Origin of the sequence: Quisquiliibacterium transsilvanicum, from assembly GCF_014202215.1 — a bacterium.
Lineage (GTDB): Bacteria > Pseudomonadota > Gammaproteobacteria > Burkholderiales > Burkholderiaceae_E > Quisquiliibacterium > Quisquiliibacterium transsilvanicum.
The window spans coordinates 515,031-569,943 of sequence record NZ_JACHGB010000001.1; the positions used below are offsets into that span (position 1 = coordinate 515,031).

The 54,913-nt window shown below is 69.0% G+C and carries 56 protein-coding genes (2 of these 56 only partly in view); 16 read left to right on the plus strand and 40 right to left on the minus strand.

The genetic code is table 11. The annotated features are described in order from the left end of the window. The 3 genes in view from HNQ70_RS02300 to HNQ70_RS02310 are tightly spaced (at most 41 nt apart) and all read left to right on the plus strand, a layout consistent with a single transcriptional unit that may run on beyond the window. Positions 1-407 carry the end of an FAD-dependent oxidoreductase gene (locus tag HNQ70_RS02300; protein WP_183964292.1) on the plus strand. The gene continues 1,138 nt to the left of window position 1, outside the view, so 407 of the gene's 1,545 nt are visible here — the last part of the coding sequence; the start codon falls outside the window, past its left edge; the stop codon is at positions 405-407. A 41-nt stretch (positions 408-448) separates the two neighbouring features. Continuing rightward, a complete protein-coding gene (locus HNQ70_RS02305; RefSeq protein ID WP_183963842.1) occupies positions 449-655 on the plus strand; it encodes a hypothetical protein in 207 nt (68 codons plus the stop codon). A 41-nt stretch (positions 656-696) separates the two neighbouring features. Next, on the plus strand, positions 697-1,077 hold the full coding sequence (locus HNQ70_RS02310; RefSeq protein ID WP_183963844.1) for a DUF488 domain-containing protein: 381 nt from the start codon (positions 697-699) through the stop codon (positions 1,075-1,077). Here the strand turns inward: HNQ70_RS02310 and HNQ70_RS02315 are convergent. Genes HNQ70_RS02315 through HNQ70_RS02345 form a run of 7 tightly spaced genes read right to left on the minus strand, consistent with a single transcriptional unit; the run spans position 989 to position 5,920 of the window. After that, the gene (locus HNQ70_RS02315; RefSeq protein ID WP_183963846.1) at positions 989-1,741 is read right to left on the minus strand and encodes a hypothetical protein; all 753 of its coding nucleotides are present in this window, start codon (positions 1,739-1,741) and stop codon (positions 989-991) included. The two genes, HNQ70_RS02310 and HNQ70_RS02315, sit on opposite strands and share 89 nt — an antisense overlap. Next, positions 1,738-2,406, minus strand: coding sequence for an SCO family protein (locus HNQ70_RS02320; RefSeq protein WP_183963848.1), 669 nt, complete (start codon positions 2,404-2,406; stop codon positions 1,738-1,740). The genes HNQ70_RS02315 and HNQ70_RS02320 overlap by 4 nt, the downstream gene beginning before the upstream one ends. A gap of 13 nt (positions 2,407-2,419) precedes the next feature. Further along, on the minus strand, positions 2,420-3,016 hold the full coding sequence (locus HNQ70_RS02325) for a c-type cytochrome (protein ID WP_183963850.1): 597 nt from the start codon (positions 3,014-3,016) through the stop codon (positions 2,420-2,422). Continuing rightward, positions 3,013-3,624: a cbb3-type cytochrome c oxidase subunit II gene (locus HNQ70_RS02330; RefSeq protein WP_183963852.1), complete on the minus strand. Its 612-nt coding sequence runs from the start codon at positions 3,622-3,624 to the stop codon at positions 3,013-3,015. Before HNQ70_RS02330 ends, HNQ70_RS02325 begins: the two co-directional genes overlap by 4 nt. After that, positions 3,621-5,267: a cbb3-type cytochrome c oxidase subunit I gene (locus HNQ70_RS02335; protein WP_183963854.1), complete on the minus strand. Its 1,647-nt coding sequence runs from the start codon at positions 5,265-5,267 to the stop codon at positions 3,621-3,623. The genes HNQ70_RS02330 and HNQ70_RS02335 overlap by 4 nt, the downstream gene beginning before the upstream one ends. Positions 5,268-5,272: 5 nt before the next feature. Further along, positions 5,273-5,596 carry a ferredoxin FdxA gene (fdxA, locus tag HNQ70_RS02340; RefSeq protein WP_183963856.1) on the minus strand — a complete coding sequence of 108 codons (324 nt, stop codon included), beginning with the start codon at positions 5,594-5,596 and terminating at the stop codon, positions 5,273-5,275. An 18-nt stretch (positions 5,597-5,614) separates the two neighbouring features. Further along, complete coding sequence (locus tag HNQ70_RS02345; protein ID WP_183963858.1) at positions 5,615-5,920, minus strand: DUF2249 domain-containing protein; 306 nt, start codon at positions 5,918-5,920, stop codon at positions 5,615-5,617. Positions 5,921-6,130: 210 nt separating this feature from the next. On the opposite strand from HNQ70_RS02345, the gene HNQ70_RS02350 reads away from it, so the two are divergent. Further along, positions 6,131-6,646 (plus strand): Rrf2 family transcriptional regulator, encoded by a 516-nt coding sequence (locus tag HNQ70_RS02350; protein WP_183963860.1) that lies wholly within the window; start codon positions 6,131-6,133, stop codon positions 6,644-6,646. A gap of 181 nt (positions 6,647-6,827) precedes the next feature. On the opposite strand, the gene HNQ70_RS02355 is transcribed toward HNQ70_RS02350, so the two are convergent. Beyond that, positions 6,828-9,641, minus strand: coding sequence for an aconitate hydratase (locus tag HNQ70_RS02355; RefSeq protein WP_183963862.1), 2,814 nt, complete (start codon positions 9,639-9,641; stop codon positions 6,828-6,830). Between the two features lie 231 nt (positions 9,642-9,872). Further along, positions 9,873-10,565, minus strand: coding sequence for a PEP-CTERM sorting domain-containing protein (locus tag HNQ70_RS02360; RefSeq protein WP_183963864.1), 693 nt, complete (start codon positions 10,563-10,565; stop codon positions 9,873-9,875). Positions 10,566-10,868: 303 nt separating this feature from the next. On the opposite strand from HNQ70_RS02360, the gene HNQ70_RS02365 reads away from it, so the two are divergent. Both HNQ70_RS02365 and HNQ70_RS02370 read left to right on the plus strand, forming a co-directional pair. Continuing rightward, the gene (locus HNQ70_RS02365) at positions 10,869-11,891 is read left to right on the plus strand and encodes an alpha/beta hydrolase family protein (RefSeq protein ID WP_183963866.1); all 1,023 of its coding nucleotides are present in this window, start codon (positions 10,869-10,871) and stop codon (positions 11,889-11,891) included. A 269-nt stretch (positions 11,892-12,160) separates the two neighbouring features. Beyond that, the gene (locus tag HNQ70_RS02370; RefSeq protein ID WP_183963868.1) at positions 12,161-13,375 is read left to right on the plus strand and encodes an ABC transporter substrate-binding protein; all 1,215 of its coding nucleotides are present in this window, start codon (positions 12,161-12,163) and stop codon (positions 13,373-13,375) included. Positions 13,376-13,386: 11 nt separating this feature from the next. Here the strand turns inward: HNQ70_RS02370 and HNQ70_RS02375 are convergent, their stop codons facing one another. Further along, the gene (locus HNQ70_RS02375; RefSeq protein WP_183963870.1) at positions 13,387-14,607 is read right to left on the minus strand and encodes a saccharopine dehydrogenase family protein; all 1,221 of its coding nucleotides are present in this window, start codon (positions 14,605-14,607) and stop codon (positions 13,387-13,389) included. Between the two features lie 23 nt (positions 14,608-14,630). Then, positions 14,631-15,059 (minus strand): helix-turn-helix domain-containing protein, encoded by a 429-nt coding sequence (locus tag HNQ70_RS02380; protein WP_183963872.1) that lies wholly within the window; start codon positions 15,057-15,059, stop codon positions 14,631-14,633. A gap of 83 nt (positions 15,060-15,142) precedes the next feature. Here HNQ70_RS02380 and HNQ70_RS02385 point away from each other — a divergent pair, with 83 nt between their 5' ends. Beyond that, positions 15,143-15,637 (plus strand): DUF2938 domain-containing protein, encoded by a 495-nt coding sequence (locus HNQ70_RS02385; protein WP_183963874.1) that lies wholly within the window; start codon positions 15,143-15,145, stop codon positions 15,635-15,637. 33 nt (positions 15,638-15,670) lie between these two features. Further along, positions 15,671-15,901, plus strand: a complete 231-nt coding sequence (locus tag HNQ70_RS02390) for a DUF2798 domain-containing protein (protein WP_183963876.1) — start codon at positions 15,671-15,673, stop codon at positions 15,899-15,901. A 465-nt stretch (positions 15,902-16,366) separates the two neighbouring features. Here HNQ70_RS02390 and HNQ70_RS02395 read toward each other — a convergent pair whose 3' ends face one another. Next, entirely contained in the window at positions 16,367-16,726 is a 360-nt protein-coding gene (locus tag HNQ70_RS02395) for a helix-turn-helix domain-containing protein (RefSeq protein ID WP_183963878.1), read from the minus strand. Further along, on the minus strand, positions 16,716-16,961 hold the full coding sequence (locus HNQ70_RS20490; RefSeq protein ID WP_221302597.1) for a type II toxin-antitoxin system HigB family toxin: 246 nt from the start codon (positions 16,959-16,961) through the stop codon (positions 16,716-16,718). The genes HNQ70_RS02395 and HNQ70_RS20490 overlap by 11 nt, the downstream gene beginning before the upstream one ends. 71 nt (positions 16,962-17,032) lie before the next feature. Here HNQ70_RS20490 and HNQ70_RS02405 point away from each other — a divergent pair, with 71 nt between their 5' ends. Beyond that, positions 17,033-17,326, plus strand: coding sequence for a type II toxin-antitoxin system RelE/ParE family toxin (locus tag HNQ70_RS02405; protein ID WP_183963880.1), 294 nt, complete (start codon positions 17,033-17,035; stop codon positions 17,324-17,326). Positions 17,327-17,340: 14 nt separating this feature from the next. Beyond that, complete coding sequence (locus HNQ70_RS02410; protein WP_183963882.1) at positions 17,341-17,646, plus strand: addiction module antidote protein; 306 nt, start codon at positions 17,341-17,343, stop codon at positions 17,644-17,646. 92 nt (positions 17,647-17,738) lie between these two features. On the opposite strand, the gene guaA is transcribed toward HNQ70_RS02410, so the two are convergent. Next, a complete protein-coding gene (guaA, locus tag HNQ70_RS02415) occupies positions 17,739-19,370 on the minus strand; it encodes a glutamine-hydrolyzing GMP synthase (protein WP_183963884.1) in 1,632 nt (543 codons plus the stop codon). A gap of 109 nt (positions 19,371-19,479) precedes the next feature. After that, positions 19,480-20,940: an IMP dehydrogenase gene (gene guaB, locus HNQ70_RS02420; RefSeq protein WP_183963886.1), complete on the minus strand. Its 1,461-nt coding sequence runs from the start codon at positions 20,938-20,940 to the stop codon at positions 19,480-19,482. Between the two features lie 163 nt (positions 20,941-21,103). On the opposite strand from guaB, the gene HNQ70_RS02425 reads away from it, so the two are divergent. Beyond that, positions 21,104-21,772, plus strand: a complete 669-nt coding sequence (locus HNQ70_RS02425; RefSeq protein WP_183963888.1) for a DUF4124 domain-containing protein — start codon at positions 21,104-21,106, stop codon at positions 21,770-21,772. A gap of 3 nt (positions 21,773-21,775) precedes the next feature. Here HNQ70_RS02425 and HNQ70_RS02430 read toward each other — a convergent pair whose 3' ends face one another. Beyond that, positions 21,776-22,105, minus strand: coding sequence for an RnfH family protein (locus tag HNQ70_RS02430; protein WP_183963890.1), 330 nt, complete (start codon positions 22,103-22,105; stop codon positions 21,776-21,778). A 4-nt stretch (positions 22,106-22,109) separates the two neighbouring features. Next, the gene (locus HNQ70_RS02435) at positions 22,110-22,571 is read right to left on the minus strand and encodes a type II toxin-antitoxin system RatA family toxin (protein WP_183963893.1); all 462 of its coding nucleotides are present in this window, start codon (positions 22,569-22,571) and stop codon (positions 22,110-22,112) included. A gap of 100 nt (positions 22,572-22,671) precedes the next feature. Between HNQ70_RS02435 and smpB the strand changes: the two genes are divergently transcribed. Continuing rightward, the gene (gene smpB / locus HNQ70_RS02440; protein WP_183963895.1) at positions 22,672-23,115 is read left to right on the plus strand and encodes an SsrA-binding protein SmpB; all 444 of its coding nucleotides are present in this window, start codon (positions 22,672-22,674) and stop codon (positions 23,113-23,115) included. A gap of 87 nt (positions 23,116-23,202) precedes the next feature. Here the strand turns inward: smpB and HNQ70_RS02445 are convergent, their stop codons facing one another. Beyond that, positions 23,203-24,144, minus strand: coding sequence for an SPFH domain-containing protein (locus HNQ70_RS02445; RefSeq protein ID WP_183963897.1), 942 nt, complete (start codon positions 24,142-24,144; stop codon positions 23,203-23,205). A 23-nt stretch (positions 24,145-24,167) separates the two neighbouring features. Further along, positions 24,168-24,623 carry an NfeD family protein gene (locus tag HNQ70_RS02450; protein WP_183963899.1) on the minus strand — a complete coding sequence of 152 codons (456 nt, stop codon included), beginning with the start codon at positions 24,621-24,623 and terminating at the stop codon, positions 24,168-24,170. A gap of 106 nt (positions 24,624-24,729) precedes the next feature. On the opposite strand from HNQ70_RS02450, the gene HNQ70_RS02455 reads away from it, so the two are divergent. After that, positions 24,730-25,869, plus strand: coding sequence for a branched-chain amino acid ABC transporter substrate-binding protein (locus tag HNQ70_RS02455; protein WP_183963901.1), 1,140 nt, complete (start codon positions 24,730-24,732; stop codon positions 25,867-25,869). 170 nt (positions 25,870-26,039) lie between these two features. Here HNQ70_RS02455 and ppsA read toward each other — a convergent pair whose 3' ends face one another. After that, on the minus strand, positions 26,040-28,472 hold the full coding sequence (gene ppsA, locus HNQ70_RS02460) for a phosphoenolpyruvate synthase (protein WP_183963903.1): 2,433 nt from the start codon (positions 28,470-28,472) through the stop codon (positions 26,040-26,042). Between the two features lie 268 nt (positions 28,473-28,740). On the opposite strand from ppsA, the gene ppsR reads away from it, so the two are divergent. Continuing rightward, positions 28,741-29,574, plus strand: coding sequence for a posphoenolpyruvate synthetase regulatory kinase/phosphorylase PpsR (gene ppsR, locus HNQ70_RS02465; protein ID WP_183963905.1), 834 nt, complete (start codon positions 28,741-28,743; stop codon positions 29,572-29,574). A gap of 15 nt (positions 29,575-29,589) precedes the next feature. On the opposite strand, the gene HNQ70_RS02470 is transcribed toward ppsR, so the two are convergent. The 16 genes from HNQ70_RS02470 to rpsB form a co-directional block, all read right to left on the minus strand. Next, positions 29,590-30,378, minus strand: coding sequence for a TrmH family RNA methyltransferase (locus tag HNQ70_RS02470; RefSeq protein ID WP_183963907.1), 789 nt, complete (start codon positions 30,376-30,378; stop codon positions 29,590-29,592). Further along, a complete protein-coding gene (gene rnhB / locus HNQ70_RS02475; protein WP_183963909.1) occupies positions 30,375-30,986 on the minus strand; it encodes a ribonuclease HII in 612 nt (203 codons plus the stop codon). The genes HNQ70_RS02470 and rnhB overlap by 4 nt, the downstream gene beginning before the upstream one ends. Beyond that, positions 30,964-32,145 carry a lipid-A-disaccharide synthase gene (gene lpxB / locus HNQ70_RS02480; protein ID WP_343060597.1) on the minus strand — a complete coding sequence of 394 codons (1,182 nt, stop codon included), beginning with the start codon at positions 32,143-32,145 and terminating at the stop codon, positions 30,964-30,966. Before lpxB ends, rnhB begins: the two co-directional genes overlap by 23 nt. Then, positions 32,145-32,942: an acyl-ACP--UDP-N-acetylglucosamine O-acyltransferase gene (lpxA, locus tag HNQ70_RS02485; RefSeq protein ID WP_183963911.1), complete on the minus strand. Its 798-nt coding sequence runs from the start codon at positions 32,940-32,942 to the stop codon at positions 32,145-32,147. The genes lpxB and lpxA overlap by 1 nt, the downstream gene beginning before the upstream one ends. Positions 32,943-32,958: 16 nt before the next feature. Next, on the minus strand, positions 32,959-33,432 hold the full coding sequence (gene fabZ / locus HNQ70_RS02490; protein ID WP_183963913.1) for a 3-hydroxyacyl-ACP dehydratase FabZ: 474 nt from the start codon (positions 33,430-33,432) through the stop codon (positions 32,959-32,961). A gap of 3 nt (positions 33,433-33,435) precedes the next feature. Next, entirely contained in the window at positions 33,436-34,518 is a 1,083-nt protein-coding gene (gene lpxD, locus HNQ70_RS02495) for a UDP-3-O-(3-hydroxymyristoyl)glucosamine N-acyltransferase (RefSeq protein WP_183963915.1), read from the minus strand. A 25-nt stretch (positions 34,519-34,543) separates the two neighbouring features. Then, positions 34,544-35,092: an OmpH/Skp family outer membrane protein gene (locus HNQ70_RS02500; protein ID WP_246434553.1), complete on the minus strand. Its 549-nt coding sequence runs from the start codon at positions 35,090-35,092 to the stop codon at positions 34,544-34,546. Between the two features lie 72 nt (positions 35,093-35,164). Next, entirely contained in the window at positions 35,165-37,441 is a 2,277-nt protein-coding gene (bamA, locus tag HNQ70_RS02505; RefSeq protein ID WP_183963916.1) for an outer membrane protein assembly factor BamA, read from the minus strand. Positions 37,442-37,482: 41 nt separating this feature from the next. Continuing rightward, positions 37,483-38,844, minus strand: coding sequence for an RIP metalloprotease RseP (gene rseP, locus HNQ70_RS02510; RefSeq protein WP_183963918.1), 1,362 nt, complete (start codon positions 38,842-38,844; stop codon positions 37,483-37,485). Continuing rightward, on the minus strand, positions 38,841-40,034 hold the full coding sequence (gene ispC, locus HNQ70_RS02515; RefSeq protein WP_183963920.1) for a 1-deoxy-D-xylulose-5-phosphate reductoisomerase: 1,194 nt from the start codon (positions 40,032-40,034) through the stop codon (positions 38,841-38,843). Before ispC ends, rseP begins: the two co-directional genes overlap by 4 nt. A 7-nt stretch (positions 40,035-40,041) precedes the next feature. Next, positions 40,042-40,881, minus strand: coding sequence for a phosphatidate cytidylyltransferase (locus HNQ70_RS02520; protein WP_183963922.1), 840 nt, complete (start codon positions 40,879-40,881; stop codon positions 40,042-40,044). Between the two features lie 73 nt (positions 40,882-40,954). Continuing rightward, the gene (gene uppS / locus HNQ70_RS02525) at positions 40,955-41,719 is read right to left on the minus strand and encodes a polyprenyl diphosphate synthase (protein WP_183963924.1); all 765 of its coding nucleotides are present in this window, start codon (positions 41,717-41,719) and stop codon (positions 40,955-40,957) included. Positions 41,720-41,803: 84 nt separating this feature from the next. Continuing rightward, positions 41,804-42,364: a ribosome recycling factor gene (gene frr / locus HNQ70_RS02530; protein WP_183963926.1), complete on the minus strand. Its 561-nt coding sequence runs from the start codon at positions 42,362-42,364 to the stop codon at positions 41,804-41,806. Positions 42,365-42,397: 33 nt separating this feature from the next. Further along, on the minus strand, positions 42,398-43,141 hold the full coding sequence (pyrH, locus tag HNQ70_RS02535; protein WP_183964298.1) for a UMP kinase: 744 nt from the start codon (positions 43,139-43,141) through the stop codon (positions 42,398-42,400). Between the two features lie 68 nt (positions 43,142-43,209). Further along, positions 43,210-44,106: a translation elongation factor Ts gene (gene tsf, locus HNQ70_RS02540; protein WP_183963928.1), complete on the minus strand. Its 897-nt coding sequence runs from the start codon at positions 44,104-44,106 to the stop codon at positions 43,210-43,212. A 175-nt stretch (positions 44,107-44,281) separates the two neighbouring features. Then, on the minus strand, positions 44,282-45,028 hold the full coding sequence (rpsB, locus tag HNQ70_RS02545) for a 30S ribosomal protein S2 (RefSeq protein WP_183963929.1): 747 nt from the start codon (positions 45,026-45,028) through the stop codon (positions 44,282-44,284). Between the two features lie 201 nt (positions 45,029-45,229). Between rpsB and map the strand changes: the two genes are divergently transcribed. Both map and HNQ70_RS02555 read left to right on the plus strand, forming a co-directional pair. Further along, entirely contained in the window at positions 45,230-46,039 is an 810-nt protein-coding gene (map, locus tag HNQ70_RS02550; protein ID WP_246434555.1) for a type I methionyl aminopeptidase, read from the plus strand. 16 nt (positions 46,040-46,055) lie between these two features. After that, the gene (locus HNQ70_RS02555) at positions 46,056-48,617 is read left to right on the plus strand and encodes a [protein-PII] uridylyltransferase (RefSeq protein WP_246434634.1); all 2,562 of its coding nucleotides are present in this window, start codon (positions 46,056-46,058) and stop codon (positions 48,615-48,617) included. 18 nt (positions 48,618-48,635) lie between these two features. On the opposite strand, the gene HNQ70_RS02560 is transcribed toward HNQ70_RS02555, so the two are convergent. The 4 genes in view from HNQ70_RS02560 to smc are tightly spaced (at most 6 nt apart) and all read right to left on the minus strand, a layout consistent with a single transcriptional unit that may run on beyond the window. Beyond that, on the minus strand, positions 48,636-49,391 hold the full coding sequence (locus HNQ70_RS02560; RefSeq protein ID WP_183963931.1) for an S-methyl-5'-thioinosine phosphorylase: 756 nt from the start codon (positions 49,389-49,391) through the stop codon (positions 48,636-48,638). Further along, entirely contained in the window at positions 49,388-51,523 is a 2,136-nt protein-coding gene (ligA, locus tag HNQ70_RS02565; RefSeq protein ID WP_183963932.1) for an NAD-dependent DNA ligase LigA, read from the minus strand. The genes HNQ70_RS02560 and ligA overlap by 4 nt, the downstream gene beginning before the upstream one ends. A 6-nt stretch (positions 51,524-51,529) precedes the next feature. Continuing rightward, positions 51,530-52,618 (minus strand): cell division protein ZipA C-terminal FtsZ-binding domain-containing protein, encoded by a 1,089-nt coding sequence (locus HNQ70_RS02570; protein ID WP_183963933.1) that lies wholly within the window; start codon positions 52,616-52,618, stop codon positions 51,530-51,532. After that, positions 52,618-54,913, minus strand: partial view of a chromosome segregation protein SMC gene (smc, locus tag HNQ70_RS02575; RefSeq protein WP_183963934.1) — the 3' portion only. The gene runs 1,220 nt beyond the window's last position; 2,296 of the gene's 3,516 nt are visible here — the last part of the coding sequence; its start codon lies beyond the right edge, outside the window; its stop codon occupies positions 52,618-52,620. Before smc ends, HNQ70_RS02570 begins: the two co-directional genes overlap by 1 nt.

The following is a 54,913-nucleotide window of genomic DNA, read 5'->3' on the forward strand; positions in this document are numbered from 1 at the left end:
GCGGCGTCAGCGTCGACCGCTATCTGGCAACCAGCGTCGCCGGCATCTACGCAGCCGGCGACATCGCACGCTGGCCGGACCGGCTCGGTGGCGAGCCGATCCGCGTCGAGCATTGGGTCGTGGCCGGGCGCGCTGGTCAGACTGCGGCGCGCAACATGCTCGGTCAGCGCGAGCCCTTCGACATGGTGCCGTTCTTCTGGACCGAGCAGTACGACTTCAGCCTGGCGTATGTCGGGCACGCCGAGCGCTTCGACAGGGTCGAAATCGACGGCACGCTGGCGTCACGCGACTGCAAGCTCAGCTACAGCCGGGGCGGAAAGCGGCTGGCCGTTGCCGTCGTGCGCCGCGATCTCGAAGGCCTGCGCTGCGAAGTCGAGCTCGAGCGCGCAATCGCCTCGAGTGAGTGAACGATCCGCATCAGGCCAATCCCTTTCTTCAGGAGCGGATCATGGACGACACCCTCTATCCCGATGCAACGGTCGAGCTGCATCGCCAGCGCCAGGCGCTGGCGCCGGCTGCCGCCGCGGCATTCAAGGCCTTCGGAGAAGCCGTCTTCGCCGCCGAGATGCGTGCCGGGGGCGCCTATGCACACTCGAACCTGGCGCTCGACACCATGAACCAGGTGGCGGCGAGGAAGGGTGGCCCGGCTGCCTGAGCCGGGGCGTACTCCCACCACACCACTCCGGCCGAATCCCGATGAGCACGCGCATCGCCACCGACCAGGTCAGGCTCAAGCGCGCCTACGAGGCAGCTGAATCGAGCGACGGTCTGCGTGTGCTGGTCGATCGACTCTGGCCGCGCGGTGTCACCAGGGAAGATGCGGCGCTGGACCTGTGGCTGAAGGAGCTGGCGCCGAGCACAGGGTTGCGAAAGTGGTTCGGACACGACCCGGCGCGCTGGCCGGAGTTTCAGCGCCGCTATGGCGAGGAAGTGCTCGGGCACCCCGAAGCTTTCGAGCATCTGTGCGACCTGGCACGAACGCAGAGGGTCACGCTCGTCTTTTCCGCCAAGGACGAAGACCACAACGACGCGGTCGTCCTGCGCAGCCTGCTGCTGGGTGCAGGCAAGGCCGAATAGCCGATATCGGTGCCGGAGTCTGTCGCGCCACTTCCCGCTCGTCGAGATCGGCACTGGCTGGCTGATCGCCAGCCTGGTGCGCCTGATCAAGCCCCGGCCGTCTATCGACAGTCATGGCCCGCCGAATCGCCATCGCGCCCAGGGCGATGGCCAGCAGCATCAGGCCAATTCCGGCGTGGCGCTGGTCGCCGTGCAGGTAGTTCACGCACAGCTGCTGCGGCGTGTCCAGGAACAGCATGCCGGCGGTGGCGGTCATCCAGGCGATGTTGCCGACCAGAAACAGCAGCACTTCGGGGTCGAGCCGGCGCCAGCTGTCGGCCAGCAGCCAGCCGGCAAGCCACCAGCTGGCGACCTTGGCCGCGGCCACGCCCGGCGACATCAGCGAGAGGTCGAGCAGCGACGGCAACATCCAGCTGGCAGCCACCAGGCTGGTCAGGGTAGCGCCCGTCCAGCCGCGCCAGTCCAGCCAGTGCACGAAGGCGATCCGCGGCCCCAAGCGCTGCGCAGCCCAGCCGGCGGCGAACAGCAGCGGAAACTCCAGCAGCATGTGCAGCGACATGCGGCCTTCGATCGTGTGGCGCAGCGCCGGCCACAACAGCAGCAAAGGCAGCGCGGCGAGCAGTGCCCACGGCGCCGCCGGCGAAAACGCGGCGTTGCGCCTCATCCTGCCGTCAGCTTGCGCGCTGCGGCCAGTGCACGCGGCCATTCGTCGAAGCCGAACAGCCCACGCAGCCGGCCATTTCGATCGAGCAAATGGATGTCGCCGTTGTGCACGAAGCCGCCTGCACCGTCGGGTATGGCCACCACGCCCAGGCTGCGCAACAGCGCGCGCGAGTCGGCTTCGCCGTCCGGAACTGCAAAACGCCAATGCACTTCCTGCGCGCCCCACTGCGCGGCGGCGCGCTGCAGTTGCGGCACGCCGTCGTGCGCCAGGTCGAACGACACCGACAGCAGTTGCACGCCGCGGTAAGCCGGGTCGTGCTGACCGCGAACGATCAGCTCGCGCTGCATCTGCTGGTACTCGCTGCCCAGCGCCCGGCACAAGCCCGGGCAGCGCGTGTAGATGAAGTCGACCAGGTAGGCCGACGGCACCGCGCTGTCCGCATGCCACGGGGCCGGTGCGACGCTGCCGTCCGAATGGCGCAGCGTCACCACGGGTGCCCGCAGTTGCCCCTCGGCGACCTGCAACTGGCGGAGGCCTTCGAAGGTCCAGACATCGAAGCCGCTGGTCTGGCGCCACGCACCCCAGATGAAGGCGACGCTGAGCGCCAGGCACAGCGCCGCGCTGCACCATCGCGACAAGGCTTCGGACGGGAGTGCCGAGCGCATGACGCCGCGTCTGCTACTTCAGCGCAGCCAGGCCGGCGTCACCGTCGTACGGCTCGACCTGCCCCTCGGTGTCCTTGCGCACCTGCGCCACGGAGTCGGCAGAGACCGCGCCGGCCTGGTTGCCCCAGGCGCCACGAACGTGCGTCAGCACGGCAGCGATCTCGGCGTCCTGCAGCTGGTCCTTGAAGGCCGGCATCGCTCCGTTGTAGGTCTTGCCGCTGACGGTCATCGAGTTCCTGACGCCATGCAGCACGATTGCCGTGAAGGTGCGTGCCTCTCCCGCCACCCATTCGGAGCCGGCCAGCGGCGGAAAGACTCCCGGCAAGCCCTGGCCGCTGGCCTGATGGCATGCCGCGCAGCGGGCAGTGAACACGGCAGCTCCATCCACTGCGCTGCCCGCGGCAGCTGGTGCCGGGCCTTGCAGGTCGGCCACGGCCCGGCTGTCGCCCCAGGTCGGCGCATTGCTCATCGTGGTGCGCACGATATAGACGACGCCGAAGGTGAACAGCACCGCGGTGAGCAGGATCACGAACCACGGCATCGGGTTCGTGCCCTCCTCCGGCTCGGGGTTCTCGCGCTGCTGCTGGGTGTGGATTTCAGGCTCGCTCATCGCGTTGCCCCTGAAGCGGCCGGATCGGCCGGCGCTGCCAGGACGGGAGTGCTCCGGTTCAGCGACTGCAGGTATCTGACGAGGTCCAGCGCCTCGGGCCGCGCCACCACCACCTGCCCGGCCGGCGCGGCGCTGGGCGGCAGCTCGAGCACGCGGTCTTCCTTGTCGGCCCTGGCCTTGCGCTCGAAAAGAAACGGAAACGCCGGCATGGTGCTGCCGGGCACATAGGCGCGCGGCTGGTACAGGTGGCCCAGCTGCCAGTCTTCGCTGGGCTGTCGCACACCGATGTTCATCAGGTCGGGCCCGGTGCGGCTGGTGCCCAGCAGGTGCGGGTCGTCGTAGGCATAGTCGCCTGCCACGGTGGCACGGCCCCAGCCGCGCGCGAAGTCAGGCGCCATTTCCTTCGGGCGCGGCTGCTGCGAATGGCAATAGACGCAGCCGCTGGCAATGTAGACCTCGCGCCCGCGCAACTCGGCACTGGTGTAGGGCTTGAGCCCCGGTGATGGCTTCACGTCGTGCACCTGCAGGTACGGTATGACCACCAGCGCGCTGGTCGACAGCGCCAGCATGACCATCGCACCCGAGATCAGCTTGAGCTCGTTCTTCACGACACAAGCTCCCGGCTCGAGAAGCGCCGGAACAGCGCGGGCTTGTCACGCTGCGGTCCGAAGTTGGTGACCAGCAGGACGAAATGCAGCGCGAACACCAGATGGCCCAGCACCATGAACGCGCCGCCGATGCTGCGGCCCTGCAGGTACGGCAAGGTGACGGCAACCGAATCCATGAACGGCCTGGCGGCGTCGAGCATCGCTTCGCCCTGCAGCCAGCCGCCGATGCTCAGACTGATGAAGTAGGTCGCAAACCCCGTGCTGACCAGCCAGAAGTGCAGGCTGATCATCCACGGGTAAGGCCACTCGCGCGCGGTCACGCGCGGCATCGTGAAGTACATCGCGCCGAAGAAGACGAAGCTGACGAAGCCGTACAAGCCCAGGTGCGCATGGGCCACCGTGTAGTGCGTGAAATGAGTGATGACGTTGACGCTGCGCAAGGCCTCCAGCGAACCCTGAATCGAACTGGCCGTGTACATCAGGCCGCCCACGCCGATGAAGCGAAGCGTCGGCGAATCGCGCAGCGCGCCCAGGTGGCCCTGCAGGGTCTGGTACTGGTTGACGGTGAAGGCCGCCACCGGAATGATCATCATCATGCTCTGCACGATCGACAAGGTGATCATCCAATGCGGCACCGGCCCGCCGATCAGATGATGGCCGCCGACCTGGCCGTAGAAGAAGGCCAGCCCCCAGAAGCCGAGCAGCGAGAGGTTGTACGACTGGATCGGCCGCCCGATGATCTTGGGCAGAAAGTAGTACACCGAGGCCAGCGCCAGCGGTGTGTAGAACAGACCCAGCACGTTGTGGCCGAACCACCAGTTCATCGTCGCCTGTTCGACACCGCGGTGCACGCCGGGCACCTTGGCGACGATGAACAGCACCGGTATCCAGAACAGCGCGCACGCCATGTACCAGACCGACACGTACAGGTGGTCGACGCGGCGGTTGACCAGGGTGAAGACCAGCGGCAGTGCGATCAGCGCGCCGCCGAGCGCGAACAGGGTGCCGATCTGCCAGGGAATCTCCAGCCATTCGAGCCCGTCGCTGACGCCCGCGCCGATGCTGCCCAGGCCGGCGATCAGCGCAGCGTTCCACAGCACGCCGCCAGCAAACGCATAGCGCGCGCCGATCAGCGGCGTCTTCAGCAGGCGCGGAATGATGAACAGCGCCACTCCAAGCCCGGCCATCGGCGCCCAGCCATAGGCCACTGCGTTCAGGTGGATGGTGCGGATGCGCCCGAAAGTCAGCCAGGCCTGCTGCACCAGCCAGTCGGGCTCGTGCAGCTTGATCGACGCGGTCAGGCCGGCGGCCGAGGCCACCAGCAGCCAGACGATGGCGCAGCAGAAGAAGAAGAACACCACCGGCCCGGTGGAGGCGTCGGCGCGCGCACGCTCGCGCAGTTCGTCGCTGTCGTGGTGGCCGGTGGCACCGCCCTGCGCAGCGTCGCGCGTGCGCTGCAGCGCACCGCGTCCGGCAGCGGTGGCTGCGGGCTCTTCGATGCGGCCGATTTCGCCCGGCGCGAAGATCACTTCGGCGCCCCTGCTGCTGCGGTCGAACAGGCCAGTGCGCTGCGACCAGATGAAGACCAGCAACGCGACGAACGACAGCACGAAGGCCGACAGCAGGATGGCAACGGTGTTCATGGCAGTCAGCGCTCGAGCTCGGCACGTTTGTCGGTGACCTCGCGCCATGCTTCAGCGTCCGGCAAGGCCTCCTTGGTCCTGGTGATCGGCTTCCAGACGCGCGCCAGGTCGGCGTTCAGCGGCGTGTAATCCTGCTGATCCGCCGGCACGTCCTCTTCGGCGTAGATGGCCGAGACCGGGCATTCGGGCACGCACACCGCACAGTCGATGCACTCGTCGGGGTCGATGACCAGGAAGTTCGGGCCCTCGCGAAATGCATCGACCGGGCACACGTCGACGCAGTCGGTGTACTTGCAGCGGATGCAGGCCTCGGTGACGACGAATGTCATGGACGCGGCACCGGTCGATCAGCCACCACAGGCCCCGCCGGAGCAGCAGGAATCACCGGTGTCCGACGTCGGCCTGGCCCCGCTCTTGCCGATCCATACCCGCCAGGACGCGGGGCCGGTCTCGACATAGCGCCATTCGTACTGCCCGAACGACCGGTCCTCGAACTGCACGCGTAGCGGTTGCGGGTCATGGTCGTTGACCAGTTCCAGCGCCTGGCCGGGCCGCAGTGCATCGAAGTGGGAAAAGATCAGCGCATGGCGTTCGCCTGGCGCGATCCGGCGCAGGTCGATCGAGGTGGCCGGGGCAACGGGGGAGGTCGTCATGGAACAGTTCCTTCTGCGCGTGGAGGCAGGAAAGCGGGCGCACCTCGCGCACACGAGGTGGTGCGGCTCGCAGGGAGAGGTCGGGCATCGTGCGGCGGGCGTCGCATCGACGGCCAGGTCGCTGTGAATGTCTATAAGCGGCACGGCGAATGAATCTTAAATCGGCGCCAATCGTTAAGCCATATACTTGATGCCTCTTTAGGGGCATGCATGCGTCTCGCCGAATACACCGACCTCACCTTGCGCGTGCTGATGTACTGCGCGGCTCGCCCGCAGCAGTTGGTGACCATCAGCGAACTGGCAGAACGCCACGCGGTGTCCAGGAATCACCTGATGAAGATCGTCACCGATCTCGGTCGCCAAGGTGTGCTGGAGACCACACGCGGTCGCGGCGGCGGGCTTCGCCTGTTGAAGGATCCGGCCAGGATCCGGGTCGGTGACGTGGTGCGCGCGTCCGAGACCGACTTTCGCCTCGTCGAATGCTTCGACCCGGCCACCGACCAGTGCACGCTGACCTCGTCCTGCCGCCTGAAGGGCTTGTTCAGTGCTGCGCTGGGGGCCTTCTTCAAGGAACTCGACAGCATGACGCTGGCCGACATCGTCGAGCATGGGTCGTCTTTGGCTTCGGGACCTGCCATGTCGCTGCGTGGTCGCGCGGAGGGCGCCCCGGTGGCGCCGCCAAAGAGCCTTCGCACGTCCGCCAGAGCCGGGAAGTCCGATGCCTGACGAACCCGGTGCGCGTCAAGGAAGTTGTCGCCTGATTGACGCAGCCAGCCAGGGTGCATCCGAACCGGCCGCAGCGCTCGCCGCGACGACCTCGTCGCGCTCGGGGCTGAGCGTGACGACCGCCGCGCACTGCCGCCGCGCACTGCCGCCGCGCACTGCCGCCGCGCACTGCCGCCGCGCACTACCGCAGCAGGTTGCGCAGCACGTACTGCATGATTCCGCCGTGGCGGTAGTAATCCGCCTCGCTGGGCGTTTCGATGCGGACGATCGCGTCGAACTCGACGTCTCCGGCCTTCACTTTCACCGTTGCCGGGGTGCCGCCCTCGTTGAGCGCCGTTATCCCGATGATGTCGAAGGTTTCCTGACCGGTGAGACCGAGCGACCCGGCATTCTCGCCGTCGGGGAACTGCAGCGGCATCACGCCCATGCCGAGCAGGTTCGAGCGATGGATGCGCTCGTAGGACTCGGCGATCACTGCGCGCACGCCCAGCAGCAAGGTGCCCTTGGCGGCCCAGTCGCGCGAGGATCCCGAGCCGTACTCCTTGCCGGCCAGGATCACCAGCGGGACGTCGGCGGCGACATAGGATCGCGAGGCGTCGAAGATGGACGTGACCGGTGCATCCGTCTTCGTGAAGTCCCGCGTGTAGCCGCCCTCGGTGCCTGGCGCGAGCTGGTTGCGCAACCGCACGTTGGCGAACGTGCCGCGGATCATCACCTCGTGATTGCCTCGGCGTGAGCCGTAGGAGTTGAAGTCTCGCTGCTCGACGCCGTGCGACAGCAGGTAGGAGGCGGCCGCGGAATTCTTCGCGATGGAGCCGGCGGGGCTGATGTGGTCGGTGGTCACCGAGTCGCCCAGAAGAGCCAGCACTCGGGCACCGGTGATGTCGGCGACAGGCAAGGGCTGGCGGGGCATGTTCTCGAAATACGGCGGCTTGCGCACGTAGGTGGAGGCCGGATCCCAGGCGAACAGATCGCCGTGCGGCGTGGGCAGAGACTTCCAGCGCTTGCCGCCCGCGAACACGTCGGCATAGCCGGCCGTGAACATCTCCGAGACGATGGACGATTCCACCACCGCCTGGACCTCGCTCGAGGACGGCCAGATGTCCTTCAGGAAGACATCCTGGCCGTCACCGCCCTTGCCCAGGGGCTCCTCGAACAGGTCGATGTCCATGGTTCCCGCCAGCGCGTATGCGATCACCAGCGGCGGGGACATCAGGTAGTTCATCTTTACCTCGGCGTGGATCCGGCCCTCGAAGTTGCGGTTGCCGGAGAGCACCGACACGACGGACAGATCGTGCTCCCGGACCGCCTCGCTCACCTCGGGAATCAGCGCTCCCGAGTTGCCGATGCAGGTCGTGCAGCCGTAGCCGACCAGGTTGAAGCCGAGCGCCTCGAGGTAGCGAGTGAGGCCGGCGCGCTCGTAGTAGTCCGTGACGACCCTCGAGCCCGGTGCGAGGCTGGTCTTCACCCACGGCTTCCGCTCCAGCCCCTGCTCGACCGCCTTCTTCGCAAGCAGGGCGGCGGCAAGCATCACGGTCGGATTCGAGGTGTTGGTACAGGAGGTGATGGCCGCGATGGTCACTGTTCCGTGATCGATCTCGCACCTGGTGCCGTCGGCCAGGGTGACCGGTACCGGCTCGCTCGAGCGATAGCCATCTGATGGCGCCTCTGCGAGGTGATCGCTCGGAAGAGGCGAGCGGACCGTCGAGTCCTTGAAGGCCGGTGGATCCGAAGCGGGGAACGATTCGGCGACCGCCTTGTCGTATCCCTGCTGCTTCTGCTCCGGCTTGTGAATGAAGGTTGCCAGGGCGCCGTGGAACGCCTCCTTCGCGTTGACGAGGGACACGCGGTCCTGCGGGCGCCTGGGTCCGGCGATCGACGGAATCACGGTGGAGAGATCGAGTTCGAGCAACTCCGAGTAGCGCAGCTCGACCTGCGGGTCGTGCCAGAGCCCTTGTGCCTTGGCGTAGGCCCGAACGAGATCGATCTGCTCGGACGAGCGCCCGGTCAGTTCGAGATAACGCAGCGTTTCCTCGTCGATCGGAAAGATCGCGATCGTGGAGCCGTACTCGGGACTCATGTTGCCGATCGTGGCGCGATTGGGCAGTGGCACCGCGCTCACGCCGGGACCATGGAACTCCACGAACTTGCCGACCACGCGATGGCGGCGAAGCATCTCGGTGATGGTGAGCACGAGGTCGGTGGCGGTGGAACCCTCCGGCAGCTCGCCGCTGAGCTTGAAGCCGAGCACCTGCGGAATCAGCATCGACACCGGCTGGCCGAGCATCGCGGCCTCCGCCTCGATGCCGCCCACGCCCCAGGCGACCACCCCGAGGCCGTTGACCATCGGCGTGTGCGAGTCGGTGCCTACGCAGGTGTCGGGATAGGCGACGGTGGCCCCGTTCTCTTCGCGAGTGAAGACCACCCGGGCGAGGTGCTCCAGGTTCACCTGGTGGACGATGCCGGTACCGGGAGGCACGACCTTGAAGTCGTTGAAGGCGCCCTGCCCCCATCTCAGGAACTGATACCGCTCCATGTTGCGCTGGTACTCGATCTCGACATTGCGCTCGAATGCCTCCGGCGTGCCGAATACATCGACGATCACCGAGTGGTCGATGACCAGCTCGACCGGCGCAAGCGGATTGATCAACGCCGGGTCACCGCCGAGGGAGCGCATGGCGTCGCGCATCGCAGCCAGATCAACGACGGCGGGCACACCGGTGAAATCCTGCAGGATCACGCGAGCGGGTGTGAACGCGATCTCGCGGTCGGGCTTTGCGCCCGGATCCCACGCGGCCAGCGCCCGGATGTCGTCAGCGGTGATACCGACCCCGTTCTCCGTGCGAAGCAGGTTCTCGAGCAGAATCTTCAGCGCGTACGGAAGGCTTGCGACGTCGGTCCGCTCGCCGGTGACCGCGTCGAGCCGGTAGATTTCGTAGGCCTTCTCACCGACCTGGAGCGTTGCACGGGCGCCGAAGCTGTTCATGCTTGTCATGGCTGATCTCCACCGTTTACACCGTACGGGCCACCAGACGGGTGATGGCGCCTGCCGTCATGGGTCGGCCGTGACGCGCCAGATCATGTTGCCCACGTCGTCCGCTACCGGCAAACAGACGCGCCCACTCCTCTCGGCGCCTGACCGACCCGGTCGCCGGCAAGCTGCTGGGCGGTATGTGCAGCCCGGTGCTTTAGCTGGCGCGTCGCCACTGCGGCGGCTGGGAATCGACTACGCCTTGCGACGCCCCGTAACGAGCGCAAGGAGCCCAGAAAAGCCCAGCAGCAGCATTGACGAGGGCTCAGGGACTGACTGGCTGCCGACGATCGGACTCTGCCGAAGCGTGAAGCGATTCACCTGGCCGGGATTGAAGGCGCCGAGGCTGTCGGGCACATCGATCGCAAACGCGAGCGTCAAGACGCCGAGCGACGGCACGTTGCCGCCCGACCACTCGATGCGGTCGCTCTGATGGGAAAGCATGGAGAACAGCGACGCCGTCGGCGTCGGGTCGGCATCCGGCCAATCGAAATCGAGCCCGTCCGTCGCGCCCGACGGCGTGAACCCGGCGCCCAGCCCATAGCCCAGTTCGAACACGAAGCCGGTCCACACCTGGCCGGTGTTATTGATGAAGGTCTGCGTGAAGCGGTACTCGGTCGTGCCGCCGGAATTGCTGGCCGCGAACTCCACCTGCAGCGGCCCCGGCGCGCCGTTGAAGAAGACGCTGTACGGCACTGTGTTCAGGCTCGCGGCAGCGTCGTTGTCGTTGTTCGGCGCGAGCGTGATACCGACCGGTCCGATGGAAGCCGTCGAAATACCCGGCAGTGCAACCGTCGTAACGGACCCGATGACCCCGGCGTGCGCTGATCCAATCAGCCCGAGCGCGACCAAGGGTGCAACGCTGTACCTCATGAACAGGTCTGCCATGGCCGCCTCCTCGTCACGCCCGACAACCAGAGCAAGAGTATAGGCAGGAGCAGTGACATTGTGGAAGCCCGGGCAATTGAACACTCCCAGCCGCGGGAGGACAGCAAACCGGCGTACGCTGTGAGCAGGCCCCAGATCGACCGGGGCCCTGGTCGGGCCTGATGTCGCAGGCGGATCACTCGGCGCCAGCGGATGCGTTCTCGGCCGCAGACATCGGAACCCCCACGATGTTCGGACGGCACTTCGCAGAGACGCTGCACGGGTAGCCGCAGCGGATTGATCGCCTTCCTGGAGAACCCGACCATGACCATTCGCAACTTCATTGCCGCTGCCACGGTGGCCGCATTCGGCGTCGCAGCCTGCAGCGCCGCCGTCGCCTCCGAGGTCGGCTGGCGCTCGATGACCGTCCCGGCTGCGGCTGCCGGCGCACAGATTCCGTTGGCACTGTGGTACCCGGCCGAGGCGGGTGCGGTCGTCCGCGATGTCGCCATGGGCCCCTTCGGCGTTCATGCGGCGCCGGGTGCCCCGGCGGCGGCGAGCGTTCGCGGGCTCATCGTGCTGAGCCACGGCACAGGCGGCACCGAGCTCGGCCATGGCCGCCTGGCCGAAGCCCTGGCTGCGCGCGGCTACCTCGTCGCCGCGCTGCGCCATCCCGGCGACAACTGGCAGGACCAGTCGCTGCGCACCCAAAGGGCGGAGCAGTATTTCGACGAGCGCCCGCGGCAGGTCAGCCGAGTCATCGACACGCTGCTGGCCGATGCGGCCTGGAGCCCGCGCATCGCGCGCGATGCGCGCGGCCCGCGCGTGGGCGCCGTCGGCCACTCGGCGGGCGGCTATACGGTGATCGCGCTCGCCGGCGGGCAGCCGGCACCGCAGCGCATCGCGACGCATTGCCGCGAGCACGGCGCCGACGACCCGATCTTCTGCGGGCTCCCGCACGGCGCGGCGGCCGCGGAGCCGAAGCCGGCCACTGGGGCGCCGCTGATGGATCCGCGCGTGCGCGCCGTCGCCGCCCTGTCGCCGGTGGGCGTGGTGTTCGACCCCGAGTCCTTGCGGCGCGTGACCACGCCGGTGGCGATCTGGGCGGCCGATCTCGACCGCTTCGTGGTGCCGCGCTTCCACGGTGAGTGGCTGGCGCAGCAGCTCCCGTCGACCAGTTTGCGCCGGGTGCCGAACGCCTGGCACTACGCCTTCATGAATGCGCCCACGACGCCGATTCCATCGCCCGACGGCGACCTCGCGGCAGACCCGCCGGGCTTCGACCGCAACCGCTTTCTCGAGCAGCTAGGCCAGGATCTCGGCGACTTTTTCGACGCCAGCCTTTAGCGCCTCGGTCTGCCGGGTCTGCTGCAGGTGGCCCATGGCATCGCCTCCCAGATCAGCGGACGGAACTGAAGGCACCCGCCGACAAATCGCGTGCTCATCGCGCTTCGAAACTCGCAAGTGCTCCTGCGCGGCTGATCGGGGCGCAGCGTCCCGGATCGCCTGGGATTGCCGGAAATCGTTCGACTCTCGGAATGTATGATCGGTTACGCCCCCCTGTCGGCTGTCGGCTGTCGGGCGGCGAAAAACGACAACTACTGGAGCGAGACTCGATGACTTCGAACACTTCCCTTCTTCGCGCTGCCGGATTCGCGGCGCTCCTGGCTTCGAGCACGGTGCAGGCGCAGACGCCCGTCACCATTGGCGTGATGTCGGACATGTCGAGCGTCTATTCCGACATCGGCGGCAAGGGCTCGGTCGAAGCGGTGCGGATGGCGATCGAGGATTTCAAGGCCGAAGCAAAGGGGCTGAAGGTCAACATCGTTTCCGCCGACCCGCAGAACAAGCCCGACATCGCGGCGACGCTTGCGCGCAAGTGGTACGACGTCGACGGCGTCGACATGGTCATCGACCTTCCCACCAGCGCGGTCTCGATGGCGGTCGGGCAGATCGCGCAGGAGAAGAACAAGGTGGCGCTGTACTCGGCCTCCGCAAGTTCCGACATGACGGGCAAGGCCTGCACGCCGAACACGATCCACTGGACCTACGACACCTGGGCCCTGTCCCACGGAACCGGTGAGGCGGTGGTCAAGGCTGGCGGCAAGTCCTGGTTCTTCCTCACTGCCGACTACGCGTTCGGACAGGCACTGGAGCGTGACACCGCCCAGGTGGTCAAGGCCAACGGCGGCACTGTCGTCGGCTCGGTGAGCCATCCGCTGGCCACGGCGGATTTCTCATCCTTCATCCTGCAGGCGCAGGCCTCCAAGGCGCAGGTCATCGGCCTGGCCAATGGAGGCGCCGACACCACGTCGGCGATCAAGACCGCATCGGAATTCGGCCTCGTCCAGGGCGGCCAGAAGCTGGCGGGGATGCTGCTGTTCATCTCTGACATCCACTCGCTGGGGCTGAAAACCGCGCAGGGGCTGATGCTCACCACCGCCTTCTACTGGGACCTGAACGATCGCACGCGCGCATTCGCCAAGCGCTTCGCTGCACGCAACGAGGGGCGCTATCCGACCATGTCGCAGGCCGGCACCTACTCGTCGACGCTCGCGTACCTGGCGGCGGTCAAGAAGCTCGGCAGCCCCGACGACGGCCGCGCGATCATCAAGGCGATCCGTGACGCAAGCCCGATCGACGACCCCCTGTTCGGCAAGACCACGGTGCGCATCGATGGGCGCGCGATCCATGACATGTATCTCGTCGAGGTCAAGAAGCCCTCGGAATCGACCAAACCCTACGACTACTACAAGGTCGTCGCCACGATCCCGGCCGAGCGCGCCTTCCGGCCGCTGGCCGACGGCGGCTGCCCGCTGGTGACGAAGTAAGCCGGTCCGCGTCAGTCCTCGACCGTGAACCGCAGCCCGGCGCGTTGCTGCAGCCTGTGCAGCAGAGGCAGGCCCATGGCCGCGCCGGCGGTCCACACGCCGCCCCGGGTCATCGACCGATCGATCTCGCCGCCGAGGCACAGCGCGCTCTCTGACACGAGCTTGCAGGTCGAGCCGTAGCCGGGGTCGCGGTCGCCCTCGACGATCGCGCGCAGCCGCTGCCCCTTCGCCGTGTCGCCGATGAAGTCCACTTCGTAGCGGCCGCTCTCGCGCTGCTCGCGCGTGGGCCCCTGCCCAGGCTTCGGCAGGACGGTGCGGCGCAGCAGTTCGCGGGTGGGGCCCCAGCCGAGCAGCGCGGCCTGCAGCCGCGAGTTGCGTGCCAGCGCACGAGCGCGGCGTTTGCCACGCTCGCCGTCTCCGGTCAGCATGCGCTCGTCGTAGACGAAGTCGCGACCCCATGGATGGCCGCGCAACGCGTTCGTGCGGTGGATGTTCTTGGTGTTGATCGCTGCCATCACGAAGGGCGCGGTCCAGGAGCGCGCCGCGTCGTCGTAGGCCGCGGACTCGCCCTCGGGCTGCGCCGGGCCGCGGAACCCGGGGGTCAGCGCGAACGGGTCGGTCATCAGCCGAGCCTCGTCGGGATCCCGGCTTGCCGCTTCGATGCTTGCCAGCGCGCTGGCGATGGTGCCGCCGGAGAAGCTGCCCTTCAACACGCGCACGCGGCCACGAACCCGCGTGAGCGGCGCGCCGAAGCGCCGCATCGCCTCGTCCTGCAGGAACAGTACGCCGAGGTCGAAAGGAATCGAATCGAAGCCGCACGAGAACACGATGCGCGCGCCGCTGTCGCGCGCGGGCGCGTCATACTGCGCGATCATCCTCGCCATCCAGGCCGGTTCGCCGCAGAGGTCGACGTAGTCGGTGCCGGCCTGCGCGCAGGCGCGCACGAGCGGCTCGCCGTATGACTGGTAGGGCCCGACGGTGCTGAGCACCACCCTGGCCCGCGGCACCAGTGCCGCCAGCGCCGCGGCGTCCGACGCATCGGCCCGCAGCAGCGGCAAGGCCTGCGGCGCGCCGATGTCACGGCGCGTGGCCGCCAGCTTGTCCAGGTTGCGTCCGGCAATCGCCCAGTTGATCGCCCCGCCCACGCCGTAGGTTCCGAGCAGGCGCTCCGCCACGAGCCGGCCGGTGAAGCCGGTGGCGCCGAAGACGATCAGGTCGAAAGCGTTCTTCATGGCGGGTCATGTGCCTGGAAACATCATGCGGCTTTGCGGGGCGCGCGTCGGCGCTGGCGGTTCTCAAGCGCGCCGCTGGCCGCAGCCTTCAGCAGCCGCTGGAAGGAGGGACATGCCGCGTGGCTCGGCGCGGGGCACACCGCCGCGTGACGCAAGCCTTCGATCACCGCCCTCAGCCGCCTGACCGTGCACTCGAGCTCGTCGGCCTTGGCAGCGAGCACGGCCCTGTCGAGGTTCGGCTCGCCGCCCGGGGTGAGCATGACGCGAATCTCGTCCAGCGAAAAGCCGGCCGACTGGCCCAGGGCAATGAGCGCCAGCTGGTCGAGCACCGCCGGCGAAAAGCTGCGCCGGACGCCCCCCGGCCCGACCGAGCGGATGAGCCCGATGCGTTCGTAGTAGCGCAGCGCCGAGGCGGCCACGCCCGATTTCCGGGCGACTTCCGAGATGTCCATCGATAGTGCTTGACTTGAAGTTGACTTCAACTTTTAGCATGCCCTTCACTGTTCGACACGTCAACGGATTCCAGGAGATGGCAATGCCTTCCAACGCTCTCATTGCACAGGTCGCTCTCGTCGGCTTCGGCGCCACTGCCCTGATGGACGGCTGGCTCTGGCTGCTGTCGCGTCTCGGAGTGCCCGGAACCGGCTTCGCGATGGTCGGCCGCTGGGTCGGGCACTTTGCCCGCGGCAGGTTCGCCCACGCTGCGATCTCGAAGGCCGCGCCGATCCCGTTCGAACGCGGCCTGGGCTGGCTGGTCCACTACCTGATCGGCATGGCCTTCGCCGCTGCGCTGGTCGGCCTGCTGGGCGCTGCCTGGCTCGACGAACCGACGGTCATGCCGGCGCTGGTGTTCGGCGCCCTCACCGTGACCGCGCCCTGGTTCGTGATGCAGCCGGCCATGGGTGCCGGCTTCCTGGCGCTGAGAACGCCCACGCCGCTCAGGAACAGCCTGCGCAACCTGGCCAACCACGTGGTCTTCGGAGCCGGCCTGTACTTGACGGCGGCCGCGCTGGCGCAAGCCGCCGCGTGAAACGCGCATCAGACCCCTCAATGGAGAACTCGCATGCTTCCCAGCAAATTCGCACCCGCACTGTTCGGCCTGATCCTGTCGGGACTGATGTCTCTGCTGGTCTCCGGCATCTCGACCTACGAGGCCGTCGGCTTCGGCGAGCGCCATGCCAGCCTCTGGGCCAGCGCCTGGATCAAAGCGTGGATGGTCGCCTTCCCGGTGGTGCTGGTCGTGGCGCCGCTAGCGCGCCGAGCGGTGGCGCTGCTCGTATCGCCGAGGGCGTGATCCGGCGAGCCGCATCGCACCAAAGAAGCCGACGCCCGCGGCACGCGATCGCCGCCGCGCGCCGCCCTGCCGCGACCGTCGCCTTGTCCTACCCCACGACCGCGCCCGACCGCGCGCTGCCCATGGGCCCCTGGCGGCCCGTGGTCGCACCGGGCGCCCCCCGCATCCGAGGCCGGACTGAAGGGGCTGATCCTGATCTCGCACGGCACGGGCGGCACCGAACTGAACCACCACAACCTCGGCACGAAGCTTGCTCGCGATGGCTACCTGGTGGCGGCCGTGCGCCATGCCGGCAACCGCACCGGTCTCGCATCGAGGCTTCGACCGGCCTTCTCGCCGTCGACACGGGCGGGCTCTTCAAGGGCTCGAGCTCGAGCAGAAGGGGCTTCCTTCAGGCGCCGCGCTCGTTGACCTCTGTAGTCTGTGCCGCCGCCCACCTCACGGCTCTCTGCCCCTCTCGACGCTCTACTGAACCCCCGCCATCAGGCTTTCGTACGGGATCTTCAACCCGTCGTGCAGCCTCTTGACCATCCGCAGGCTCAACGGGCGCCGCCGGTTCAGAACTTCGGAGACGCGGCCGCTCTGCCCGATGTACGGCTCCAGATCGCGAGGCGTCAGGCCGTCCTGCTCCATGCGGAACTTGATTGCGTCCACCGGATCGGCGGGCCCGAAGTCGTAGTGCATGTTCTCGTACGCTTCGATCAGCGTGACGAGCACGTCACGCTCGTCCGCCTGCGGGGCGTCCTCCGCGGCCTGGAAGATCTTCTCCAGGCGCCGGAAGGCACGTCGCAGGTCGTCCTCGCTTCGGATCGGCTTAATGGTCATTCGCGGTCTCCACGTCGATGCGGTCGTATTGCCCATGCGTCCCGGCGAACTTCACCCACACGATGTCCGCCTGGTACTGCACCTGGACCACCAGCCAGGTACTTGTTGCCGCCAATGTTGAACGCGACGCTGTTGTTGCCGCAGTGATGCGCGAGAAGCTGCCCTCCGGGTTGTAGCGCGCCGAGATGCCCGGAGAGACGCCCTGCTCCCCCGAAGCCTGACCGCCGAGTTCCACGGTTGGGCCTGCCAGCGGAGTCCAGTTGACCCAAGTTGACCGAGTCGTAATCGACCGATTACACTGGCATCGTGTATTCGATCAAGTCACTCCCGGAATTCACCGCCTGGCTGGATGGCTTGGACGACCCGACGGTACGCGGTCTCGTGGTCGCACGCATCAAACGCCTGGAGCGCGGCCTGATGGGTGACGTCGAGCCCGTTGGCGAAGGCGTTTCCGAGCTTCGGATTCATTTCGGTGCGGGCTGGCAGCTGTATTTCGCGCATCGAGGTACGAACATTGTCGTGCTCCTGGTCGGCGGTTCCAAGCGGACGCAGAAGGCTGACATCAAGCGGGCCAAGGCCCTGGCGGCGTTGCTGGACTGACAGGAGAAGTGAAAATGACCAAACGAATCAAGGTCGACGAGTTGCCTGAGTTCGACGCCGCACCGTATCTGGATAGCGAAGCCTCCATCGCCGCGTATCTGACCGACATCCTCGATGCGAATGACGCGTCCCTTCTTGCCTCGGCGCTCGGGGACATTGCTCGCTCAAGAGGAATGACGGAGATTGCCAAGTCGGCAGGAATCACGCGCGAAGCACTCTACAAGGCACTTCGGCCGGACAGCGCGCCGCGCTTCGACACCGTTTCGCGCGTCTGCGCCGCGCTAGGCGTTCGCCTTGTGGCGATGCCCTTGCACGATTGAACCAGGGCGATGCCGGGCTTGCCTCGGTGACTAGGCCTACTCGACGAGGCTCCCGGCACGCGCGCTGCGCGGATCCAGGCCTCGAATGCCCCCTACTCCCACTCGATCGTCGCCGGCGGCTTCCCGGAGATGTCGTAAACCACCCGGTTCAACCCCCGCACCTCGTTGATGATCCGGTTCGACACCCGGCCCAGCAGCTCGTGCGGCAGGTGCGCCCAGTGCGCGGTCATGAAGTCGGAGGTCTGCACGGCGCGCAGCGCCACCACGTGCTCGTAGGTGCGGCCGTCGCCCATCACGCCCACCGAGCGCACCGGCAGGAACACGGCAAAGGCCTGGCTGGTGAGGTCGTACCAGTTGCGGCCCACGTCGCCTTCGGCGCACAGGTCGGCGGCGGCGTCGCGCGCGGTGGCTTTGGTGCCGCGCAGTTCTTCGATGAAGATCGCGTCGGCGCGGCGCAGCAGGTCGGCATGCTCGGCCTTCACCTCGCCGAGGATGCGCACGCCCAGGCCGGGGCCGGGGAAGGGATGGCGGTAGACCATCTCGCGCGGCAGGCCCAGCGCCACGCCGAGCTCGCGCACCTCGTCCTTGAAGAGATCGCGCAGCGGCTCGAGCAGCTTCAGGTGCAGGGTGTCAGGCAGGCCGCCCACGTTGTGGTGCGACTTGATCGTGTGGGCCTTCTTGCCCTTGGCGCCGGCTGACTCGATGACGTCCGGGTAGATGGTGCCCTGGGCCAGCCACTTCGCGTCCTCGATCTTGCCGGCCTCACGCTGGAACAGGTGAACGAATTCGCGGCCGATCACCTTGCGCTTGGCCTCGGGGTCGGACACGCCGACCAGCTCGCCCATGAACTCGGCGCTGGCGTCGACGTGCACCACGCGCACGCCCAGGTTGCGCGCGAAGATGTCCATCACCTGCTCGGCCTCGTTCAGGCGCAGCAGGCCGTGGTCGACGAAGACGCAGGTGAGCTGGTCGCCGATGGCGCGGTGGATCAGCGCCGCGGCAACCGAGGAATCGACGCCGCCCGACAGCCCGAGGATCACCCGGTCCTGGCCCACCTGCTCGCGGATGCGCGACACCGCCTCGTCGACGAAGCCGGGCATGGTCCAGTCGCCGCGGGCCTTGCAGATGTCGATCACGAAGCGCTGCAGCATCGCGCTGCCCTGCTTCGTGTGGGTGACCTCAGGGTGCCACTGCACGCCGTAGAAGCCGCGCCAGTCGTCGGCCATCGCGGCCACCGGACAGCTCTCGGTGGAGGCCATCAGCACGAAACCCTCGGGCATCTGCGTGACCTTGTCGCCATGGCTCATCCAGACGTCGAGCAGGCCGTGGCCCTCTTCGTTGCGGGCGTCCTCTATGCCCTCGAGCAGCTTCGTGTGGCCGCGCGCCCTCACCCGCGCATGGCCGAACTCGCGCACATGGCCGGCGTCGACCGCGCCGCCGAGCTGTTCGGCCATGGTCTGCATTCCGTAGCAGATGCCCAGCACCGGAACGCCTGCCTCGAAGACCAGGTGCGGTGCGCGCGGCGTCTCGGCCTCAGTGACCGAGCTGGGCCCGCCGGAGAGGATGACGCCGCGCAGGGACTTCTCGTCAGTCCAGGCCTTCAGCGTCTCTTCGGCGCCGTCGTAAGGGTGGATCTCGCAGAACACCTGCATTTCCCGCACGCGGCGGGCGATCAGCTGGGTGACCTGCGACCCGAAATCGATGATGAGGATCTTGTCGTGCATCTTCGTTGTTCTCCAAGCGGCCGCGTCGCGCGAAGCGGGAGCCAGAAACCGAACCGCCGGCCGCGCCTTCTTCGAGGCGGACCGGCGGCAACGGGAAGGGGGCCGAGCTTCAGTCGACCTGGTAGTTCGGCGCTTCCTTGGTGATCTGCACGTCGTGCACGTGCGACTCGCGCATGCCCGCCGAGGTGATCTCCACGAATTGCGGGCGGGTGCGCATCTGCTCGATGTCGGCGCAGCCGCAGTAGCCCATGCTGGCCCTCAGCCCGCCGCACAACTGGTAGACGATCGCCACCACGCTGCCCTTGTAGGCGACGCGGCCTTCGATGCCCTCGGGAACCAGCTTGTCGATGTTCGAGTCTGAATCCTGGAAGTAGCGGTCGGCTGCGCCGTCGGCCATCGCCCCCAGGGAGCCCATGCCGCGGTAGCTCTTGTACGAGCGGCCGTGCAGCAGCACCACTTCGCCCGGCGCCTCTTCGGTGCCCGCGAACATCGAGCCGATCATCACGGTATCGGCGCCCGCGGCGACCGCCTTGGCAACGTCGCCCGAGTAGCGGATGCCGCCGTCGGCGATCATCGGCACGCCGGTGCCTTCGAGCGCGCGCGAGACGTCGCTGATCGCGGTGATCTGCGGCACGCCGACGCCGGCGACGATTCGCGTGGTGCAGATGGAGCCCGGGCCGATGCCGACCTTGACGGCGTCCGCGCCGGCCTCGACCAGCGCGCGCGCTGCGTCGCCGGTGGCGATGTTGCCGCCGATGACGTCGACCTGCGGATAGTGCTGCTTGATCCAGCGCACGCGCTCGATCACGCCGTGGCTGTGGCCATGCGCGGTGTCCACGACCAGCACGTCGACGCCGGCGCGCACCAGCGCTTCGACCCGCTCGTCGGTGTCCGCGCCCACGCCAACCGCGGCGCCGACGCGCAGCTTTCCCTCGGCGTCCTTGGAGGCCTGCGGATGCTCGGTGGCCTTGAGGATGTCCTTGACGGTCATCAGGCCCTTGAGCTCAAAGGCGTCGTTGACCACCAGCACGCGCTCGAGCCGGTGCGCATGCATCAGTTCCTGGGCTTCGTCGAGGGTGGCGCCTTCCCTCACCGTGACCAGCCGATCGCGCGGGGTCATGATGGAGCGGACCGGGATGTCGAGCCTGCGCTCGAAGCGCAGGTCGCGGTTGGTGACGATGCCGACCACCTTGCCGTCCTCGAGCACCGGCAGGCCGGAGATGCGGTGCTGGCGGGTGATCTCGATGACCTCGCGCACCCGCATGTCGGGGGTGATGGTGATGGGATCGAGAAGCACGCCGGACTCATGGCGCTTGACCTTCATCACCTGCGCGGCCTGCGCGGCAGGGCTCAGGTTCTTGTGGACGATTCCGATGCCGCCTTCCTGCGCCATCGCGATCGCGAGACGCGATTCGGTGACCGTGTCCATCGCCGCGGAGACGAGCGGAATGTTCAGACCGATTCGCCGGGTGAGGCGGGTCTTGATGGAAGCGTCGCGGGGGAGGATCTCGGAAAACGCGGGGACCAGCAGGACGTCATCGAACGTCAGGGCTTTCTTGGCAAGTCGCATGCGCCGTTCTCGCAAAAGCACATTATACCGGGCGCCGCCGGGGTCCGCACGCTTGCCGGGGCAGTCACCGTCCGCACGGCGCAGCCCCCCGCTCGTCGGCACCGGGGCGGCGATCGCGCCCGCGCGCCGGACAATCCCGCGAAACCCGCCGCGAGGAAGCCCCATGCGAACGAAGATCCCGCGCTGTGCGCTCGCCCTGCTTGGCCTGGCGCTCGTCGGCACCGCCCAGGCCCAGTGGAAATGGCTCGATTCCGCGGGCCAGGTCAACTACTCGGATCATCCGCCGCCGGTTTCGGTGCCCGCCACGCGGATCCTCTCCCAGGGCGGCACGATGCGCGCGGCGCAGGCCGTTCAGGCTGCGGGGGCTGCAGGCACGGCTGGAGGAGGCGGTTCGGCGGGCGGCGTTGCGCGGGACGCTGCGGCGACCCCGGACGTGCGGGCCAATGCCACCTCGGGATCAGCCGGAGCGCCCGCACAACAGGCGGCTTCGGGGGCTCCTGCCGGCGCACCTGCTTCGGCCGCCCCGGGCGCGGGGAGCAGCGCAGCACCCGCAAAGCCCCGCACCGCCGCCGAGCGCCTCAACGACCTGCGCAAGCAGCAGGCGCTCAAGGAGACCGCCGAGCGTGAGGCTGCCCAGCTGCAGCGCGCGCAGGCGGGTGTGGCGAAATGGTGCGAGGAGCTCCAGGGCCGGGCCCGCACGCTCGAGAGCGGAATGCGGATGGCCCGCGTGGAAGCGGACGGCGAGCAGGCGGTACTCAGCGACGAGGAGCGCGCATCCCAGTTGCAGGGGATCCGCCGCGATCTCGCCGCGCAGTGCGCGTCGGGGACCTGAGCTTCAGCGCCCCGCCCCGCTCCATTTGTCCCGCGCCTGAGCGGCGCGACGATGCGCCACCCGGCGCTGGCGCGCGACCTTCGGGTCGACGGTCAGCGGGCCGAGCAGTTCGATCCGGTCGCCCTCGCGCAGCGGATGCCCGGCCGCGCGGCTGCGCCCATGGACTGCGACTGTCAGCGTACCGGCCTCGACGGCCTGGACTTCGTCCGCCGCCAGCAGGCCGGCCCGAAGCGCATGCGCCAGCGCACCCGCGACAGTCGCTCCCGCCGGCAGATCGAGGGCATCGCAACGGACCTCGTCCCCCGCGGCGCGCGCCAGCGTCACGTGAAGCATCGGCTCAGCCGCCCTGCCCGCCCGGGGCCGGCGGGCTGCGATAGACCTGGTCGGCGCGGCGCACGAAGGCGTCGACGAACGACCTGGCGATGTGATCGAAGACCGGCACCAGTGCCTGCCCGAGCAGTCCGCTCTTGAACGCATAGTCCAGCCGGAACTCCACCTTGCACGCGTCGTGGCGCAGCGTGTTGAAGTGCCAGAGCCCGTCGAGGCGGGAGAAGGGACCCTCGCGCAAGGCCATGCCGATGCGGTGCGGCGAGTGCAGCGTGTTCTCGGTGGTGAAGGATTGGCGGATGCCCCGGTAGTCGATGGCGACGGTCGCAAGCATCCGCTGCCGCGAGCGCTCGTGCACGGTGCTGCCGCCGCACCACGGCAGGAACTGGGGATAGTCCTCCACCGCCTGGACGAGCTCGAACATCTGTTCGGCGCTATGGGTCAGGAGGACCGACTTGTGGACCGAGGGCATGGAACGAAGGCTGGTGGACCCGCACTGCTAGAATCGGCCAGCATTCTAGCGCGCCGGCACCCCTCCCTTCCGCCGGCCGACCTCCGGACCCGCAACACGCATGAGCATCGCCGAAAACAGGAAGGCCCTGCACGACTACTCCATCGAGGAGCGATTCGAGGCCGGGCTCGTTCTCGAGGGCTGGGAGGTCAAGGCGATCCGCGCGGGCCGCGCTCAGATCAAGGAAGGCTACGTGATCGTGCGCGGCGCGGAACTGTTCCTGGTCGGTGCGCACATCACGCCGCTGCCCGAGGCGTCGACCCACGTGAAGGCCGATCCCACGCGCACCCGCAAGCTGCTGATGCACGCGGGCGAGATCCACAAGCTGATCGGGAAGGTGGAGCGCGCCGGCTACACGCTGGTGCCGCTGGACCTGCACTACAAGGGCGGCCGCGTGAAGCTCTCGATTGGGCTGGCCAAGGGCAAGAAGCAGTTCGACAAGCGCGCCACCGAGAAGGATCGTGAGTGGCAGCGCGAGAAGGACCGCCTGCTCAAGGTGAAGTAGCGGCGCGCGGGGGCAAGTGACCCGGCCGTCCGCGAGGGCCGGGCGCGAGGCTCAGCACAAGACCCCGCGCGGGGTTCAGGGCGAGATTCAGCGCGGCGGAGGCACCTGGCCAGCGGAAGGCTGGCGGACCACGGCCATCGCGCTGGCCACCAGTCCGGACAGGTCGCCGAGATTGGCGGGCACGATCATCGTGTTGTTGGTCCTGGCCATGCCGGCGATCGCCTCGACGTACTTCTCCGCCACCCTCAGGTTCACTGCGTCGATGCCCCCGGGCTGGCGGATCGCTGCGGCAACGCGCTCGATGGCCTTGGCGCTCGCGTCGGCCAGCGCCGAGATGGCCGCGGCCTCGCCGAGCGCGCGGTTCACCTCGCCCTGCCTGTCGCCCTCGGAGCGCTGAATCTGCGCCTCGCGCTCGCCGGTTGCGATGTTGATCTGCTCCTGCTTGCGCCCCTCGGAGGCTGCGATCAGCGCGCGCTTCTCGCGTTCCGCCGTAATCTGCGCCTGCATCGAGCGCAGGATTTCCTGCGGCGGCGTGAGGTCCTTGATTTCATAGCGCAGCACCTTCACGCCCCAGTTGGTGGCGGCCTCGTCGAGCGCGGCCACGACGTTGGAGTTGATCAGTCCGCGCTCCTCGAAGGTGCGGTCGAGCTCGAGCTTGCCGATCACCGAGCGCAGCGTGGTCTGCGCGAGCTGGGTGATGGCGACCACGTAGTTGCTGGCCCCGTAGGAGGCCCGCATCGGATCGGTGACCTGGAAATACAGCACGCCGTCTACGGTGAGCTGAGTGTTGTCGCGCGTGATGCAGACCTGGCTCGGCACGTCCATCGGGATCTCCTTCAGCGAGTGCCGGTAGGCCACCCGGTCGACGAAGGGGATCAGGAAATTCAGGCCTGGCGTCAGCGTACGGTCGTACTTGCCGAGCCGTTCGACGATCCAGGCGTGCTGCTGCGGCACGACCTTGATCGCGCGGAACACGAAGACCACTGCGAGGACCAGGACGATCAGTGCGAACGCGATGCTGCCGGGCATTTGGTGATTCTCCGGAAAAGGGATCAGGTCGAGGCCGGATCGGACGGCGGGACGACGCGGGACAGGATCAGGCGGCTGCCGTCGATGCGCTCGATCACGTGCTCGCCGGGCTGCGCTGCGCGCGTGTCACGGGGATCGAGCTCCGCGGCCCAGTCCGCCCCGCGGTAGACGACGCGGGCACGCCGATCGGCGTCCCAGTGGTCGACATGCACGCGCTCGCCGATGTCGAGCAGAACGTCGCGGCCTGCGCGAAACGAGGTGCGCCCAAGCCGTCGGCCGAACTTGCGCAGCAGGAGCCAGCCGACGATCGAGATTGCAGCCGCGGCAATCAACTGGAATGCGAAGCCTCCGCCGGCCCATGCGACCAGGCCGCCGGCTGCGAAGCCGAGCGCGAGAACCAGCATGTAGAAGGTGGGCGTGAGCATCTCCAGCATGCCGAGCAGCACCGCCAACCCCCACCACAACCAGTACGACTCCATCGCGTCCTCCCTCGTGCATGCTAGCATTCCCGCGGCAGAGCGGGGACCGGACCGCCCCCGGGAAGACAGCCGGACTCGCGCCGCAATCCCCACCAGGAGACACAGGATGCAACTGAAGCTGATGAGCATGGCGTGCGCCGCGGCGTTCGCCTTCGGAGCGGGCGCGGCGGGCGCACAGACGGTCGTCAAGCTCGGCCACGTCGGCCCGCTGACCGGCAACATCGCGCAGCTCGGCAAGGACAACGAAGCCGGCGCCCGGATGGCGATCGACGAGCTGAACGCCAAGAAGCTGAAGATCGGCGGCCAGGAAGTGAAGTTCGAACTGCTCTCCGAGGACGACGCCGCGGACCCGAAACAGGGCACGGCCGCAGCGCAGAAGCTGGTCGACGCCAAGGTGAACGGCGTGATCGGTCACCTGAACTCGGGCACCACGATCCCCGCCTCCAGGATCTACAGCGAAGCCGGAATTCCCCAGATCTCGCCCTCCTCCACCGCGCCCAAATACACGCAGCAGGGCTTCAAGACCGCGTACCGCGTGGTGGCCAACGACGGGCAGCTCGGTGGGGCACTCGGCCGTTACGCGGTGACCGAGCTCAAGGCCAGGACGATCGCGGTGATCGACGACCGCACCGCCTACGGCCAGGGCGTGGCGGACGAATTCGCCAAGGCGGTCAAGGCCGCCGGCGGCCAGGTTTCCGGGCGCGAGTACACCAACGACAAGGCTACCGACTTCAGCGCGATCCTCACCAAGCTGAAAGGCAAGAAGCCTGACCTCGTCTTCTTCGGCGGAATGAACGCGGCGGCCGGCCCCATGCTGCGCCAGATGAAGCAGCTCGGCATGCAGGTCAAGTACATGGGCGGCGACGGCATCTGCACCGGCGACATGCCCCAGCTGGCCGGCGACGGCATGGCCGACGGCCAGGTGATCTGCGCCGAGGCCGGCGGCGTCGAGGGAGAGCAGCTCAAGGTCATGGAGGACTTCCGCACGCGCTTCAAGTCGAAGTTCAACATGGACGTGCTGCTGTACGCGCCCTACGTGTACGACGCCACGATGACGATGGTGGCGGCGATGCAGAAGGCGGACTCGACCGATCCGAAGAAGTACCTGCCGGTGCTCGCGAAGATCAAGTACGAGGGCGTGACGGGAACGATCTCCTTCGACTCCAAGGGCGACATCCGCAACGGCGCGCTGACGCTGTACACCTTCAAGGGCGGAAAGCGCGAGGCGATGCGCGTGGTCCGCTGACCGATGCGGGCCGGCGGCGCAGGCCGCAGGCCCGCCTGTCGATGCGCCCGACGGCGATCGATCGGGCAGGAAAAAGGGCGCGATGGAGATCGCGCCCTTTTTGTTTCGCACCGCCCGGTTCGCACTGCCCGTTGCGCGCCGCCCAGCGGGCGGGCGCAACGGCAGCAGCTTCAGTCCGCCAGGTCGCGCGGCGGGGGTGCCTCGGCCAGCCGTTTCCAGGTCGAGACGACCGTATCCGGGTTCAGCGAGATCGACGCGATCCCCTGCCGCATCAGCCACTCGGCGAGGTCCGGGTGGTCCGACGGGCCCTGGCCGCAGATGCCGACGTACTTGCCCGCCTTGTTGCAGGCGTGGATCGCACGCTCCAGCAGCGCGAGCACCGCGGGGTCGCGCTCGTCGAAGCCCTCTGCCACCAGGCCCGAATCGCGGTCCAGGCCCAGCGTGAGCTGCGTCAGGTCGTTCGAGCCGATCGAGAAGCCGTCGAAGTGCTCGAGGAATTCGTCGGCCAGGATCGCGTTCGAGGGCAGCTCGCACATCATGATCAGCCTCAGCGCGCCGCTGCCGTCGGCAGCCGCGCCGTCGCCGCGGCGCAGCCCGTTGGCGGCGAGCAGATCGACCACCGCCTTGGCCTCGGGAACGGTGCGCACGAAGGGCACCATCAGCTCGACGTTGGTCAGACCCATGTCGTTGCGCACCCGCTTCATCGCCTGGCATTCGAGCTCGAAGCACTCGCGGAAGCTGCGCGAGACGTAGCGGGCCGCGCCGCGGAAGCCCAGCATCGGGTTCTCTTCCTCGGGCTCGTAGCGCGCGCCGCCGATCAGCTTGCGGTACTCGTTCGACTTGAAGTCCGACAGGCGAACGATCACCGGGCGCGGCCAGAAGGCGGCGGCGATGGTCGCCACGCCCTCTGAAAGGCGCTCGACGTAGAAGGCGCGCGGCGTGGTGTGTCCGCGTGCGACGCTCTCGACCGCCTTCTTCAGGTCGGCATCGACGTTCGGATAGTCGAGGATCGCCTTCGGATGGATGCCGATGTTGTTGTTGATGATGAACTCGAGGCGGGCCAGGCCCACGCCGTCGTTCGGCAGCTGCGCGAACTCGAAGGCGAGCGTCGGGTTGCCGACGTTCATCATGATCTTCAGCGGCAGCTCGGGCATCTCGCCGGTGTCGACCTCGGTGATCTCGGTCTCGAGCAGCCCGTCGTAGATGAAGCCGGTGTCGCCCTGGGCGCAGGAGACCGTCACGAAGGCGCCGTCGCGCAGGCGGTCGGTGGCGTCGCCGCAGCCGACCACCGCGGGGATGCCCAGCTCGCGCGCGATGATCGCTGCGTGGCAGGTGCGCCCGCCCCGGTTGGTGACGATCGCGGAGGCGCGCTTCATCACCGGCTCCCAGTTGGGATCGGTCATGTCGGTGACCAGCACGTCGCCCGGCATCACGCGGTCCATCTGCGAGGCGTCGACGACCACCCGCACCGGCCCGGCGCCGACCCTCTGGCCGATGGCGCGGCCGGTGGTCAGCACGTCGGACGAGCCCTTCAGCTTGTAGCGCTGCTGCTTGCCGGAGCCCTGCGACTTCACGGTCTCGGGGCGGGCCTGCAGGATGTAGATCTTGCCGTCGCGGCCGTCGCGGCCCCACTCGATGTCCATCGGACGGCCGTAATGCTCCTCGATGATCACCGCGTAGCGGGCCAGCTCGATGATCTCCGGATCCGCCAGCGAATAGCGGTTGCGCTGGTCGATGGGGGTGTCGATGGTGCGCACGGTGCGGCCGACGCTGGTGGCCTCGCCGTTGCCGTCGGCGAACTCCATCCGGATCAGCTTGCTGCCCATCTGGCGGCGAATGATCGGGTACTTGCCGGCGGCGAGGATCGGCTTGTGGACGAAGAACTCGTCGGGGTTGACCGCGCCCTGGACCACGGTCTCACCCAGGCCGTAGGAACTGGTGATGAAGACCACATCCGGGAAGCCGGATTCGGTGTCGATGGTGAACATCACCCCGGCGGCTCCCAGGTCGCTGCGCACCATCCGCTGAACGCCGGCCGACAGGGCCACGTTGGCATGCTCGAAGCCCTTGTGCACCCGATAGGAAATCGCGCGGTCGTTGTAGAGCGACGCGAACACGTGGCGGATGCGCTCGAGCACCGAGTCGATGCCCGTGATGTTCAGGTAGGTTTCCTGCTGGCCCGCGAAGGAGGCGTCCGGCAGGTCCTCGGCGGTGGCCGAGGAGCGCACCGCCACCGAAATGTCGTCGCCAGACTCGGCGACCAGGCGGGCATAGTGCTCGCGGACCTCGGCCTCGAGCGCGGGCGGCAGCGGGCTGTTCTCGACCCAGCCGCGGATCTCGGCGCCGCATTCGGCCAGCGCCTTGACGTCCTCGGTGTTGAGGCCGTCGAGCCGGTTGGCGATGCGCTCGGCGAGGTTGTTATGGGTGAGGAACTCGCGGAATGCGTGGGCCGTGGTGGCGAAGCCGCCCGGCACCCTGACGCCTGTGGCTGCAAGCTGGCTGATCATTTCCCCAAGCGAAGCGTTCTTGCCGCCGACCGAATCGACATCGGTCATGCGCAAGGCTTCGAAGGGGACGACGAGGCGCCCTTCGAGATGGTTCATGTTGAGAAAGTCCTGGCATGATGAGAAATCTGGTCGGCGCGCCGGCCCATGGGCGGCGCGCCGGAATGCTGTAGTCGAAGCGACGTGGTTCGCGTCGGCTGCAACACTCCGGCCGGATGCCGGCGGATTTTACTTCGCCGTCCCGCTTGCTGCACGGAAAATACCTCATTCCACCGCATACGCCCCTTCCCGACCCTTCGCGCCCCGGTCCGCGGCTTCGTCCGCACGGCCTGCCGGCCGCCCTGGGGCCCTCGTTCCGGAGTTCCCGATGACCGATCGCAGCGGCGGTCCCTTTGATCGCACCGTCTTCTACGTCTCGGACGGCACTGGCATCACCGCCGAAACCTTCGGCCATTCCCTGCTGACCCAGTTCGAGAACCTGCGTCTGCGGGAGGTGCGCCTGCCCTTCATCGACTCCGACGACAAGGCATACGACGTGCTGCGCCGGGTGGCCGCCCAGGGCGAGGCCGACGGCAAGCGGCCGATCATGTTCAGCACGCTGGTCAACGCCAGGATCAACGCGATCGTCCGCGACGCGGACGCGCGCATCCTCGACCTGTTCTCCACCTTCGTCGAGCCGCTCGAGCAGGAGTTCGGCACGCGCTCGACGCACACGATGGGCCGCTCGCACACCGCGGCGGACACGGCCCAGTACAAGCGGCGCATCGAGGCGATCAACTTCTCGCTCGCCCATGACGACGGGCAGTCGCACAAGGGACTGGCCGACGCCGACGTCATCCTGGTGGGCGTGTCGCGCAGCGGCAAGACGCCCACCAGCCTGTACCTCGCCATGCAGCACGGAATCAAGTCGGCCAACTATCCGCTGATCCCCGAGGACTTCGATCGCGGCCGCCTGCCGGACATGCTCTACCGCTTCAAGCACAAGCTGTTCGGGCTGTCGATCACGCCCGAGCGGCTCTCGGAGGTGCGCAACGAACGCCGGCCGCACAGCCGCTATGCCTCGCTCGAGAACTGCCGCGCGGAGGTGAAGCAGGCCGAGGACATGATGCGGCGCGAGGGCATCTCCTGGCTGTCGACCACCACCAAGTCGATCGAGGAGATCGCGACCACCGTCCTGCAGGCGCTGGATCTGCGCGGCTGACATGCCCGGGCGCGGTCAGCCGCCGGGGGCGAAACGCCGCTGGCGCAGCTGCTCGTACAGGCAGACCGCAGCCGCGACGCCGACGTTGAGCGACTCCACCGCGGCGTCCTGCGGAATCGACACCCTGAGCGCGACCGCCTCCAGCACGGGGGCGGACAGTCCCTCCCCTTCGCGCCCGAACACCCAGGCACAGGGCGGGCGCAGGTCGACCGAGTAGAGCGGTCGGGCGCCATCGGCAGTGGCGCCGAACACCGGCACCCGCAGCCGGGCGGCGAACTCCTCCCAGCCGACCGATTCGTGCAGATCGAGGTGGAAATGCGCCCCCATTCCGGCCCGCAGCACCTTCGGCGACCAGCACCAGGCGGTGCCCGGCGCGGTCGCCACCCGCCGCACCCCGGTGGCCACGCAGGTGCGCAGGATGGTGCCGACGTTGCCCGGATCCTGCAGGCCGTCCAGGTAGACGCAGTCCGAGTCGATCTCGGCGGGCAGCGCGGGGCTCGGCGTGTCGACGACGAAGGCGATCCCCACGCCATGCTCGACCCCGCTGATCGACCGGAACAGCGCATCGCTCAGGTGCAGCGGCTCGCCGCCGAGCCGCGCCAGCAGCCCGGCCACCTCGGGGTGAGCGGCCGAGGAATCCGAGACCACCGCCTGCAGCGGATCGCCATGACGATCCAGGAAGGCCTCGCAGAGGTGGATGCCCTCGACCAGGCTGGCGCCGCGTCGGCGGCGCTCGCGGGTGGAGGTGGCCAGCAGCAGCAGGTCCCGGAAGGACGCGTTGTCGCGCGACGCGATCCGCCTCATCGGAGCGCTCCCCCGCCCGCGGCGAGCACTGCGCGCACCGGGCCGAAGCTGCGCCGATGCTCGGGGCAGGCGCCGTGCTCGCGCAGCAGCGCGAGGTGGGCGGCGGTCGGGTAACCCTTGTGGACGTCGAAGCGGTAGGCGGGCCAGGCGGCATGCAGTTCGACGAGGACCGCGTCGCGCGCGGTCTTGGCCAGGATGGACGCAGCGGAGATGGCAGGCTCGGTGGCGTCGCCGCCGACCAGAGTCTCGACCCGGCAGCGCAGCAGTGGCGCGCGGTTGCCGTCGATCCGCGCCAGCGCGGGCGCTGGCGCAAGCGATTCGACGGCGCGGCGCATCGCCAGCATCGTGGCCTGCAGGATGTTCAGCGCATCGATCTCCGCCACGCTGGCGCTCGCGACGGACCAGGCGAGCGCGCGTTCGCGGATCAGCAGCCCGAGAGCCTCGCGCCGCGCCGCGCTCAGCTTCTTGGAGTCGCGCAGCCCTTCGATCGGCGCTTCGGGGTCGAGGATCACCGCGGCGGCGAACACCGGCCCGGCGAGCGGGCCGCGGCCGGCTTCGTCGACTCCGCAGGCCAGTTGGGCAGGATCAGCGGTGCGCGCGCGGGCCATCGGTCAGCTCCATCAGCACGGCTGCGGCCTGCTGCGCGCAGTCGCGGCGCAGCTCGTGATGCATCGCCTCGAAGCGCGCAGCGATGCGCTGGCGGCCTGCGTCGTCGTCGAGTTGCGCCAGCAGCGCCGCGCCCATCGCCTCCGGGGTGGCCTGGTCCTGGATGAACTCGGGCACCAGCGCTTCGCCCGCGAGGATGTTGGGCAGGCCGATCCAGGGCAGGTAGCCGCGCTTGCGCATGATCCGGTGGCTCAGCCAGGCAAGCCGGTAGGCGATCACCATGGGCTTGCGGAACAGTGCGGTCTCCAGCGTCGCGGTGCCGCTGGCGACCAGCACGCTGTCCGCCGCGGCAAGCGCCTCGTGCGAGCGTCCCTGCACCAGCGTCAGCCGCAGCCCGTCCGGCAGCCGCATCGCGGCGATCGTCTCCTGCAGCCGTTCGTACAGCGCCTGGCCGGCGGCCGGCAGCACAAACTGGAGGTCGGGGCGGCGCGCATGCAGCCACGCGGCGGTGCGAACGAAGGTCTCGCCCATGTGCTTCACCTCGCCGGCGCGGCTGCCCGGCAGCAGCGCCACCGTGGTGCGACCGGCGTCCAGCCCGAGCCGCAGGCGCGCGCCCTCGCCGTCGGACTGCAGCGGGATCGCGTCGGCCAGCGGGTGGCCCACGTAGGTCGCAGCGATGCCTGCCCTGGCGTAGATCTCCGCCTCGAAGGGGAACACGAGCAGCATGTGGTCGACCGAGCGGCGGATCTTCTCGATGCGCTCGCCCCGCCAGGCCCAGATCGACGGACTCACGAAGTGGACGACGCGGATGCCGCCGTCGCGCAGCCGCGCCTCGAGATCGAGATTGAAGTCGGGAGCGTCCACGCCGACGAAGACGTCGGGGCGCCAGTCGAGCAGGCGGTCGCCGAGCGCGCGGCGCATGCGCAGCAGCCGCGGATAGGCGCGCAGCACTTCGGCATAGCCCATCACCGAGAGCTCGGACACGTCCCACCAGCGATCGAAACCGGCCGCGGCCATCGCCGGCCCGCCCACGCCGGCGCAGGCCATCCCGGGGTCGGCCTGGCGCAGGCCCTGCAGCACCGCGCCGGCGAGCAGGTCCCCGGAGGTCTCGCCGGCCACCATGCCGAACCTGCGCTGCGCTGCGCCCCGTTCTTCCGCCACTAGCGGACGATGCCCCGGGTGACGCCGCGCAGGAAGCCGAGCATCAGCTCCACCCCTTCGCGGCCCCGGCTGCCCGGCGCGATCGCGTCGAGATCCGCCGCGAGACGCTCGCGGGCCTCTTCGAGCGTGAGGCCGCTGCGGTAGATCGTCCGGTAGGCGCGGCGGATGGCTGCGATCGCGTCGGCATCGAAGCCCCGCCGGCGCAGGCCCTCGCTGTTGATGCCGTGGGCCTGGGCGCTGCTGCCCGAGGCCATGACGAAGGGCGGGATGTCGTGCAGCACCACCGAGCCGACCGCGGTCATCGCGTGCGCGCCGATCTTGCAGAACTGGTGCACCCCGGTATAGCCGCCCAGGATCACCCAGTCGCCCACCACGACGTGACCGCCAAGGCTGGTGTTGTTGGCGAAGATCGTGTGATCGCCGACGACGCAGTCGTGCGCGACGTGCACGTAGGCCATCAGCCAGTTGTCGCTGCCGATCGAGGTGATCCCGCGATCCTGGACCGTGCCGGTGTTGACTGTGACGAACTCGCGGAAGGTGTTGCCGTCGCCGATCTCGACGCGGGTCGGTTCGCCGCAGTACTTCTTGTCCTGGGGCGCAGCGCCGATCGACGCGAACTGGAACACGCGGTTGTCACGCCCGAGCGTGGTGCAGCCCTCGATGACGGCGTGCGGCCCCACGGTGGTGCCCGCGCCGATCCGCACCTGCGGGCCGATCAGCGTGTACGCGCCAACCTCCACGTCCTCGGCGAGCTCTGCCTTCGGATCGACGATGGCGGTCGGATGGATGCGTGCCATGCGCCTCTCCGCGGGCTCAGGCGTCCGGCGCGGCAGTGGCGCCGGGCTCGATCTCGCGCAGCGTGCACATCAGTTCCGCCTCCGCCGCGACCTTGCCGTCGACGGTGGCGCGGGCCGCGTACTTCCAGATCGAGCGTGCCATGCGGACGATGTCGACCTCAAGCCGAAGCTGGTCGCCAGGCACCACCGGACGCTTGAAGCGGGCACGGTCGATGCCGACGAAGTAGTAGACCGAGCGGTCGTCGGAGACGCGCCCCATGGTCTGGAAAGACAGGATGCCGGCAGCCTGGGCCAGCGCCTCGATCTGCAGCACCCCGGGCATCACCGGCACGTGCGGGAAATGGCCGACGAAGAAAGGCTCGTTGATGGTGACGTTCTTGAGCGCGACGATGCGCTTGCCCTTCTCCAGCTCCAGCACCCGGTCGACGAGCAGGAAGGGATAGCGATGGGGCAGGTGTTCGAGGATTGCCCGGATGTCGAGCGTCGTCATGTGTCAGTCCTTGGGGTCTATGCTCAGGTCTTGTCCGGGCGCAGCGGCGCGCTCCAGCCGGCGCAGCCGGTCGCGCAGGACCGGCAGCTGGCGCAGCGTGGCCGCGGCCTTCTCCCAGCCTGCGTTCTCCATCAGCGGGAACACGCCCGTGTAGAAGCCGGGCTTGCGGATGGAACGGGTCACCAGGCTCATCGCCGAGATGACCACGTCATCGCAGATCTCCAGGTGGCCCAGGATTCCCGCGCTGCCGCCGATCATGCAGCGCCGGCCGATGCGCGCGCTGCCGGCCACGCCGACACAGCCGGCCAGCGCGGTGTGCTCGCCGATCACGACGTTGTGCGCGATCTGGATGAGGTTGTCGAGCTTGCAGCCATCGCCGATGACGGTGTCCTCGAGCGCGCCCCGGTCGATCGAGCAGTTCGAGCCGATCTCGACGTCGTCGCCGATCAGCACCGCGCCCAGCTGCGGGATCTTCGCCCAGCGGCCATCCTCGCGGGCGAAGCCGAAGCCGTCCGATCCGATGACCGTTCCCGAGTGCACGATGCAGCGCGCGCCCACCACGCAGTCGTGGTACACGGTCACGCCCGGATGCAGTCTGGAGCCCGCACCGATGCGGGCGTCGCGGCCGACATAGGACCCCGCGCCGATCGCGCAGCCTTCGCCAAGCACGGCGCCGGCCTCGATCACCGCATGGGCGCCGACCGAGGCCCCGGCCGCGAGCTCGGCCGATGCGTCGATCGATGCGCTCGGATGAACCAGCCGCGCGGGTGGCGGCGCCTCGAGCAGCTGCGCGAACCAGCGCGCCACCGCGGCGAAGTGCGCATAGGGATCGGCGACCAGGATGCGCGCCGTTGCCGCAGGCAGCGCGTCCGCTAGTGCGGGCGAAACGATGACTGCCGACGCCCCGGTGGCCGCGGCCTCGGCTTTGTGCCTCGCGGCGCTGAAGAAGGAGAGGTCTCCGGGGCGAGCCCCGGAGAGGCTCGCAAGCCGTCGGACGGCATCCGATGGAGAACCCGCAGCGAGCTCGCCACCGAAGCGCTCGATCAGCTCGCCCAGGGTGAGGTCACGGGGCAGCGGCCGGGCCATCGCGCAGGAAGAGCGGCGCCGGCGCTTACTTGCCGGCGGGCGTGCCCAGCGCCCGGAGGACCTTTTCAGTGATGTCGACGCGCGAACTCGCGTAGACGGCCTCCTGGAGGATGAAGTCGTACTTCTCCTCTTCGGCGATCTGGCGGATGACCCGGTTGGCCTTCTCCACCACTTGCGAGAGCTCCTCGTTGCGGCGCTGGTTGAGGTCTTCGCGGAACTCGCGCTGCTTGCGCTGGAACTCCTTCTCGAGCTCGGCAAATTCGCGCTGGCGCCGCATGCGGTCGGACTCGTTCGTCACCGCGGTGTCGCGCTCGTTGCGCTCGCCCATCGCCTTCAGGCGCGCCGCCATCTCCTGGAGATCCTTGTCGCGCTTGCTGAACTCCTGCTCGAGCTTCTGCTGCGACGCCTTGGCGGGCACTGCGTCGCGCAGGATGCGCTCGGTATTCACGTAGCCGATGCGCGTCGCGGGCTGCGTCTGGGCGTGGGCGGACGTAAAGGCGGCGCCGAGTGCGGCGGCGGCCAGGATCAAGCTGCGCAGATGCTTCATGCGGCTGGTGTGTTTGCCTGTCGACATGGGCTGGATTGTCTCACAGTTGGCCTGCCCCGATCCGCCGAGGCCGGCGCGTGCGGCCCGGCACAGATGGGGTCAGAACCCGGTGCCAAGCTGGAACTGGATCCGCTGCGAACGGTCCTCGTCCTTCTTGTTCAGCGGGAAACCGAAGCTGAGCTTCATCGGACCGACCGGCGACGCCCAGTTCAGGCCGATGCCGACCGAGTAGCGCAGGTCGCCGAGGTCGATGCCGCCGGTGGGGAAGACGTTGCCCGCGTCCAGGAACACGAAGCTGCGGAAGCTGCGGTCATTGCCGGTGCCGGGCAGCGGGAAGATGAACTCGGCGCTGCCGACCACGCGGGTCTGGCCGCCCAGCGGAACGTCGTCGATTGCGTCGCGGGGACCCAGCGAGGATTGCGCGAAGCCCCGAACGCTGCCGATGCCGCCGGCGTAGAAGTTCTTGAACAGCGGGTACTCCTTGCCGCCGAAGGCGCGGCCGAAGGCGATGTCGCCGTTGAGCGCGAGCGTGTAGTCCTTCGAGAGCGGTAGGTACCACTGGTGGTTGTAGAGGGCACGCGCATAGCGCATGTCGAGCGCCGGCAGCGTCACTTCGAGGGTGGCGGTCTGGAAGCGGCCCTTGGTCGGCGCGAAGGCGCTGTCGCGCGAGTCGCGCTGCCAGCCCAGCACCGCCAGCAGCGCCGAGCTGTCCTCGCCGAAATCGGCGACGTAGTCCTTGAAGCGCTGCGGCGCGTTTCCGCCGAGCTTCAAGGTGTTGGTCTCGTAGGTCAGCCCCATCGAGATCCGGTCGAACTCAGTGTAGGGAATGCCGTAGCGGATGCCGACGCCGCTGGAGCGCCACTTGTAGTCGCCGAGGTCGAGCTCGGCGGCGTTGAAGTTGCGCGAGTAGAGATCGAAGGCCCGGCTGATCCCCTCGGGCGTGTAGTAGGGATCGGCGTAGGAGAGCGCGAAACTGCGGTTGATCTTGCTGGTGTTCACCGACAGCCCGAAGGCCTTGCCGGTGCCCAGGAAGTTCTGCTGGTTCAGCGAGGCCGAGAGGATCAGGCTTTCGGCGCTGGAGACGCCGACGCCGAAGGTGATCGCCCCGGTGGGCTGCTCGTCGACGATGACGTCGAGGTCGACCTGGTCCGGGGCGTCGGCAACCGGCCTCGATTCGACGCGGACGTTGGTGAAGTAGCCCAGCCGCCCGATGCGCTCGCGCGACAGGCGGATCTTTTCGGCGTCGTACCAGGCGTCCTCGAACTGGCGCATCTCGCGGCGCACCACCTCGTCGCGGGTGCGCGCATTGCCGGAGACGTTGATCCGGCGCACGTAGACGCGGCGACCCGGATCGACGAGGAACTCGAAATCGACCTCGCGCTTGTCGCGGTCGATGCGCGGCACTGCGTTGACGTTCGCAAAGGCATAGCCGAGAGTGCCGAGGCGGTCGGTGATCGCCTTCTGGGAATCGGCCAGCTTCTGCCCCGAGAAGGTCTGGCCCGGCGCGAGCGAGACCAGCGACGTGAACTCCTGGTCGCGCCCGAGCAGCTGGCCGCGCACCTGCACGTCGCGGACGCGGTAGACGCCGCCCTCGGTCAGCGCAACCGTCAGGGTGACGTCTTCCTTGTCGGGGGAGATCGAGACCTGGGTGGAGTCGACCGAGAACTCGAGGTAACCGCGATTCAGGTAGAACGAACGCAGCGCCTCGAGGTCGCCGGAGAGCTTCTCGCGCGAGTACTGGTCGGTCTTGGTGTACCAGGACAGCCAGTTGGGCGTGGTGAGCCGCATCTGGTCGAGCAGCTGCTTCTCGGTGAAGGCCTTGTTGCCGACGAAGCGGATCGAATCGATCTTCGCCGACTCGCCCTCCTCCACCGCCAGCGTGATGCCGACCCGGTTGCGCTCCAGCGGCGTGACCGTCGAGGTGACGCGCGTGGCGTACTTGCCGCGCGACAGGTACTGCCGCTTGAGCTCCTGCTCGGCGCGCTCGAGCACGCTGCGGTCGAAGATGCGGCTCTCGGCCAGGCCCTGGTCACGCAGCGCGCGCTTGATGGTTTCCTGGTCGAACTCCTTGGTGCCCGTGATGACGAGCGACGCGATCGCGGGACGCTCCTCCAGGTACACCACGAGCACGTCGCCCTCGACCTCGAGGCGGACGTCCTTGAAGAAGCCGGTGGCGAACAGGGCCCGCACCGCAGCGGCGGCCTTGTCCTCGGTGAGCATCTCGCCGACCTTGACCGGCAGGTAGCCGAACACCGTGCCGGGCTCGGTGCGCTGGACGCCGTCGATGCGGATGTCGCGGACGACGAAGGGATCGAAAGCCAGGGCGGCGTGGGAGAACAACAGGGCGGCGAGGCTCGCGGCGGCACTCGACAGCATCCGCGGCCGGGTTCCGCGCCAGGGGCGCGACACGGGCATCACTATCCGATCAGGCGGGTAAGGTCGTTGAAGAGGGCGAGGACCATCATGGCGGCAATGACCACGAGCCCCGCTTTCTGAGTCACCTCGAGGAAGCGTTCCGACAGGGGCCTGCCGCGTACCGCCTCGAGCCCGTAATATACCAAATGGCCCCCGTCGAGCACCGGGATCGGTAGCAGGTTCAGCACCCCGAGGCTGATGCTGATCAGCGCCAGAAAGCTGAGGTAGGCGTGCCAGCCGACGCGTGCGCTCTGACCGGCGTAATCGGCGATCGCCACCGGTCCGCTCAGGTTGCGCCAGGACAATTCGCCCACCAGCATCTTGCCCAGCATGCGCAGTGAGAACACCGACATGTCCCAGGTGTGGACCATGGAGCGTTGCACGGCCTCGACCGGACCGTAGCGCACCTCGACCATCTGGACGCGGTTGGCCACCCCGGCGCCGATGCGGCCGATGGTCTTGCCCGCCTCGTCCGGGCGATCGGAGGGCTGGGCATCCGGGACCACTGCGATGCGCAGCGCATCCTCCCCGCGCCGCACGTCGACGCGCAGTTCAGCGCCGGGCCGCGCCCGGATCGCCTCGATCAGCTCGACCGCACGCGCGACCGGAACGCCATCCACCGCGACCACTTCGTCGCCCGGGCGCAGGCCGGCCCGCGCCGCCGCGCCCTCGGGCAGCACGGTGGAGATGTCGACACGGCCCGGCGCGAGCGCCAGGCCGAGGGTTCCGGTGAAGTCGCGCTCGACCTCGCCCTCGGGCAGGCGGGCGGCGTCCAGCGACACCGTCTGGCGCATGCCGTCACGCTCGATCTCCAGCGGCGCGGCGCGGCGCTCGATCACCGCGTCGATCAGCCGCAGCCGTAGTTCGTTCCAGGAGCGGACCTCGCGGCCGTCGGCAGCCACCACGACGTCGCCAGCGCGAACGCCGGCCACGGCAGCAGCGCTACCGACCGTCGGCGCATCCATCCGGGCGGCAGGCTCCTGAGCGCCGATCGCGTTGAGCAGGGCGTACAGCAGGATGGCCAGCAGAAAGTTGGCCGCCGGCCCCGCCGCCACGATCAGTGCGCGCTTCGAGAGCGGCTGGCGCGTGAACGCGCGCGGCAGGTCCTGCGGCGGAATGGCTTCGGTGGGCTGCTCGCGCTCGTCGAGCATCCGCACGTAGCCGCCGAGCGGAATCGCCGACAGCGTCCACTCCGTGCGATCGGCGCCGACAGTCCAGCGCGCCAGCGGCCGGCCGAAGCCGATCGAAAAGCGCAGCACCTTCACGCCGCACCACCGCGCCACCAGGTAGTGCCCCATCTCGTGGACGAAGATCAGCAGCGTGAGCGCCGCCAGGAAGGACAGCAGCGTCTGCAGGAAGGTCATGCGGCAAGCCTCGGGATGCGTGCGGCGGCCAGCGCCCTCGCCTCCTCGTCCAGCGCGAGCGCGCCGGCGAGGTCGTCGGGCGCGCGCCGCCCGCCGAGCGCATCGAGCACACGCTCGTTGACCTCGGCGATCGCGGTGAAGGGCAGCCTGCGTTCGAGAAAGGCGGCGACCGCCATCTCGTTGGCAGCGTTCAGGACACAGGGGGCCGCCGCGCCGGCGCGCAGCGCCTCGCGCGCCAGGCGCAGACAGGGAAAGCGCAGCGGATCCGGGGGCTCGAAGTCGAGCCGGCCGAGCGCCGGGAGGTCGAGCGCGCCCACGCCGCTGGAGATGCGCTCCGGATAGGCGAGCGCATGCGCGATCGGGGTGCGCATGTCCGGATTGCCCAGCTGGGCCAGCACCGACCCGTCGAGGTACTCGACCATCGAGTGGATCACGCTCTGCGGATGGACCACGATGTCGATGCGCTCCTCGGGAAGCCCGAACAGGTAGTGCGCCTCGATGAGCTCGAGGCCCTTGTTCATCATGGTCGCGGAATCGACCGAGATCTTGCGGCCCATGCTCCAGTTCGGATGCGCACAGGCCTGCTCGGGAGTGACCTGCGCGAGTTCGTGCAGCGCCCGCGTGCGGAACGGGCCGCCGGACGCGGTGAGGAGGATGCGGCGCACCCCGCCCGCGTCGAGCGCGCCGGCGTCCGCCTGCGCGGCGGGCGGCAGGCACTGGAACACGGCGTTGTGCTCGCTGTCGATCGGCAGAACGGTGGCCCCGCCCGCCCGGGCCGCATCGACGAAGATGCGGCCGGCGGTCACCAGCGCTTCCTTGTTGGCCAGCAGCACGCGCTTGCCGGCGCGGGCCGCGGCGAGCGCGGGCTCGAGCCCCGCCGCGCCGACAATCGCCGCCATCACCGCGTCGACCCGCTCGTGGGCTGCCACCCAGGCCAGCCCGGCAGTGCCCTCCAGGACCTCGGCACCGCAGCCATCGGCGGCGAGGAGTTCGCGCAGCCGGGCGCCCGCCGCAGGATCGGGGACTACCGCGTACTCGGGCCGGAAGCGTCCGCACAGCTGCGCGAGCTGCTCCACCCGCCGGTGCGCGGACAGCGCGAAGACGCGATAGCGGTCGGGGTGGCGCGCGACGACGTCGAGCGTGCTGGTCCCGATCGAGCCGGTGGCGCCAAGGACGGTGATCGACTGCATGTGGCGATTATCGCAAGAGTTGGTACAGCAGCAGGGCCGCGGGCATCGTCGGAATCAGCGCGTCTATCCGGTCGAGCATGCCGCCGTGGCCCGGCAGGATCCAGCCGCTGTCCTTGACCCCGGCCTCGCGCTTGAGCAAGGACTCGTGCAGGTCGCCGACGATGGACAGCGCAGCGATCGCCACCAGGGCGGCCACCGCAAGCACCGGCCCGGTCCGCTGCACCAGCAGCGCCGGCAGCGAGTTCTGCAGCGCCGGGGCGCCGGCGGCCAGCAGCCCCGCGACGGCGACCGCGAAGAAGCCGCCCACGGCCCCCTCCCAGCTCTTGCCCGGGCTGATCGACGGCGCCAGCTTGCGCCTGCCCAGCGCCCGGCCAAAGAAATAGGCGGCGATGTCCGCCACCCAGATCACCGCCATCGACGACAGCAGCGGCACCGGCCCGAGCAGCCTGAGTTCGTAGAGCGCGCACCAGCAGCCGAACAGCAGCGCGGCGGCCAGCGGCGCGCCGCCGCTGCGGGCCTCGTGCCGCGCCAGGCGCGTCGGCGCCGCGAAGACCCAGAAGGCCAGCAGCAGCAGGCAGGCGACGGCGACCAGCATCGGCGGCCAGGGCGCATGCTCGCGCCAGGCGAGCGCCGCAGCCCCGGCGACCAGCACCGCGCCCGCCGCAAGGCCCGCGCCGGCGCCGGCAGGTCCGCCGGCGCGCGCCGGCAGCAGCCGCACCCACTCCCAGGCGGCGACCGCCAGGAAGGCCAGCGTCAGCACGCCCCACACCAGTGGCGGGAAGACGAAGATCGCCGGCAGCAGTACGGCGAGCAGCACCAGCGCTGTGATGACGCGGGGTCCTAGCATGGAGAGGCTCCCTTCAGGGCACAGCTTGCGCGCCACCGGCGGCCCGGGCTGGGGACCCGGGCAGGCGCGCGCATCATCCGGCGGCGCCGAGCTGGGCGCTGGTTCGGCCGAAGCGGCGCTCGCGGTCGCGGTACGAGGCGATTGCGGCATCGAGTGCCGCCGCGTCGAAGTCCGGCCAGAAGGCGTCGGTGAAATAGAGTTCGGTGTAGGCGAGCTGCCAGAGCAGGAAATTGCTCACGCGCTGCTCGCCGCCAGTGCGGATGAAGAGATCGGGCTCGGGCGCGTAGGACATCGCAAGATGCGGCGCCAGCATCGCCTCCTCGATGGGCTCGGCCACCTGCGCCAGTTCGGGGCGTTCCGCGAGCATCCGGCGGATCGCCTGGAGGATGTCCCAGCGTCCGCCGTAGTTCGCGGCGATCGTCAGGGTCATCCCGCGATTGCCGGCAGTGCGCTCGACGGCCCCCGCGATCAGCTCCCGCAGCCGGGGCTCGAAGGCCTCGAGCGCGCCGACCACCTTGAGTCTGATTCCGTTGTCGGCGAGCAGTTTCACCTCGCGCTCGAGCGCGGTGATGAACAGCCGCATCAGCACCGAGACCTCTTCGGCGGGGCGCCGCCAGTTCTCGGAACTGAACGCAAAAAGGGTCAGGTACTCCACGCCGCGGCGGGCACAGGCGTCGACCGTGCCGCGCACCGCCTCCACTCCCTTGGCATGACCGGCCACGCGGGGCAGCCTGCGCGAGGTGGCCCAGCGCCCGTTGCCATCCATGATGATCGCGATGTGCCTCGGGACGTCGCCTACCTGGGGAACCGCTCGGGTCGTGCTGGTGAATCCGGTCATTCGCTCTCGGGTGCTTGAACTCGGACGAAGCCCGAGTGCGCAGGCCGCGGTGGCGGCCGGAACGCTGGACGACAGGGCACGGCCCTAGACGGTCATGATCTCCTGCTCCTTGGCCGAGAGCACCTTGTCGATCTCGACGATGCAACGGTCGGTGAGCTTCTGGATCTCGTCCTGCGCGCGGCGCTCGTCATCCTCGGAGATGGCCTTCTCCTTGAGCATGCGCTTGAGCTGATCGTTGGCATCGCGGCGCAGGTTGCGCACCGCCACCTTGGCATGCTCGCCCTCGCCCTTGACCACCTTGGCCAGCTCCTTGCGGCGCTCCTCGGAGAGCGGCGGCATCGGCACGCGGATCAACTCGCCCAGCATGGACGGGTTCAGCCCCAGGTCGGACTCGCGGATCGCCTTGTCGATCACCTGGGCCATCTTCCTCTCCCAGGGAGACACGCCCAGGGTGCGCGCGTCGACCAGCGTGACGTTGGCCACCTGCGAGATCGGCACCATGCTGCCGTAATAGTCGACATGGACATGGTCGAGGATGGCAGGCGACGGGCGCCCGGTGCGGATCTTGCTGAGGTTGGTCTTCAGCGTCTCGATCGACTTGTGCATCTTCTCGTCGGTGGTCTGCTTGACCTCGGCGATGCTCATCTCAACTCCTCCATCGAAATCTTGGACTGCCGGTCAGACATGCACCAGCGTGCCTTCGTCCTCACCGAGCACGACGCGGCGCAGCGCGCCTTCCTTGAAGATGGAAAACACCTTGATCGGCAGCCGCTGGTCGCGGCACAGCGCGAACGCGGTGGCATCCATAACTTTCAGGTTGCGCGCGATGGCCTCGTCGAAGCCGATCGTCTGGTAACGCTGTGCGTCCGGATCGAGTGCCGGGTCGGCGCTGTAGACGCCGTCGACCTTCGTGGCCTTCAGCACGATCTCGGCCCCGATCTCCGCACCGCGCAGCGCCGCAGCGGTGTCGGTCGTGAAAAAGGGGTTGCCCGTACCGGCCGCGAAGATGACCACCTTGCGCTCCTCCAGGTAGCGCAGGGCCTTCGGGCGGATGTAGGGCTCGACGACCTGCTCGATCTTGAGCGCCGACTGCACCCGGGCCGGAACGCCCACCTGGCGCAGCGCGTCCTGCAGCGCAAGCGAGTTCATCACCGTGGCGAGCATGCCCATGTAGTCGGCGGTGGCGCGATCCATGCCGCCGGCGCCGAGCGCCACGCCGCGGAAGATGTTGCCCCCGCCGATGACCACGGCAAGCTCGACGCCCAGCGCGACCACGTCGGCGATCTCGCGCACCATGCGCTCGATCGTCGCCTGGTTGATGCCGTAGGCATCATCGCCCATCAGCGCCTCGCCGGACAGCTTGAGCAGCACCCTGCGATACGCCGGCCTGCCCGCTGCCGCGGGTGCATCCTGGCCCACCATCGAAATCGAACTCACCTGCGCTCTCCCATCGCCGACAACGGCCAATTATCGTCGAATTCGAGCGCCGCTCAGCGCCCGGCCGCAGCGGCCGCCTGCGCGGCCACCTCGGCAGCGAAGTCGTTCGTTTTCTTCTCGATACCCTCGCCGACCACGTACAGCACGAAGGACGCGACCGATGCGCCGCGTGCCTTGAGCAGCTGCTCGATGGTCTGCTTGCCGTCCTCGGCCTTGACGAAGACCTGACCCAGCAGGGTCACGTCCTTCAGGTACTTCTGGACGGTGCCCTCGGCGATCTTCTCGAGCATGGCCTCGGGCTTGCCGGACTCGCGCGCCTTCTCGATGGCGATGCGACGTTCGGTGTCGAGCAGCTCGGCCGGCACGCCCGACGAGTCCAGCGACTTCGGCTTGGACGCGGCGATGTGCATCGCCAGGTCGCGCGCCAGCTGATCGTCGCCGCCGACCAGGTCGACCAGCACCCCGATCCGGGCGCCGCTGTGGACATAGGAAGCCAGCCGGCCCTTGGCTTCGATGCGGGCGAAGCGGCGGATCGACAGGTTCTCGCCGATCTTGCCGATCAGCGCGGCACGCACCGTTTCCACGGTCTGCCCGTCGATGGTGAGCGCCGACAGAGCGTCGACATCGGCGGGGTTCTGCTCCATCACGAGCCTGGCGAGCGTCGCGGTCAGCGACAGGAAATCGTCGTTCTTGGCGACGAAGTCGGTTTCGCAGTTGACCTCGACGATTGCGCCGGTCTTGCCGTCTGCAGCGATCTGCATGCCGACCACGCCCTCGGCGGTCACGCGGGCAGCTGCCTTGCTGGCCTTGTTGCCCAGCTTGACGCGGAGAATCTCCTCGGCCTTCGCCAGGTCGCCGTCGGCCTCGGTCAGCGCCTTCTTGCACTCCATCATCGGCGCGTCGGTCTTCTCGCGCAGTTCCTTGACCATGCCTGCGGTGATTGCGGTCATGTCTGTTCACTCCCTTGCATGCGGGGCCGCGCCACGCACGCGGCGTGCGGCCCGGTTGCCCTGGACGGTCCGCCGCTATCGTGGCGCCGCCCTACAAAAAAAGGGGCTGTCTCGGCAGCCCCGCGTTCCGGTGGCAGGGCGCCGCTGCGGGCGCCCGCCTCGACCCGGGCGTCGGTCAGGCCTGCTCGCCCTCGACCTCGACGAACTCCTCGCCGCTGTCGGGTGCGACGATTTCCTGCAGCGATGCGTTGCGGCCTTCGAGCACCGCATCGGCAACGCCACGGGCGTACAGGCGGATCGCCTTGCCGGAGTCATCGTTGCCCGGGATGACGTAGTCGATGCCCAGCGGCGAGTGGTTGGTGTCGACCACGCCGACGATCGGGATGCCGAGCTTGACGGCCTCGGTGATCGCGATCTTGTGATAGCCGACGTCGATCACGAAGATCGCGTCGGGCAGGCCGCCCATGTCCTTGATGCCGCCGATGCTCTGCTCGAGCTTGGTCATCTCGCGCTGGAACATCAGCGCTTCCTTCTTGGACATGCGCTCGACGCCGCCGTCGGCCAGCGTGACTTCCATGTCCTTCAGGCGCTTGATCGAGGTCTTGACCGTCTTGAAGTTGGTGAGCATGCCGCCCAGCCAGCGCTGGTCGACGAAGGGCATGCCGGCGCGGGCAGCTTCCTCGGCGACGATCTCGCGTGCCTGGCGCTTGGTGCCAACGAACAGGACGGTGCCGCGGTTGGCCGAGAGCTGGCGAACGAACTTCGAGGCCTCCTGGAATTTGACCAGGGTCTTCTCGAGGTTGACGATGTGGATCTTGTTGCGGTGGCCGAAGATGAAGGGGGCCATCTTCGGGTTCCAGAAGCGGGTCTGGTGGCCGAAATGGACACCCGCTTCCAGCATTTCGCGCATGGTGACGGACATGAATTGATACTCCGATCAGGGTTTGGACTGACGCACCCGCGTGCCGCTGCCCGCCCCTGACGGGGCAGACTTCGTGAGGCTGCCTTCCTGAGGCGGCCATTCATGAAGCCTTTTGGGGGCTGCGGACCCTCGATTCCGGGCGCGCGCTTTTTCAGCCCTGCATCCTCAGAAAAGACGCAGCAGCTAACCTATAATCATAGCATGACGATCGAAATCAAAACCAGCGAAGACATCGCCGCGATGCGAGTGGCCTGCCGGCTCGCATCCGAGGTGCTCGACTACATCACTCCGTTCGTGAAGCCGGGGGTCACGACCGGCGAGCTCGACCGGCTCTGCCACGACTACATGGTCAACGAGCAGGGCTCGGTGCCCGCGCCGCTGAACTATGCGCCGCCCGGCTACCGCCCCTTCCCGAAATCGATCTGCACCTCGGTCAACCACCAGGTCTGCCACGGCATTCCCGGCGACAAGGTCCTGAAGAACGGGGACGTCCTCAACATCGACATCACCGTGATCAAGGACGGCTACCACGGCGACACCAGCCGCATGTTCTTCGTGGGCCAGCCCTCCGTGGCTGCCCGCCGGCTGTGCGAGGTCACCTACGAATGCATGTGGCTGGGCATCGAGCAGGTGCGCCCGGGCGCCACGGTGGGCGACATCGGCCACGCCATCCAGCGCCACGCCGAGGCCAGCGGCTTCTCGGTGGTGCGCGAGTTCTGCGGGCACGGCATCGGCAAGCGCTTTCACGAGGAACCGCAGATCCTTCATTATGGGCGCCCCGGCACCGGCGAGCGCTTCGAGGCCGGAATGATCTTCACCGTCGAGCCGATGATCAATGCCGGGCGCCGCGAGATCCGCGACCTGGCCGACGGCTGGACCATCGTCACCAAGGACCATAGCCTCTCCGCCCAGTGGGAGCACACGGTGCTGGTGACCGACTCTGGCTTCGAGGTGCTGACGGCATCGGCGGGCACGCCCGCGCGGCCGTCGCTGCCCGCCCGCGCCGCCTGAGCCCGCCGTGACGGGTCTGGAGTCGCAGGCACTCGGCCGGCTGCGCATCGCGCACCGGCGGCAGTCCGACGAACTGATCGACGCCTTCCGCAGCGACCTCGACCCCGACCGCCTGGTGCGCGGACTGTGCGCCGTCACCGACGCGACGGTCAGGGAGCTCTGGAGCGGCACCGGGCTGGCCCGCGGCGCGCTGATCGCAGCGGTCGGCGGCTACGGGCGCGGCGAGATCTTCCCGCACTCCGACGTCGACCTGCTGATCCTCACTGCGGCAGCGCCGGACCCCGCCCAGCGCGCGGCGATCGAGGCCTTCGTCGGCGGCTGCTGGGATGCGGGCCTGGCGATCGGTCACAGCGTGCGCACGCTTGACGAATGCGTGCACGAGGCTGCGGCGGACATCACCGTGCAGACCAGCGTGCTGGAGGCGCGCCTGCTCGCCGGCAGCCGCACGCTGTTCGATCGGATGACCCAGAGCCTGGCCGCGCAGCGCGATCCTGGCGCCTTCTTCCGCGCCAAGCGCGCGGAGATGCGGCAGCGGCACGTGAAGTACGAAGACACGCCGTACAGCCTCGAGCCGAACACGAAGGAGAGCCCCGGCGGGCTGCGCGACCTGCACGTGGTCATGTGGGCGGCACGCGCCGCCGGCTTCGGGCGGCGCTGGAACGACCTCGCGCTCAGGGGCCTGGCCACCGTCGAGGAGGCGCGTGCGCTGGCCCGCAGCGAGCGCATCCTCAAGCGGATGCGGGCCTGCCTTCACATCGTCGCCGGCCGTCGCGAAGACCGGCTGGTGTTCGACCTGCAGGCGCAGGTCGCCGCGATGCACAACCTCGATCGAGGCGATGCCCGGCGCGCTTCCGAGGACCTGATGACGCGCTACTTCCGCGCGGCCAAGCAGGTCACCCAGCTCAACGCGATCCTGCTGCAGAACCTGGACGCGGCGCTGTTCCCGCAGGTGGGTGGCGCCCCCGAGCGCATCGATCCCGAGTTCCAGAGCCGGCGCGGGCTGCTCGATGCGATCGACCCCGACCTGTTCCAACGCGATCCGTCGGCCATCCTGCGCGCCTTCCTGGTCGTCGAGCAGCACCCGGATCTGCAGGGAATGACCGCGCCGACGCTGCGCGCGATCTGGCATGCGCGGCTGCGCATCGACGCCGCCTTCCGGCGCGATCCTGCCAACCGGGCGCTGTTCCTGGCCATCCTGCAGCAGCCGCGCGGCGTGACCCGCGCGCTCAGGCGGATGAACCAGTGGTCGGTGCTCGGGCGCTACCTGCCGGCGTTCCGGCGCATCGTGGGGCGCATGCAGCACGACCTGTTCCACGTCTATACCGTGGACCAGCACATCCTGATGGTGGTGCGCAACCTGCGGCGCTTCGCACTCGACGAGCACGTCCACGAGTACCCCTTCTGCAGCCAGCTGATGGCGGCCTTCCCGAAGCGGTGGCTGCTGTATCTGGCCGCTCTCTTCCACGACATCGCCAAGGGACGCGGCGGCGACCACTCGAAGCTGGGTCGTGGCGACGCCGCGCGCTTCTGCCGGCTGCACGGGCTGACTGCCGAGGACGCTTCGCTGGTGGAGTTCCTGGTCGAGCAGCACCTGACCATGTCCTCGGTGGCGCAGAAGCAGGACCTCTCCGATCCCGAGGTGGTGATGCGCTTCGCGCGGCTGGTCGGCACCGAGGAGCGGCTGGTCGCGCTCTACCTGCTGACCGTCGCCGACGTCCGCGGCACCAGCCCGAAGGTCTGGAACGCCTGGAAGGGCAAGCTGCTGCAGGACCTGTTCGAGATGACGCGGCGCGCGCTCGAAGGCGAGGCGCCGGAGGCTGGTTCGCGGGTCGACGCCCTGCGCCGCGAGGCCCGCAAGACGCTGAACCTGTACGCGCTCTCGGAAGAACGCTACGAGCAGTTCTGGTCCAGGCTGGACGTCACCTACTTCCTGCGCAACGATGCCAATGACGTCGCGTGGCACACCCGCGTGCTGCATTCCAGGGTCGACACCACCGTGCCGGTGGTGCGCGCGCGTCTGGCCCCGATCGGCGAGGGCTTCCAGGTGGTGGTCTACCAGCCGGACCAGCCCGACCTGTTCGCCCGGATCTGCGGCTACTTCGACAGCAAGAACCTCTCGGTGCTCGACGCGCGGATCCACACCACGCGCCATGGCTACGCGCTCGACAGTTTCCTGATCGTGGACCCCGTGGATCGGGCCTCGCACTACCGGGACATCCTCACGCTGGTGGAAGCCGAGCTCGCGGAACGACTGGCCCGGGGCACCCCGCTGGCGCCACCGGTGCTGGGCCGCAGCTCGCGCCGCTCGCGCAACTTCCCGATCGAACCGCGCGTGGAACTGCGCCCGGACGAGCGCGGCAGGCACCACCTGCTGTCGGTCACCGCCAACGACCGCACCGGGCTGCTCTACAGCATCGCCCGCGTGCTCAGCGAGCACGGGGTCGAGCTCTCCACGGCCCGAATCACCACGCTGGGCGAGCGGGTGGAGGACGTGTTCCTGGTCCAGGGATCTGAACTGGCCTCACCGAAGGCGGTGTTGCGCCTCGAGAACGAGATCCTCGCGGCCGTCCAGCCCTGAGGTGCGGGACGGGGGGAATCAGCCCCCCCTGGCGCCCAGCCGGACGAACTCCGACAGGATGGCGCGCACCCGTACCATGGCCTGCTCGACCGCCAGCGTGATGGCATCCAGCGAAACCTCGCGGCTGCTGTCGCCCTTGCCTGCCGCATGGTTGGCCACCACCGCGAGCGCCGCGTAGGGCAGCCCGAGCTCGCGCGCGAGCACCGCCTCCGGCATTCCGGTCATCCCCACCAGATCGCAGCCGTCGCGCTCCATCATCCGGATCTCGGCGGCGGTCTCCAGCCGGGGCCCCTGCGTGCACCCGTAGACGCCCGAGGGCACCATCGTCTCGCCGAGGTCCTGAGCCGCGCGCGCCAGCAGCCCGCGCACCTGGTCGTCGTAGGGCCAGGTGAAGTCGACGTGGACCACCGGCTGGCCGGGTCCCTCGAAGAAGGTGCAGCAGCGGCCAGTGGTGTAGTCGATGATCTGGTCCGGCAGCACCAGCGTGCCCGGGCCGAAGTCGTCGCGGATGCCCCCCACCGTGGCCACCGACACCACCCCGTCGACGCCGGTCTGCTTGAGCGCCCAGATGTTCGCGCGGTAGTTGATCTCATGGGGCGCCAGCGTATGGCCGTAGCCGTGGCGCGCAAGGAAGACCAGGTCCACCCCGTCCAGGGTGCCATGCGTCAGCGGGCAGGAAGGGTCGCCCCAGGGCGTGCGCACCACCTGCCGGCGCGCGTCGCGCAGTTCGGCAAGCCGCGCAAGGCCGCTGCCGCCGATGATCCCGAACTTCATGCGTTCTCCTGTCCGATCATTCTGATGAGCGCCGGCTCGTCGATCACGGGGATCCCGAGCTCGCGCGCGCGTTCGAGCTTGCTGCCGGCGGCCTCGCCGGCCAGCAGGTAGCCGGTCTTGCGCGACACCGCCGAGGCCACGGTTCCGCCGTGGGCGCGGATCAGCTCGGCGGCCTGCTCCCGGCTCATGCCGGGCAGCGTTCCCGTGATCACGAAACTGGCGCCGCCGAGCGCCCCGCCCTGTTCGGCGCGCGCGCTTGCCCAGCGCACGCCCGCCGCGCGCAGGCCGTCGATGACCTCGCGGTTGTGCGGCTCGGCGAAGAAGCGCTGCAGGCTGTCGGTGATCTCGGGCCCGATGCCCTCCAGCGGCACGATTGCCGGCGCTTCGCCCCGGCTGCGCCGGCGCGCGTTCTCCTTCTGCAGCGCGGCCTTCTCCGCCTGCCGCGCCGGCCAGTCCTCGGCCAGCAGGACATCGAGGTCGCCGTACTCGGCGGCCAGCTGGCGGGCAACCTCCTCGCCGACCAGCCGGATGCCCAGCGCGAAGAGGAAGCGCGCCAGCGAGCTGTCCTTGGATCGCTCGATCGCGGCAACCAGGTTGGCCGCGGATTTCTCCCCCATCCGGTCGAGGCCGGCGAGGGTCGCCGCGTCGAGCCGGTAAAGGTCCGCCGGCGTCTTGACCATTCCCGCATCGACCAGCTGTTCCACCAGCCGCTCGCCGAGGCCCTCGATGTCCATCGCCCGCCTCTGTGCGTAATGCAGCAGGGCCTGCTTGCGCTGGGCCGAGCAGTACAGGCCGCCGACGCAGCGCCAGGCGGCGGCGCCGTCGTCGCGCACCGCGGCCGATCCGCACACCGGGCAGCTCGCGGGCATCTCGAAGGGGCGCAGGCGCGCCGCGAACTCCGGCGACCCGGCCGGCGGACGCAGTTCCGGCAGCGCGCGCACCACCTCGGGGATGACGTCGCCCGCGCGTCGCACGACCACGGTGTCGCCGATCAGCAGATCCTTGCGGCGGATCTCGTCCTCGTTGTGCAGCGTGGCGTTCGACACCGTGGTGCCGCCGACGAAGACCGGCCGAAGGCGCGCCACCGGGGTCAGCACGCCGGTGCGCCCTACCTGGATCTCGATGTCCAGCAGCTCGGTCACCGCCTCCTCGGCGGGGAACTTGTGCGCGATCGCGAAGCGCGGCGCGCGGGCGACGAAGCCCAGCCGCTCGTGCCAGGCCAGCCGGTCGACCTTGTAGACCACTCCGTCGATGTCATAGGGAAGCCGCGCGCGGCCCGACTGCATCTCGCGGTAGAAGCCGAGCAGCGCCTGCGGGCCGCGCAGCACCCGGCGCTCGGCGCCGACCGGCAGGCCGAGCGCGACCAGCCAGTCGAGCAGGCCGGCATGGGTTTCGGGCTCGGCGGCGCCGTCGAGTTCGCCGACCCCGTAGGCGAAGAACCGCAGCGGCCGCGCAGCGGTCATCGCGGGATCGAGCTGGCGCAGCGAACCCGCCGCCGCGTTGCGCGGATTGACGAACTCGCGCTCGCCGCTCGCACGCTGGCGGGCGTTCATCCGCTCGAAATCCGCCTTGTACATGAGCGCCTCGCCGCGCACCTCGATCAGCGCTGGCGCCGCCCCGCGCAGCCGCAGCGGCACCGCGCGGATGGTTCGGACGTTGGCGGTCACGTCCTCGCCGGTGCTGCCGTCGCCACGCGTGGCGGCGGAAACCAGCCGGCCGCCCTCGTAGCGCAGCGACAGCGCCAGGCCGTCGTACTTGAGTTCGCCGCAGTAGTCGATCTGGGCGTCGGGCGGGAGGAGATCGCCGAGCAGCTCGCTGGCCCGGCGGTCGAAGGCGAGCACTTCGTCGTCGTCGAAGGCATTGTTCAGCGACAGCATCGGAATCGCGTGCCGCACGGAACCGAAGCCGGCCTGCGGGGCCGCGCCCACCCGCTGCGTCGGGGAGTCGTCCGTCGCCAGCTCCGGGTGGTCCCGCTCCAGGTCCTGCAGCTCGCGAAAGGCCCGGTCGTACTCGGCATCGGGAACCGAAGGCGAGTCGAGGACGTAGTACTCATGGTTCCAGCGCTCGATCCGATCGCGCAGCCGCGCCGCTCGATCACGCGGATCGGACCTTTCCCCGGGAGCGTCAGCCATGCCCACTCAGTTGAACAACCGGAGCGCGAGCGGCGAGCCCGCGTCGATACCGATCATCGCCAGCCGTTCCTGACGCGTGGCGATCTGCTGGCCAATGCGCTCGAGCTCGGCGTCCGCCAGCGGCCGGCCGGCATCGTCCACCAGCCTGCCGCCCAGCCGCTGCGCGCACAGCTGCGCACAGGCCACCATCTCGGTCCAGGGCGAGTGTTCGGCCGGTGCGCGCGGCACGTCGAGCAGCAGCGACAGCCGGTTGGGCGCGTCGGTCAGCGCCAGCGAAAACAGCACCTCCCCCTGGGGGCCAAGCCGCGCATACCGGTTGTTGCCTCGCTCCACGCAGGAGGTCTCGCCGGCAAGCCTTGCGAGGTCGGCCAGCCCGAGCGGCTCGGGCGATTCGACGCCAATGCCGAGTTGCGCGTCCAGGCTGGCGCAGACCTCGTCGAGTTCGCGCGCCCTGGCCAGGACCGGCCCCATTTCGGGCGCAGCGGCCAGTGCGGAAAGCTGGTCGGCGAGCGCCTGCACCCCGGCTGCGAAATCGGAGAACTCCATCGCGTTCAGCGGCCCGTTCCGGTTGGCCAGCAGCACGCCGACCCGCACCAGGTCGAAGTGCGCGCCCGTCGAGGGAGCGCGCCACTGCGGAGCCCCCTGCGCGACCGGCGCCGGGGCGTCGGACAGGAACTCGTCGCCGTCACCTTGCGGCGCAGGCGGCGGCGAGGACCGCACGGCCTCCACGACCACCGGCTTGCCGCCGGCGCGGCGAAAGCCGCTGGCGAGCGCGATCAGCCGCTCTCCGGAGACCAGCGAAGGCAGTGCGAGCTCGACGATGCAATCGGTGCGCGAATCCAGCACCGCAACCACCAAGGCTCGCGGACCGGCGGCAGCGGCGGCATCCTCGGCGACCGGCTCCGGCACCGGCGCGGCGCCAGCCCCCAGTGAGGGCTCGGCGCGCGGGGGCGAACCGGCGGCGTCGCGGGCGCCCGCGCCCCTGGCAAGCTTGCCGCCCGGACTCCGGCTGCGGCCAATCCACCAGTTGTAGCCGAATACCGCGGCGATCGCGGCGAGCGCCAGCAGGAGCAGGCTCAGCGTCAGTGAACTCATCAGGCTGCCTCCGCCATCCGCGATGCGGCCTCGAGATCGACGGCAACGATGCGCGACACCCCGCGCTCCTGCATCGTCACGCCGACCAGCTGCTGGGCCAGTTCCATCGCGATCTTGTTGTGAGTGATGAAGACGAACTGGGTCTGGTCGGACATCCGCCGGACCATGTCCGCGTAGCGTTCGGTGTTCGCGTCGTCCAGCGGCGCGTCGACTTCGTCGAGCAGGCAGAATGGCGCGGGGTTGAGCTGGAACATCGCGAACACCAGCGCGATGGCGGTGAGCGCCTTCTCACCGCCGGACAGCAGGTGGATCGAGGTGTTGCGCTTGCCGGGAGGCTGCGCCATCACCTGGACGCCCGCGTCGAGGATCTCGTCGCCGGTGAGGATCAGCCGGGCCTCGCCGCCGCCGAACAGCTCCGGAAACAGCTTGCCGAACTCCCGGTTGACGGTGTCGTAGGTCTGCTGGAGAAGCTCGCGGGTCTCGCGATCGATGCGGCGGATTGCATCCTCGAGCGTGGAGATCGCCTCGTTCAGGTCAGCGGACTGGTCGTCGAGGAAGCGCTTGCGCTCGCTGGACACCGTCAGCTCGTCGAGGGCGGCGAGATTGACCGCGCCCAGCGCGGCGATGGCGTTGGCCAGGCGGGTGACCTCGCCCTGAAGCCAGGACGCCTTCGGCGGCTCCGGGAAGGCAGCCCGCAGAGCTTCCTCGTCGGCCCCGGCGCCGGCCAGCTGTTCATCGAACTGCCCGGCGCTCAGCCGGGCCGCCTGCTCCTCGAGCTGCAGCTCGGTGACGCGCCGGCGCAGCGGCTCCTGCTCGCGCTCGGTCCGCAGCCGCTGCTCGTCGAGTTCCCGCAGCGAGCCGGTGAGCTCGTCCAGCCGCTGCCGCGCAGCCGACAGTGCCGTCTCCTCGCGGTGGCGCGCATCGAGCGCCGCGTCGAGCCGCTGTCGCGCGGTCGCGTCGGAGAGCTCCGACAGGCGGGATTCGCACTGCTCCCGCTCCGCGGCGCCCTGCTGCCCGAGCCGCTCGGCCTGCTCGATCCTGGCATCGAGGCGTTCGATGCGTCCCTGGATCTCACGGATCGCGAACGATGCCTCCTGCGCGGCGCGCTCCGCCTGGCGCAGGGCGTCCCGGCGCTGGCCAAGCCCGCGGTCCGCGTCCTCGAGCGCCAGCGACAGGTCTTCGGCATGCTGCTGGCGCTCGGCGAGTTCGGCATCGAGCCGCTCGAAGGCGGCCGCCTCGTCCTCGATCACCCGCGTGGCGGCCTCGATCGCCTGCTCCACCTCGGCGAGTTCGTTGCCGATCCGCGCACGCGCCTGGCTGGCCCGCTCGAGCTGCTGCTCGATCCGCTGGGCGTCGAGCCGCAGCGCGGAGAGCTGGCGCAGCGCGGCGTTGTGCTCGTCGCGCACCGAACCCAGCGCAGCGACCAGCTCCGTGGTCCGGGCCTCGGCACGGGCAGCCGCGGCGCGGGCCTCGTCGGCGATCAGGTGCTGGGCCCGGAGTTCGCGCCCGAGGTGCTCGAGCTCGTGCTGCCGCGACAGGATGCCTTCCCGCTCGGAATCGGGCGCGTACATCTGGATCGACAGCCGTCCCACCACGTGCCCCGCCCGGGTGACGAAGCGCTCGCCCGGGGGCAGCTCGCCGCGGCGGGCGACTGCCTCGTCGAAATCGTCGGCGGCGTGGAGCCCCTGCAACCAGTCGGCCAGCAGCGACTGCAGCCCGGACTCGGTGGCGCGCACCACCTCCAGCAACGGCCGCAGACCCGGCGCGGCGGCCGACGGCGCCGCCAGCGTCTGCGGGCTGAAGAAGGCGACCTTCGCGGGCGGCGCGTCCGCCGCAAGGCCGGCAACGTGCTCCAGCCGGCCCACCTCGAGCGATTCGACCCGCTCGCGCAGCACCGACTCGAGCGCGGTCTCCCAGCCGTCCTCGATGCGCAGCCGCTGCCAGAGCCGAGTCAGCGAGCCCAGGCCGTGGCGCTCGAGCCAGGGACCGATTCGCGCCTGGCTCTGGGCGCGTTCCTGCAGCTGGCGCAGGGCAGCGATGCGCGCCTCGATCTGTGCCAGCCGGGCGTCGGCCTCGCGCAGCCGCTGCTGCGCGGGCGCACGCGCCGCGTCGGCGCTGCGCCAGGCCTCGTCGGCCGCGGCCAGCCGCTCGGCGCTCTCGTGCTCGCGCGCCTCGGCGGCCGCGAGCTCCTCGCGCATCGAGTCCAGCTGCGCTTCCGGCGGCGCCTGCACCGCCGCGTCCTCGCCCTGCAGCCGCTCGCGGCGGCGCCGAGCATCTTCCAGCGCTCGCTCCGCG

Coding starts and splice junctions, on each gene's coding strand:
- HNQ70_RS02370 (WP_183963868.1), top strand. CDS start 12,161: ATGACTTCGAACACTTCCCTTCTTCGCGCTGCCGGATTCGCGGCGCTC.
- guaA (WP_183963884.1), bottom strand. CDS start 19,370: ATGCACGACAAGATCCTCATCATCGATTTCGGGTCGCAGGTCACCCAG.
- ppsA (WP_183963903.1), bottom strand. CDS start 28,472: ATGAACCATCTCGAAGGGCGCCTCGTCGTCCCCTTCGAAGCCTTGCGC.
- rpsB (WP_183963929.1), bottom strand. CDS start 45,028: ATGTCCGTCACCATGCGCGAAATGCTGGAAGCGGGTGTCCATTTCGGC.
- HNQ70_RS02355 (WP_183963862.1), bottom strand. CDS start 9,641: ATGACAAGCATGAACAGCTTCGGCGCCCGTGCAACGCTCCAGGTCGGT.
- HNQ70_RS02445 (WP_183963897.1), bottom strand. CDS start 24,144: ATGCCCGGCAGCATCGCGTTCGCACTGATCGTCCTGGTCCTCGCAGTG.
- HNQ70_RS02455 (WP_183963901.1), top strand. CDS start 24,730: ATGCAACTGAAGCTGATGAGCATGGCGTGCGCCGCGGCGTTCGCCTTC.
- tsf (WP_183963928.1), bottom strand. CDS start 44,106: ATGACCGCAATCACCGCAGGCATGGTCAAGGAACTGCGCGAGAAGACC.
- HNQ70_RS02350 (WP_183963860.1), top strand. CDS start 6,131: ATGCGTCTCGCCGAATACACCGACCTCACCTTGCGCGTGCTGATGTAC.
- fabZ (WP_183963913.1), bottom strand. CDS start 33,432: ATGACGACGCTCGACATCCGGGCAATCCTCGAACACCTGCCCCATCGC.
- uppS (WP_183963924.1), bottom strand. CDS start 41,719: ATGACCGGATTCACCAGCACGACCCGAGCGGTTCCCCAGGTAGGCGAC.
- HNQ70_RS02320 (WP_183963848.1), bottom strand. CDS start 2,406: ATGCGCTCGGCACTCCCGTCCGAAGCCTTGTCGCGATGGTGCAGCGCG.
- HNQ70_RS02385 (WP_183963874.1), top strand. CDS start 15,143: ATGCCTTCCAACGCTCTCATTGCACAGGTCGCTCTCGTCGGCTTCGGC.
- HNQ70_RS02450 (WP_183963899.1), bottom strand. CDS start 24,623: ATGGAGTCGTACTGGTTGTGGTGGGGGTTGGCGGTGCTGCTCGGCATG.
- lpxD (WP_183963915.1), bottom strand. CDS start 34,518: ATGGCCCGGCCGCTGCCCCGTGACCTCACCCTGGGCGAGCTGATCGAG.
- HNQ70_RS02335 (WP_183963854.1), bottom strand. CDS start 5,267: ATGAACACCGTTGCCATCCTGCTGTCGGCCTTCGTGCTGTCGTTCGTC.
- HNQ70_RS02315 (WP_183963846.1), bottom strand. CDS start 1,741: ATGAGGCGCAACGCCGCGTTTTCGCCGGCGGCGCCGTGGGCACTGCTC.
- HNQ70_RS02345 (WP_183963858.1), bottom strand. CDS start 5,920: ATGACGACCTCCCCCGTTGCCCCGGCCACCTCGATCGACCTGCGCCGG.
- rseP (WP_183963918.1), bottom strand. CDS start 38,844: ATGACCTTCCTGCAGACGCTGCTGTCCTTCCTGGCGGCGCTCACGCTG.
- bamA (WP_183963916.1), bottom strand. CDS start 37,441: ATGCTGTCGAGTGCCGCCGCGAGCCTCGCCGCCCTGTTGTTCTCCCAC.
- HNQ70_RS02310 (WP_183963844.1), top strand. CDS start 697: ATGAGCACGCGCATCGCCACCGACCAGGTCAGGCTCAAGCGCGCCTAC.
- HNQ70_RS02410 (WP_183963882.1), top strand. CDS start 17,341: ATGACCAAACGAATCAAGGTCGACGAGTTGCCTGAGTTCGACGCCGCA.
- HNQ70_RS02390 (WP_183963876.1), top strand. CDS start 15,671: ATGCTTCCCAGCAAATTCGCACCCGCACTGTTCGGCCTGATCCTGTCG.
- HNQ70_RS02520 (WP_183963922.1), bottom strand. CDS start 40,881: ATGCTAGGACCCCGCGTCATCACAGCGCTGGTGCTGCTCGCCGTACTG.
- HNQ70_RS02470 (WP_183963907.1), bottom strand. CDS start 30,378: ATGAGGCGGATCGCGTCGCGCGACAACGCGTCCTTCCGGGACCTGCTG.
- HNQ70_RS02325 (WP_183963850.1), bottom strand. CDS start 3,016: ATGAGCGAGCCTGAAATCCACACCCAGCAGCAGCGCGAGAACCCCGAG.
- map (WP_246434555.1), top strand. CDS start 45,230: ATGACGATCGAAATCAAAACCAGCGAAGACATCGCCGCGATGCGAGTG.
- HNQ70_RS02305 (WP_183963842.1), top strand. CDS start 449: ATGGACGACACCCTCTATCCCGATGCAACGGTCGAGCTGCATCGCCAG.
- smpB (WP_183963895.1), top strand. CDS start 22,672: ATGAGCATCGCCGAAAACAGGAAGGCCCTGCACGACTACTCCATCGAG.
- frr (WP_183963926.1), bottom strand. CDS start 42,364: ATGAGCATCGCCGAGGTCAAGCAGACCACCGACGAGAAGATGCACAAG.
- HNQ70_RS02395 (WP_183963878.1), bottom strand. CDS start 16,726: ATGACCATTAAGCCGATCCGAAGCGAGGACGACCTGCGACGTGCCTTC.
- HNQ70_RS02375 (WP_183963870.1), bottom strand. CDS start 14,607: ATGAAGAACGCTTTCGACCTGATCGTCTTCGGCGCCACCGGCTTCACC.
- HNQ70_RS02435 (WP_183963893.1), bottom strand. CDS start 22,571: ATGCCCTCGGTCCACAAGTCGGTCCTCCTGACCCATAGCGCCGAACAG.
- ispC (WP_183963920.1), bottom strand. CDS start 40,034: ATGCAGTCGATCACCGTCCTTGGCGCCACCGGCTCGATCGGGACCAGC.
- lpxA (WP_183963911.1), bottom strand. CDS start 32,942: ATGGCACGCATCCATCCGACCGCCATCGTCGATCCGAAGGCAGAGCTC.
- HNQ70_RS02430 (WP_183963890.1), bottom strand. CDS start 22,105: ATGCTTCACGTGACGCTGGCGCGCGCCGCGGGGGACGAGGTCCGTTGC.
- ppsR (WP_183963905.1), top strand. CDS start 28,741: ATGACCGATCGCAGCGGCGGTCCCTTTGATCGCACCGTCTTCTACGTC.
- rnhB (WP_183963909.1), bottom strand. CDS start 30,986: ATGGCCCGCGCGCGCACCGCTGATCCTGCCCAACTGGCCTGCGGAGTC.
- HNQ70_RS02500 (WP_246434553.1), bottom strand. CDS start 35,092: ATGTCGACAGGCAAACACACCAGCCGCATGAAGCATCTGCGCAGCTTG.
- guaB (WP_183963886.1), bottom strand. CDS start 20,940: ATGCGACTTGCCAAGAAAGCCCTGACGTTCGATGACGTCCTGCTGGTC.
- HNQ70_RS02560 (WP_183963931.1), bottom strand. CDS start 49,391: ATGAAGTTCGGGATCATCGGCGGCAGCGGCCTTGCGCGGCTTGCCGAA.
- HNQ70_RS02425 (WP_183963888.1), top strand. CDS start 21,104: ATGCGAACGAAGATCCCGCGCTGTGCGCTCGCCCTGCTTGGCCTGGCG.
- ligA (WP_183963932.1), bottom strand. CDS start 51,523: ATGGCTGACGCTCCCGGGGAAAGGTCCGATCCGCGTGATCGAGCGGCG.
- HNQ70_RS02365 (WP_183963866.1), top strand. CDS start 10,869: ATGACCATTCGCAACTTCATTGCCGCTGCCACGGTGGCCGCATTCGGC.
- fdxA (WP_183963856.1), bottom strand. CDS start 5,596: ATGACATTCGTCGTCACCGAGGCCTGCATCCGCTGCAAGTACACCGAC.
- HNQ70_RS02570 (WP_183963933.1), bottom strand. CDS start 52,618: ATGAGTTCACTGACGCTGAGCCTGCTCCTGCTGGCGCTCGCCGCGATC.
- pyrH (WP_183964298.1), bottom strand. CDS start 43,141: ATGGTGGGCCAGGATGCACCCGCGGCAGCGGGCAGGCCGGCGTATCGC.
- HNQ70_RS02380 (WP_183963872.1), bottom strand. CDS start 15,059: ATGGACATCTCGGAAGTCGCCCGGAAATCGGGCGTGGCCGCCTCGGCG.
- HNQ70_RS02360 (WP_183963864.1), bottom strand. CDS start 10,565: ATGGCAGACCTGTTCATGAGGTACAGCGTTGCACCCTTGGTCGCGCTC.